This is a genomic window from Streptomyces sp. HB132 (assembly GCF_016909575.1).
Taxonomy (GTDB): domain Bacteria; phylum Actinomycetota; class Actinomycetes; order Streptomycetales; family Streptomycetaceae; genus Streptomyces.
In genome coordinates this window covers 57,672-104,159 of record NZ_JAFBGA010000022.1, presented here as the reverse complement: position 1 = coordinate 104,159, position 46,488 = coordinate 57,672, and the positions used below count along the sequence as shown (strand labels likewise).

General features: G+C 71.1%; 32 protein-coding genes (1 of these 32 cut by a window edge). 19 read left to right on the top strand and 13 right to left on the bottom strand.

Annotation, left to right across the window (positions count from 1 at the left end):
- Nucleotides 1-195: 195 nt before the first annotated feature.
- Nucleotides 196-936, top strand: a complete 741-nt coding sequence (locus tag JOC24_RS31010) for a Type 1 glutamine amidotransferase-like domain-containing protein (RefSeq protein WP_205023764.1) — start codon at nucleotides 196-198, stop codon at nucleotides 934-936.
- Between the two features lie 56 nt (nucleotides 937-992).
- Here JOC24_RS31010 and JOC24_RS31005 read toward each other — a convergent pair whose 3' ends face one another.
- The 6 genes from JOC24_RS31005 to JOC24_RS30980 all read right to left on the bottom strand — a co-directional run bounded on the left by JOC24_RS31005 (nucleotide 993) and on the right by JOC24_RS30980 (nucleotide 7,165).
- The gene (locus JOC24_RS31005) at nucleotides 993-1,622 is read right to left on the bottom strand and encodes a hypothetical protein (RefSeq protein WP_205023763.1); all 630 of its coding nucleotides are present in this window, start codon (nucleotides 1,620-1,622) and stop codon (nucleotides 993-995) included.
- Nucleotides 1,623-1,705: 83 nt separating this feature from the next.
- Nucleotides 1,706-3,019: a DUF58 domain-containing protein gene (locus tag JOC24_RS31000; RefSeq protein WP_205023762.1), complete on the bottom strand. Its 1,314-nt coding sequence runs from the start codon at nucleotides 3,017-3,019 to the stop codon at nucleotides 1,706-1,708.
- A 10-nt stretch (nucleotides 3,020-3,029) separates the two neighbouring features.
- Nucleotides 3,030-4,049, bottom strand: a complete 1,020-nt coding sequence (locus JOC24_RS30995; protein WP_205023761.1) for an AAA family ATPase — start codon at nucleotides 4,047-4,049, stop codon at nucleotides 3,030-3,032.
- Nucleotides 4,046-5,263, bottom strand: a complete 1,218-nt coding sequence (locus JOC24_RS30990) for a DUF4350 domain-containing protein (RefSeq protein ID WP_205023760.1) — start codon at nucleotides 5,261-5,263, stop codon at nucleotides 4,046-4,048. The genes JOC24_RS30995 and JOC24_RS30990 overlap by 4 nt, the downstream gene beginning before the upstream one ends.
- A complete protein-coding gene (locus tag JOC24_RS30985; protein ID WP_205023759.1) occupies nucleotides 5,260-5,952 on the bottom strand; it encodes a DUF4129 domain-containing protein in 693 nt (230 codons plus the stop codon). The genes JOC24_RS30990 and JOC24_RS30985 overlap by 4 nt, the downstream gene beginning before the upstream one ends.
- A 4-nt stretch (nucleotides 5,953-5,956) precedes the next feature.
- Nucleotides 5,957-7,165 carry a glycerophosphoryl diester phosphodiesterase membrane domain-containing protein gene (locus JOC24_RS30980; protein WP_205023758.1) on the bottom strand — a complete coding sequence of 403 codons (1,209 nt, stop codon included), beginning with the start codon at nucleotides 7,163-7,165 and terminating at the stop codon, nucleotides 5,957-5,959.
- A gap of 140 nt (nucleotides 7,166-7,305) precedes the next feature.
- On the opposite strand from JOC24_RS30980, the gene mtnA reads away from it, so the two are divergent.
- From mtnA to JOC24_RS30945, 7 genes are all read left to right on the top strand, one after another.
- Nucleotides 7,306-8,454 (top strand): S-methyl-5-thioribose-1-phosphate isomerase, encoded by a 1,149-nt coding sequence (mtnA, locus tag JOC24_RS30975; RefSeq protein WP_205023757.1) that lies wholly within the window; start codon nucleotides 7,306-7,308, stop codon nucleotides 8,452-8,454.
- A 4-nt stretch (nucleotides 8,455-8,458) separates the two neighbouring features.
- A complete protein-coding gene (gene mtrA / locus JOC24_RS30970; RefSeq protein WP_187281934.1) occupies nucleotides 8,459-9,148 on the top strand; it encodes a two-component system response regulator MtrA in 690 nt (229 codons plus the stop codon).
- 1 nt (nucleotide 9,149) lies between these two features.
- Nucleotides 9,150-11,183 carry an MtrAB system histidine kinase MtrB gene (gene mtrB, locus JOC24_RS30965; protein WP_205023756.1) on the top strand — a complete coding sequence of 678 codons (2,034 nt, stop codon included), beginning with the start codon at nucleotides 9,150-9,152 and terminating at the stop codon, nucleotides 11,181-11,183.
- A gap of 28 nt (nucleotides 11,184-11,211) precedes the next feature.
- On the top strand, nucleotides 11,212-13,035 hold the full coding sequence (locus tag JOC24_RS30960; protein WP_205023765.1) for an LpqB family beta-propeller domain-containing protein: 1,824 nt from the start codon (nucleotides 11,212-11,214) through the stop codon (nucleotides 13,033-13,035).
- A gap of 190 nt (nucleotides 13,036-13,225) precedes the next feature.
- On the top strand, nucleotides 13,226-13,945 hold the full coding sequence (locus JOC24_RS30955) for a ComF family protein (protein ID WP_205023755.1): 720 nt from the start codon (nucleotides 13,226-13,228) through the stop codon (nucleotides 13,943-13,945).
- Nucleotides 13,946-14,273: 328 nt separating this feature from the next.
- On the top strand, nucleotides 14,274-14,963 hold the full coding sequence (gene hpf / locus JOC24_RS30950) for a ribosome hibernation-promoting factor, HPF/YfiA family (protein ID WP_205023754.1): 690 nt from the start codon (nucleotides 14,274-14,276) through the stop codon (nucleotides 14,961-14,963).
- A gap of 192 nt (nucleotides 14,964-15,155) precedes the next feature.
- Entirely contained in the window at nucleotides 15,156-15,908 is a 753-nt protein-coding gene (locus tag JOC24_RS30945) for a response regulator (RefSeq protein WP_205023753.1), read from the top strand.
- A 23-nt stretch (nucleotides 15,909-15,931) separates the two neighbouring features.
- On the opposite strand, the gene JOC24_RS30940 is transcribed toward JOC24_RS30945, so the two are convergent.
- Both JOC24_RS30940 and JOC24_RS30935 read right to left on the bottom strand, forming a co-directional pair.
- Nucleotides 15,932-17,107 carry a winged helix-turn-helix domain-containing protein gene (locus tag JOC24_RS30940; RefSeq protein WP_205023752.1) on the bottom strand — a complete coding sequence of 392 codons (1,176 nt, stop codon included), beginning with the start codon at nucleotides 17,105-17,107 and terminating at the stop codon, nucleotides 15,932-15,934.
- 10 nt (nucleotides 17,108-17,117) lie between these two features.
- Nucleotides 17,118-17,705: a GNAT family N-acetyltransferase gene (locus JOC24_RS30935; protein WP_205023751.1), complete on the bottom strand. Its 588-nt coding sequence runs from the start codon at nucleotides 17,703-17,705 to the stop codon at nucleotides 17,118-17,120.
- Between the two features lie 242 nt (nucleotides 17,706-17,947).
- Between JOC24_RS30935 and secA the strand changes: the two genes are divergently transcribed.
- A complete protein-coding gene (gene secA, locus JOC24_RS30930) occupies nucleotides 17,948-20,770 on the top strand; it encodes a preprotein translocase subunit SecA (RefSeq protein WP_205023750.1) in 2,823 nt (940 codons plus the stop codon).
- Nucleotides 20,771-21,094: 324 nt separating this feature from the next.
- Here the strand turns inward: secA and JOC24_RS30925 are convergent, their stop codons facing one another.
- Nucleotides 21,095-21,511 (bottom strand): Rv3235 family protein, encoded by a 417-nt coding sequence (locus tag JOC24_RS30925; protein ID WP_205023749.1) that lies wholly within the window; start codon nucleotides 21,509-21,511, stop codon nucleotides 21,095-21,097.
- Between the two features lie 280 nt (nucleotides 21,512-21,791).
- Between JOC24_RS30925 and JOC24_RS30920 the strand changes: the two genes are divergently transcribed.
- From JOC24_RS30920 to JOC24_RS30910, 3 genes are all read left to right on the top strand, one after another.
- Nucleotides 21,792-22,298, top strand: coding sequence for a DUF6912 family protein (locus JOC24_RS30920; RefSeq protein ID WP_205023748.1), 507 nt, complete (start codon nucleotides 21,792-21,794; stop codon nucleotides 22,296-22,298).
- 178 nt (nucleotides 22,299-22,476) lie between these two features.
- Nucleotides 22,477-23,148 (top strand): HAD family hydrolase, encoded by a 672-nt coding sequence (locus tag JOC24_RS30915; RefSeq protein WP_205023747.1) that lies wholly within the window; start codon nucleotides 22,477-22,479, stop codon nucleotides 23,146-23,148.
- Nucleotides 23,149-23,593: 445 nt separating this feature from the next.
- Nucleotides 23,594-28,645, top strand: coding sequence for an NAD-glutamate dehydrogenase (locus JOC24_RS30910; protein WP_205023746.1), 5,052 nt, complete (start codon nucleotides 23,594-23,596; stop codon nucleotides 28,643-28,645).
- 97 nt (nucleotides 28,646-28,742) lie between these two features.
- On the opposite strand, the gene JOC24_RS30905 is transcribed toward JOC24_RS30910, so the two are convergent.
- Both JOC24_RS30905 and JOC24_RS30900 read right to left on the bottom strand, forming a co-directional pair.
- Nucleotides 28,743-29,561 (bottom strand): ABC transporter ATP-binding protein, encoded by an 819-nt coding sequence (locus tag JOC24_RS30905; RefSeq protein ID WP_205023745.1) that lies wholly within the window; start codon nucleotides 29,559-29,561, stop codon nucleotides 28,743-28,745.
- Nucleotides 29,554-30,495: an ABC transporter permease gene (locus JOC24_RS30900; RefSeq protein ID WP_205023744.1), complete on the bottom strand. Its 942-nt coding sequence runs from the start codon at nucleotides 30,493-30,495 to the stop codon at nucleotides 29,554-29,556. The genes JOC24_RS30905 and JOC24_RS30900 overlap by 8 nt, the downstream gene beginning before the upstream one ends.
- Before the next feature lie 141 nt (nucleotides 30,496-30,636).
- On the opposite strand from JOC24_RS30900, the gene JOC24_RS30895 reads away from it, so the two are divergent.
- A complete protein-coding gene (locus JOC24_RS30895; protein ID WP_205023743.1) occupies nucleotides 30,637-31,242 on the top strand; it encodes a TetR/AcrR family transcriptional regulator in 606 nt (201 codons plus the stop codon).
- Here JOC24_RS30895 and JOC24_RS30890 read toward each other — a convergent pair.
- Nucleotides 31,232-34,687, bottom strand: coding sequence for a bifunctional glycosyltransferase/CDP-glycerol:glycerophosphate glycerophosphotransferase (locus JOC24_RS30890; protein WP_205023742.1), 3,456 nt, complete (start codon nucleotides 34,685-34,687; stop codon nucleotides 31,232-31,234). The genes JOC24_RS30895 and JOC24_RS30890 overlap by 11 nt on opposite strands.
- A 100-nt stretch (nucleotides 34,688-34,787) precedes the next feature.
- Here JOC24_RS30890 and JOC24_RS30885 point away from each other — a divergent pair, with 100 nt between their 5' ends.
- The 6 genes from JOC24_RS30885 (at nucleotide 34,788) to JOC24_RS30860 (ending at nucleotide 46,102) form a co-directional block, all read left to right on the top strand.
- Complete coding sequence (locus JOC24_RS30885) at nucleotides 34,788-36,818, top strand: CDP-glycerol glycerophosphotransferase family protein (protein ID WP_205023741.1); 2,031 nt, start codon at nucleotides 34,788-34,790, stop codon at nucleotides 36,816-36,818.
- 73 nt (nucleotides 36,819-36,891) lie between these two features.
- The gene (locus JOC24_RS30880; protein ID WP_205023740.1) at nucleotides 36,892-37,626 is read left to right on the top strand and encodes a methyltransferase domain-containing protein; all 735 of its coding nucleotides are present in this window, start codon (nucleotides 36,892-36,894) and stop codon (nucleotides 37,624-37,626) included.
- A gap of 11 nt (nucleotides 37,627-37,637) precedes the next feature.
- A complete protein-coding gene (locus JOC24_RS30875) occupies nucleotides 37,638-38,510 on the top strand; it encodes a TylF/MycF/NovP-related O-methyltransferase (RefSeq protein ID WP_205023739.1) in 873 nt (290 codons plus the stop codon).
- A 151-nt stretch (nucleotides 38,511-38,661) separates the two neighbouring features.
- Nucleotides 38,662-42,114, top strand: coding sequence for a bifunctional glycosyltransferase/CDP-glycerol:glycerophosphate glycerophosphotransferase (locus tag JOC24_RS30870; protein ID WP_205023738.1), 3,453 nt, complete (start codon nucleotides 38,662-38,664; stop codon nucleotides 42,112-42,114).
- Complete coding sequence (locus JOC24_RS30865) at nucleotides 42,111-44,957, top strand: bifunctional glycosyltransferase/CDP-glycerol:glycerophosphate glycerophosphotransferase (RefSeq protein ID WP_205023737.1); 2,847 nt, start codon at nucleotides 42,111-42,113, stop codon at nucleotides 44,955-44,957. Before JOC24_RS30870 ends, JOC24_RS30865 begins: the two co-directional genes overlap by 4 nt.
- Nucleotides 44,954-46,102 carry a glycosyltransferase gene (locus JOC24_RS30860; RefSeq protein ID WP_205023736.1) on the top strand — a complete coding sequence of 383 codons (1,149 nt, stop codon included), beginning with the start codon at nucleotides 44,954-44,956 and terminating at the stop codon, nucleotides 46,100-46,102. The genes JOC24_RS30865 and JOC24_RS30860 overlap by 4 nt, the downstream gene beginning before the upstream one ends.
- Nucleotides 46,103-46,139: 37 nt before the next feature.
- Here JOC24_RS30860 and JOC24_RS30855 read toward each other — a convergent pair whose 3' ends face one another.
- A protein-coding gene (locus tag JOC24_RS30855) for a bifunctional glycosyltransferase/CDP-glycerol:glycerophosphate glycerophosphotransferase (protein WP_205023735.1) crosses the window boundary here: on the bottom strand, nucleotides 46,140-46,488 show its 3' portion. It continues 1,886 nt past the right edge of the window; 349 of the gene's 2,235 nt are visible here — the last part of the coding sequence; its start codon lies off the right edge, out of view; it ends in the stop codon at nucleotides 46,140-46,142.

Sequence of the window (46,488 nt, the reverse complement as noted above, 5' to 3'; positions counted from 1 at the left end):
GCAGGGGGGACCCTGTGGGAGAGTAGGACGCCGCCGAACAATTATTCCGGGAAAGCCCCGTGCCCTTGTGGCACGGGGCTTTTCTGCGTTCACGGTCCTGTCGCGGCACCGCACCGACAGGACGCGAGATGAGAGAAGCCAGCTCGTTTTGGGTGAGCTCACTTTTTCGAGTTTTCCGCCGATATCATCATGACCATGACGGCATCGGAACCGACCATCCTCGCGACCTCCGGCGGACACCGCGTCGGAGGACGCACCAGGGTGACGTTCGATTCTCTGGTGCACCACGCGGTTGATCTTTCCGGAGTGCACGGCCGCAGGCCACGCATCATGTACGTGGGCACCGCAATCGGAGACGCTGAACACTTCACGACCCGGATGAGCGAGGCCGCGCGGGTAGCCGGCTTTGACCTGACGCCGCTTCATCTGTTCCCCATGCCCAATGTGGATGACGTCGAAGGTGCGGTACTCGATCAGGACGTCGTCTGGGTCATGGGTGGATCGGTGGCCAATCTGCTGGCCGTGTGGAGAGTCCACGGCCTCGACCGCGTCATGCGCCGAGCCTGGGAAGCCGGTGTCGTGCTCAGCGGAGTCAGCGCGGGGTCAATCTGCTGGTTCCAGGGCGGCGCGACCGATTCGTTCGGACCGGAGCTCCGCCCGATCACGAACGCTCTTTCCTTCCTGCCCTACGGCAATGGCGTGCACTACGACTCGGACGAGGGGCGGCGTCCGTTGATCCATCAGCTTGTGGCGGACGGGACCCTGCCGACAGCTCACTGCACAGATGACGGAGTCGGACTGGTCTACCGGGGAACAGAACTCGTCGAAGCGGTGACAGAGGTTCCGGGGAAGGGCGCCTACGTGGTCATGCGCGAGGGGGACAAGGCGGTGGAGGAGCGCATCGAGCCCCGGAAGCTGCCCACCACGCCACGTTGATCAGGCCGGCGGCGGAGTAGCTGGTGCCGGGCAGCGGGCAGCGGTGAGGCTCCTGGTCAGTAGACCCGCGGGCCGGCCTCAGTCACGCGCACACTCTCGTTGAGGCCGATCGGTTCCTTGTCCTTGGGGACGAGCTCGCAGGTGTAATCGGTTTCCGTGTTCAGGGGAACCAGTACGGCTTCGGGGATGTCGTTGCAGAGCACGTAATCGATGCTGTCGCTGTGATTTCCGTACAGCAGCCGGGCGACACCTTCGCGGGTGAGCACCCCGGTGCGAGGGGATGCGGTGTACTCCACGACGTTGTCCGACCAGCCGGACGTGTCGCCGATGCTCACGTTCCAGGCCACTTCGAGACCTTCGTAGGTGACGGTGCAGCTCACTTGGGAACCGCTCGTGGAGCCGATGTCCTCGGGGCATTCGGCGGTGGCCTCGCCCGAGGCGTCGGCCATGGCGAGCGTCTTGCGGCGCAGCTCGTGGGCGAGGTTCTCGCCGAACGTGGCGTCGTCGGCCGGAGAGGGTTGCAGGTCCTCCTTCGGCCTGTCGGCCGGTCTGGCCAGCTTCTGCGGCAAAATCTCGCCGATGACCTGTTCGTCCGCACCGGCGGTATCGGAGTCCCCGCTCGCACACCCGGAAGCCGACAGGCTCACTGCAGTGGCTATGACCATGTAAAGGATCTTCGTGCGCATGGCAGTCACCCTACCGAGCCCCGGTTCGGAGCATCTCCAGTTCGAGGTGCTCGTGTTGCCCCGGCCTTCTCCGTGCGCGCCGTCTACAGTCGGCCGGCCGCCTTCAGCGTGAGATAGGCGTCTGCCAGCGCGGGGGCTAGGTCGTCGGGCGAGGCGTCCACCACCGTGACGCCGTGGCGGCGGAGTAGGTTCGCGGTACGGCGGCGTTGGGCCTGTGCCTGGGTGCCGGCCGCTGCCTCGTAAGCCGCGTCCACTGTGCCCCGCGCACGGGCCATCGCCTCGACGTGGGGGTCCGCGACAGCCGCGACCAGAACCGTGTGGCGCTGGGTGAGTTGCGGGAGGACCGGCAGGAGGCCCTCTTCGACGGGAGCGGCGTCGAGGCTCGTGAGCAGCACGATCAGGGAGCGGCGGGGAGCGTTCGCCAGTGCGGCCGTGCTGAGACCGTGTGCGTCGGTTTCCACCAGCTCGGGTTCCAGGGTGGCAAGAGTGCTGACGAACGTCGGCAGGACGTCCTTGCCTGCTGTCCTGCCCCGTACCTGGGCTCGGACACGCCGGTCGTATGCGATCAGGTTCACGCGGTCGCCGGCGCGGGTGGCCAGGGCTGTGAGCAGGAGGGCCGCGTCCATGGCGGCGTCGAGTCGCGGTACGTCGCCGACCCGGCCTGCCGATGTGCGGCCGGTGTCGAGGACGACGAGGATGTGGCGGTCGCGCTCAGGGCGCCAGGTGCGGACAGCGACCGCGGACTGGCGCGCGGTCGCTCGCCAGTCGATGGAACGCGTGTCGTCTCCCGGGACGTAGGCACGGAGGCTGTCGAACTCCGTGCCTTCTCCGCGGGTGAGCACGCTGGTCCGGCCGTCCAGTTCACGCAGTCTGGCGAGCCTTGAAGGCAGATGCTTCCGGCTGGTGAAGGGGGGCAGGACCCGGACGGTCCAGGGCACACGGTGATGTCCCTGGCGGGCGATGAGGCCGAGGGGGCCGAAGGATCGGACGGTCACACGGTCCGCCAGGCGGTCACCGCGCCGAGAAGGACGCAGGAGTGTGGTCAGACGGCGCCGCTCCCCGGCGGGCACGGCGAGTCGGTGCCGCGACGAAGCCTGTTCGGCCTCCGAGGTCCAGCTGCTGGGGGGCCAGGCGTCGCGTAGGTGGGCGCGGAGCCGTCGCCGGGACGGGTTGGTCACCGTGAGTTGCACTGTTGCGGTGTCGCCGAGTCGAACGGATGTATCACCGGATCGGGTGAACTGCAGCGTACGCACTGGCGCGGCCAGCGCGTAGTCGCACAGAATTGCCAGTGACAGAGGGACATTGACCGCAAGCATCCCGGTCCAACTGGGGGCCAGGATGCCTACGGGGAGTGACCCCAGAGCCGCCACCAGAGCGGCCCGTCCGGTGAGGGCCATGGTCACCCCCTCACCGGGGGACGGGGACGTGTGCGAGGACAGTGGTGATGACGGAGTCAGTGGTGACTCCCTCCATCTCCGCTTCCGGCCGTAGCTGTAGGCGATGACGGAGCGTGGGAAGTGCGAGTGCTTTCACATCGTCCGGGATGACGTAGTCCCGGCCTGTGAGCCAGGCCCATGCCCGTGCTGTCGAGAGCAGTGCGGTGGCTCCTCGGGGAGAGGCACCGAGGGTGAGTGAGGGGGATTCACGCGTGGCACGGCAGATATCCACGACATAGGCGGCGATCTCGGGGGAGACAGAGGTGGCGGCGACGGCGGCGCGTGCTGCGTCGAGGTCCGCGGGGCCGGCTACGGGCTGTATGCCTGCTGCCTTGAGGTCTCGCGGGTCGAACCCCTCCGCGTGGCGAGTGAGCACGTCTATCTCGTCCTCGCGTGACGGGAGGGGGACCGTCAGCTTGAGGAGGAAGCGGTCCAGTTGGGCCTCGGGCAGGGGGTAGGTGCCCTCGTATTCGACGGGGTTCTGCGTGGCCGCGACCAGGAAAGGGTCGGGCAGAGGCCGAGGGGACCCGTCGATGGTGACCTGACGTTCCTCCATGGCTTCGAGCAGGGAGGACTGTGTTTTTGGCGGGGTGCGGTTGATCTCGTCGGCGAGCAGCAGGTTGGTGAACACCGGTCCGGGCTGGAAGGAGAACTCTGCGGTTCGGGCGTCGTAGACGAGTGAGCCCGTGATGTCGCTCGGCATCAGGTCGGGGGTGAACTGGACGCGTTTGGTGTCCAGTTCGAGAGAGGCCGCAAGTGCGCGGACCAGAAGGGTCTTCGCGACTCCTGGGACGCCTTCCAATAGGACATGGCCCCGGCAGAGCAGAGCGACGACCATCCCGGTGACGGCCGGGTCCTGGCCCACCACGGCCTTGGCGATCTCGGCACGCAGCGTTTCCAGGGAGGCGCGTGCGCTGTCGGAGTTCACGGCGACCGCACGGGTCTCTGTGGGTGCCGCAAGCTCGGCGGTCTCCGGGGTCGGGGCGGTCATGAAGTGCGTACCTCTCTTTCGAGGGCGTCCAGTTGATCGGTCAAGAGGACAAGGGCGGCGTCATCGGCCGGAGCCGGGCCGAAGAGGAGGGAGCTGAGGTCGCTGCCCGTGCTGCCGAGACGGGCGGTGACGGCAGGCAGGAGCAGGGCGAGGGAATCGGTGTCACGGGGGGCCACCCCGAGGAGCGGTGCGATGCGGGTCCGCGTGGCGGCGCGCAGTGTGGCGGCTGCGCGGTCGCGGGCGTCGGCCTTGCGGTAGAGGCGGGCCCGGCCCTCGGTGGACTCGGAGGCCCGGATGGCCACCGGTAGCCGCTCGGTGACCAGCGGGCCGAAGCGGCGCGCACGCCAGATGGCGGCGAGGGCGGCGGCGAGGGCCAGTTGGAGGGTGCCCCAGAGCCATCCCGACGGGATGAGGCCGATGAGGCCGCTTTCCTCCGCGGCGCCGCCGTCACCGCTGTCGGCGCCGTCACCGACTGCGGAGGGGTCGTCGAGCGAGGGGAGGTACCAGGCGAGATGTGTGCGGGATCCGAGGAGTTGCAGGCCCAGCGAGGCGTTGCCCTGCTGGTCGAGACGGTCGTTGTGGAGGATGTCTGCGGAGCCGAGCAGCACGGTGTCGCCCTTGCCTCGTCCCGGCAGGACAAGGAGGGAGGCGAGTTCGTCGTCCGGGTAGCAGCTGGTCGCCTCGTGCGCGTCCGTCGCGTAGAGGACGCCGCCCATGTCGGTGGTTCCCGCAACGCGGGCTGCGGGCAGTTCGCAGCGTGGGGGGCGCGCGGTCACAGGTCCGCGCGCTTCTTGGCGCACGCCGGGGACGAGCCGGGCTACCGCGGAGCCGCCCGGGGCGACCAGCACGGTGCGGCCCGCGGAGCCCGCGGTCGCCGCGTGAAGGCGCTTTTGCTGGTGCGCGGTGAGCATGTCGGGGGCGGCGACGAGCAAGGTGGTGTCGGGGCCCGTCGCGCCTGTTGCTTCGTCGAGGGTGGTGACCACGTCGACGGCGACGCCACGGTCTTTGAGGAGCTCGGCGACGGCCCGGCTGCCGTTGGGGTCCCCGGAGCGCGGGTCGAGCCGGCCGTGCTGGCCACCGGAGCGGACGGCGGCGAGGGTGACTCCGGCGACGAGGAGGATGAGGGCGGCGAGCAGCAGGCCCCGGACGCGTTCCCAGACCTGTCGGGGGGTGCGGGATGCCGACGTGGTGGGGCCGGGCGTGGTGGTCGTCATCCGGTGGCCCCCTGGGATGCGCCGGTGCCCAGCCCGGGCTTGGCGGCCTCGAGCTCCAGGTCGAGCGTGCGCAGGGTCAGGTACGCGTCCTCGTCCGCGGCTCGGCCACCGTATGTGACGTCGTCGAAGACCCGTGCCGCGGAGCGGAGCCGGCCGGCGTGCGCGGACATCAGCCGGCCTGCCTCGGCCGCCGCCTCGTCCGCGGTGCGGCCGGGGCGCGGGTCGAGTACGGCCCGGTCCTCCAGGGAGCGGACGAGGGCGCGCATGCGTTCCTGGACGGCTTCGGTCCAGCGCCGGGCATCGGCGTGTGCCGCGGCCGCGGTGCGGTGGTCGGCCGCGCTGCGGGCCGTGCTGCCGAAGAGGGTTTCCGGGGCGTGGGCGGTGCGCCGTGGCGTGCCGAGCCGCCACCACAGCGCGGTGCCGAGTCCGGCGACGGCCAGGATCAGAACGACGAGCCCGAGCGGGCCGCCGGGGGCTGCCCCGGCAGCTCCGTCGAGGAGTTCACCGACCCAGTCCCAGAAGCGGTCGAGGCCGCGTTCCAAAAGGTTGGGATCGTGCTCGTGGTACATCGGGTCGGACAGTTCGTCCTGCGCCGCTTCGCGGGCGGGGACGCGTGGTGTGTCCACGGGTATGTCCTCGCCCGCCCGGATGAGCCGTACTGCCTCGGTGGTGCCCCCCGCCCCCGTCACCGCATCAGCTCCTGTGGGTTTCGTATCCGGGCACGCCCGCGGCCCTGGCGAGGTCGAGGTCGAGCGCCTCGCGGCGGATGCGCTGGTCGACGTAGAGCAGGGCCATCACGCCTGCGGTGAAGGGGTAGGCGAGCGTCGAGACGATCACTTCGCCGATGCCCGTGACGATGAGGAACGGCCAGCCGAAGTTCGGCGTGGTGCCGTTGAGGAACCCGCTCAGTCCGTCGCTGTCCAGGGACAGGGCGATGATGCCGAAGGGAATCGCGATGATCAAGGTCAGGATGATGACCAGCAGGTAGGTGAGGGCCAGAATGCCGAACGTCCGCCACCAGCTCCCCTTGACCAGCTTGGCGGACCGGCGCATGGCGGTGAGTACGGGCTGTCGTTCCAGCATCAGTGCCGGCGCTGCGAGCATGAAGCGGATCATCAGCCAGAGAGCCACGGCGCAGGCGGCGAAGAAGCCGAGGAAAGTCAGTGCGAGCCCACCCGCGCCGTCGCCCAGGGCCAGGCCGGGAAGCAGGCCCACCGCCATGATCGCGGCGCTCATCAGACTCAGCAGCAGGGTCAGCCCCAGCAGCGGAAGAAGCCGGGGGCGGGCCTCGGACCATGCCTCGGAGAGCGTCACTCCACGGCCCAGCACGGAGCGGCTGACCACCACGGTGAGGAGCGAGGTGGTGATCAGCGTGGCGAACATCGCGATGAGGGTGCCCGGGGCGCTGTTCACCAGCTGCGACTGCGCCGATTCGGAGGCCTGGCGGAGGGCTTCGGCCCCGGTCGCGTTCGGGTCCACCGGCTTCTGCTCGGGCAGGAGATAGCGCTGCACGAGGATGAGCACGGTCTCCGCGATCACGGAGACCGTGAGGCTGATACCGAGGACCGTGCGCCAGTGGGTGCGCATGGTGGAGACCGCACCGTCGAGGATCTCGCCGACACCCAGGGGTCGGAGCGGGATGACGCCGGGCTTCGCAGCCAGGGGAGCGCGGCCCCACCCAGGGCCTTGCTGCATGCCGCCCCAGCCGGGAGCGGGTGGGGGAGCGCCAGGTCCGCTGCCGGGGGCACTCGGAGGGGACCACTGCCCCGGAGGCGGCTGTGCGGGAGACCACTGTCCGGCGGGTCCGGCTCCGTCGACGGGCGAGGAAGGTCTGGGAATGCCCGTCTCCTGGCCGTCGGAGGGGGCGGATCCGGGCGAAGCCCAGCCCGGAGAGTCGTTCATCGTCGCTCCTTCACAGTCCTGCCCGCTCATCGGGGCGGCAGGTTGCCAGCCATCGTGCCACGCGTCGGTCCGGGGCGGACCAGGCGCTCTATCTCCTTCTTGCCGTCGTGTGCGGCCGGTTCAGCGGGCAGACTGGGCAGATGGCTGATCAGGACGCACAAACGCCGGTGGGTATCGAGCCTCCGGCCCTCTCCGTACTCCGCTGGGACGAGCCTCCGGAAGGCCCTGCGGTGGTGCTGCTCGACCAGACGCGGCTGCCCGCCGAGGAGGTCGCGCTGGTGTGCGCCGATGTGCCCGCGCTATTGCGGGCGATCAGGATGCTGGCGGTGCGGGGGGCGCCTCTGCTGGGTATCGCCGGGGGGTACGGGGTGGCGCTGGCCGCTGCCCGGGGTGAGGACGTGGCGCAGGCCGCGGAGCTTCTGGAGCAGGCGCGGCCCACCGCGGTCAATCTCGGGTACGGGGCGCGTCGGGTGGCGCGGGAGCACCGGGCGGCTGTCGAGAGCGGGCTCGGCCCGGAGGCGGCGGCCGCGGCGGCTCTGGCCGAGGCGCGGGCTCTGCATCAGGAGGACGCGGCGGCCAGTGAGCGCATGGCGCAGTACGGTCTGGAGCTGCTGGCGGAGCTCCTGCCGGGACGAGGCGGCCACCGGCTGCTGACGCACTGCAACACCGGGGCGCTCGTGTCCGGCGGTGAGGGCACGGCTTTCGCGGTGGCTCTGAGAGCGCACCGGGAAGGCAGCCTGCGGCAGCTGTGGGTGGACGAGACCAGGCCGTTGCTTCAGGGGGCCCGGCTGACGGCGTACGAGGCGGGGCGGCACGGGATGCCGTTCAGCTTGCTCACGGACAACGCGGCGGGTTCGCTGTTTGCGGTAGGGGAGGTGGATGCCGTAATCATCGGGGCGGACCGTATTGCAGCGGACGGCTCGGTGGCCAACAAGGTGGGGAGTTATCCGTTGGCGGTGCTCGCGAAGTACCACCATGTGCCGTTCCTCGTCGTGGCGCCGACGACCACGGTCGATCTGGAGACGGTGGACGGCACATCGATCGTCGTGGAGCAGCGTTCCGCGACCGAAGTGACGGAGTTCACATCGAAACCTGGTGCTCCGGCCGGAGACGGCGGGGGCGGGACGGTCGTCGCACCCCCGGGAACCCAGGCGTACAACCCCGCATTCGACATCACGCCGCCCGAACTGGTCACGGCGATCGTCACGGAGGAGGGCGTCATTTCCCCGGTCACGGGGGTCGGACTGGCAGAGCTGTGTGCCAGGTCATCGCAGGTAACGATTAGCTAATGGGATGATGTCGTTTATGAAGGGACGCGTCCTTGTCGTCGACGACGACACCGCACTGGCCGAGATGCTCGGCATCGTGCTGCGTGGAGAAGGTTTCGAGCCGTCGTTCGTAGCGGACGGCGACAAGGCACTGGCCGCATTTCGTGAGGCCAAGCCTGACCTGGTGCTGCTGGACCTCATGCTGCCCGGACGGGACGGCATCGAGGTCTGCAGGCTGATCAGGGCAGAGTCAGGTGTGCCGATCGTCATGCTCACTGCCAAGAGCGACACGGTGGATGTGGTGGTGGGCCTGGAATCCGGGGCCGACGACTACATCGTCAAGCCGTTCAAACCGAAGGAGTTGGTTGCCCGGATCAGGGCGCGTTTGCGGAGGTCCGAAGAGCCTGCGCCGGAGCAGCTGGCGATCGGTGACCTGGTCATCGATGTGGCCGGTCACTCGGTGAAGCGGGAGGGGCAGTCCATCGCCCTCACCCCGCTGGAGTTCGACCTGCTGGTCGCTCTCGCCCGCAAGCCGTGGCAGGTCTTCACCCGAGAGGTGCTGCTCGAGCAGGTGTGGGGTTATCGCCACGCCGCCGACACCCGTCTGGTGAACGTGCATGTCCAGCGACTCCGCTCGAAGGTGGAGAAGGACCCGGAGCGGCCGGAGATCGTCGTGACCGTACGCGGTGTCGGTTACAAGGCCGGACCGAGCTGACATGACCCTGGGCAGCGCTGCTCCGCCACCCGGGACGCCCGGGGCCCGTACGGAGCGGGCTGCCGGTCCGGCGCGGAGTACTCCTCGTTTCGGCAGGTTCCCGCGGGGCGCCCGGTTGTTCCGTGACCGGACGCCCGGCGGCCCCGTGCCGCGGCTGCTCATGCGGTGGATCCGCGGGCCGCTGCTGCCGGCCGTCCGGCTGTGGAGGCGCAATCTGCAGTTGCGCGTCGTGGCGGGCACGCTGCTGATGTCGATCGCCGTGGTACTGCTCCTCGGCTTCGTCGTGATCGGGCAGGTCCGCAACGGCCTGCTCGACGCGAAGGGGAAGGCCGCGCAGACACAGGCGGCCGGTGGCTTCGCTGCCGCCCAGGCGAACGCGAACGCGCCGCTGGTTCCGGGTGACGAGACCGCGGACGGCGCCGACGGTGTGACGGCCAGTACCTCATGGCGCACCGAGCTCGTCGACCAGCTGGCCAGCGGTGGTACGAACGCTTTCAACGTGGTGGCACTCAGCGACGACTCCCTGGGACAGAGCACCACCAGCCGCGCCCCGCGCGGCTCGGGAAGCGTGGAGGCGTCCAGCATCCCGCAGAGGCTGCGGGACGACGTGGGCGAGGGGTCAGGTGCCTTCCAGACCTATTCACTGATCCGGTACTCGTACGGGAAGCATTCGGAGCCCGGGCTCGTCGTCGGCAAGCGGCTCTACGACGTCGACCAGAACCCCTACGAGCTGTACTACCTCTTCCCGCTCACGCAGGAGGAGAAGTCGCTGACCCTGGTGACGACCACACTGGCCACGGCCGGCCTGTTCGTCGTCGTGCTCCTCGGCGCGATCGCCTGGTTCGTGGTGCGCCAGGTCGTCACGCCCGTACGGATGGCGGCGGGGATCGCCGAGAGACTTTCCGCCGGCCGTCTCCAGGAACGGATGAAGGTCACCGGTGAGGACGACATCGCCCGCCTCGGTGAGGCCTTCAACAAGATGGCGCAGAACCTTCAGCTGAAGATCCAGCAGTTGGAGGAGCTCTCCCGCATGCAGCGGCGGTTCGTCTCGGACGTGAGCCATGAGCTGCGCACTCCGCTGACGACCGTGCGGATGGCCGCCGATGTCATCCATGAGGCGCGGGTCGACTTCGACCCGGTCACGGCCCGGTCCGCGGAGTTGCTGGGGGACCAGCTCGACCGCTTCGAGTCGCTCCTGTCCGATCTGCTGGAGATCAGCAGGTTCGACGCGGGGGCCGCGGCGCTGGAGGCCGAGCCGATAGACCTGCGTACGGTCGTCCGGCGGGTGATCGGCGGCGCCGAGCCGCTGGCGGAGCGCAAGGGCAGCCGGATCCTGGTCGCGGGTGACGAACAGCCCGTGGTCGCGGAGGCCGACGCGCGCCGAGTCGAGCGGGTACTGCGCAACCTCGTCGTCAACGCCGTCGAGCACGGTGAGGGCCGGGACGTCATCGTGCGGATGGGCGTCGCTCAGGGCGCCGTGGCCGTGGCGGTCAGGGACTACGGCGTGGGGCTCAAGCCGGGCGAGGCTACCCGGGTCTTCAACCGTTTCTGGCGGGCGGACCCGGCACGTGCCCGCACCACCGGTGGCACAGGCCTGGGTCTGTCGATCGCCGTCGAGGACGCCCGGCTGCACGGTGGATGGCTGCAGGCCTGGGGCGAGCCCGGTGGCGGCTCGCAGTTCCGGCTGACTCTGCCCCGTACGGCGGACGAGCCGCTGCGCGGGTCACCGATACCGCTGGAGCCGGAGGACTCCCGGCGCAACCGGGAGGACCGTGAGCGTGCGGAGGCGGCTCCGGAGCCGGACAGTCACCGGCTGATGTCCGTACCGGACCGGACGGGTTCCGCGGTGGGTTCGCACCTGGCGGTGCCGTCGCACGGACCGGCGGCGTCACGTACGCCGGCGTCGGTCGATCCCGCGGCCCTGCCGGGCAGCGGAGCGCGTGTGGTGTCGCGTCCGGCCGCCGTCCGGCCGGGCGGAAGTCCCGACCCAGATACGCAGGATCCGGAGCAGGAGGACACAACTCGTGGACGCTGACCGCTGTCGGGGCGGCCGCGGGCGGGTGGTGCGGTTGTCCGTGCTGCTCGGCTGCGGTGTCGTGCTGCTCGCCGGGTGCGGAGCGATGCCGGTGACGGGCGACGTGAAGGCGGTCGACGCCTCGCAGGCCGGTGACGCACAGGTCCAGGTGTACGCAGTGCCGCCGAGGGAGGGCGCCGGACCCATCGAGGTCGTCGACGGCTTCCTGGAGTCGATGACCAGTGACGACCCCGACTTCCGGACCACCCGCAAATATCTGACCGCGGAAACCGCGCGTACGTGGCAGCCGGGCGAGGGCACCACCGTGCTCGCGCAGGCGCCCAATCGCAACGGGCCGACGATCCAGGGCACGGAACGCAGGACGACCGAGACCACCTACACGCTGACCGGCGAGCAGGTGGCGGCTGTCGACGCGCAGAGTTCCTACCGGCCGCTGGCCCCGTCGGAGTACTCCCAGATGCTTCATCTGGTCCGTGAGAGAGCGGCGGACGGCAAGCAGGAGTGGCGCATCGACATCGTGCCGGACGGTCTGGTGCTCGGACAGTCGGACTTCAAGCGCCTCTACAGGTCCGTGAACAAGTACTACTTCGCCGCGGGACGGACGGACGACGAGTCCGCACTTGTCGCGGACCCCGTCTACGTACGGAACCGCACGGACCCCGTCACACGGATGGACACGGCGTCGCAGACGGTGCGGACGCTGCTGGAAGGCCCGTCGAACTGGCTGCGACCGGTCGTCGATTCGCGCTTCCCCGCCGGTACGGCGCTGAAGGCCGGGGTCACCTCGCTGGCACCGGACGACCAGAACGTCCTGAAGGTGCCGCTCAACAAGAAGGCCGAGAAGGCCGGGCAGGGTGCCTGCCGGATGATGGCGGCCCAGGTGCTCTACACCCTGCGGGACCTGACCTCCGCCCGGGTGGGGCAGGTGGAGCTGCAGGGTGAGCAGGGCCCGCTGTGCTCCCTCGGGGCCGATGAGGCCGAGGAGTTCGCCTCGGACGACGGAGCGGGCGGCCCCGACAGCCAGTACTTCGTCGACGACGAAGGGCACGTGCAGCGCATCCCCGGAAGCAGTAAGGGCAGCGGTGATCCGGAGCCCGTGACCGGTCCGCTGGGCAGCGGGCCGGTGGCCATGAGCGCCGTGGGCGTGGCCCGGGACGAACAGCAGGCCGCCACCGTCTCGGCGAATCAGCAGCATCTCTACGTGTCCTCCCTCACCGAGGAGGGCGAGCTGTCCGCCCCTGTGGTGAGCAGCAGCGCGAAGCAGGACGCGGACCGGCTGTCGGCACCGAGCTGGGACGGCGGGGGTGATCTGTGGGTCGCCGACCGCGATCCGTCGGATCCCAGGCTGCTGCGGCTCGTGGACGGCGCCGGAGAGCCGCAGGAGGTCTCGGTACCCGGCTTGAGCGGGCGGATCGAGGCGCTGCGCATGTCGGCGGACGGGGTGCGGATCGCCCTGCGGGTGTCGCGGGACGGGCACACGACGCTGCACATCGGCCGGGTCGAGCGTCATGGTTCGGGAGAGGACGAGACGGTCTCGGTGGAGGACCTGCGCCGGGCCGCGCCCCAGCTGGCCGACGTGACGGCTGTTTCCTGGTCCGGCCGGAGCCGTCTCGTGGTGGTCGGCAAGGAGGAGGGCGGTGTGCAGCAGGTGCGGTATGTGCAGGCCGACGGGTCCACGGCGTCCTCCGGAGTCCTGCCGGGCGTGAACCAGGTGACGGCGGTCGCGGCAGCCGGCGACGAGCAGCTGCCGCTGATGGCCGACACCGAGAGCGACGGGATAGTGAAGCTGTCGCCCGGGGACAACTGGCAGACGGTTCTCAAGGAGGGCTCCTCGCTGGTCTACCCCGGCTGAGGTCCTCCCCGGCCGAGCGCACGGAGTGCCGTCCCGGGGCGGCGATCACCGTCGGTGCGGGCGTGCGGGCGTGCGGGCGTGCGGGCGTGCGGGCGTGCGGGCGTGCGGGCGGTAGGCAGGAGCTTCGCGGTTTCCACAGGGGTTTTCCACAGGGATGGTCGGACACCCGCCGTGCGGGCACAGTGGGGCTGTGCGGGGTTGGTGGCGGGAGATCGTGGGACTGGTGCTGCCGGTGGCCTGTGGGGGCTGCGGCAGGCCGCGGACGGAGTTGTGCCTGGAGTGTGCCGTCGGTCTGGCGTCCGGACCCCGGCGCGTACGGCCTGCGCCCGAGCCCGACGGGCTGCCGGTGGTCCACGCGGCGGCCCCGTACGAGAACGCCGTGAGGGCGATGCTGCTTGCCCATAAGGAGCGCGGGGCCCTCGGCCTGGCCGGAGTGCTCGGCTGCGCGCTGGCGGCCGCTGTGCGGGCCGGAGCGGGGCACGGGGGCGAGGCCGGCCCGTTGCTGCTCGTGCCCGTGCCGTCGGCGCGGCGGGCCACGGCCGGGCGCGGGCACGATCCGGTGCGCAGGATCGCCGCTGCGGCCGCCGCTGAGCTCCGGCGCGGAGGGGCACGGGCCGGACTGCTCGCCGTACTGCGGCAGCGGCGTGCGGTGGCGGACCAGGCGGGGCTGGGAGCCCGGGACCGGCAGACGAATATGGCGGGCGCGCTCGTCGTCGCGGCCGGGGGCCGGAAGCTGCTCGACGGCGGCCGGGTCGTGCTCGTCGACGACCTGCTCACGACGGGGGCCACGCTGGCGGAGGCGGCGCGTGCGGTGCGCGCCGCGAGACCCCCCGGCATGGGGGCTGCGGAAGGGCTCCGGGCCGCGGTTGTCGCAGCTTCTCCGTCTGCTTTCGAAATAAACCGGAACTGACAGATAACTTCCATCGTCGCAGGTGGCGAGTGGGTAAAGGGCCCCGCTCGGAGGTACGCGTGAGTAGCGGGTGCCGACACGGGGGTGGGCAGGCTATGTTCGGTTGTGAGGGGCGGTGAATTCCGCACCTCGATGAATGCGCCACCAGGTTTCGGGCAGGTAGCCCACCGGTACGCCAGAAGCATAAAAATCGGTGGGGTGAAAGCCCGCCGATGGGGGAGGAGGAGGTGACAGCCACCGAGTCAGCGGCTCCGGCGATCACCGGAGCCTGGTGCAAAAGGGAGATGCTCCGCCGCCGAAGCGGAGCGATCCGGGAACGGAGTTCTGCGTGGACATCGTCGTCAAGGGCCGCAAGACCGAGGTGCCCGAGCGGTTCCGCAAGCACGTGGCCGAGAAGCTGAAGCTGGACAAGATCCAGAAGTTCGACGGCAAGGTGATCAGCCTCGACGTCGAGGTGTCCAAGGAGCCGAATCCCCGTCAGGCCGACCGTGCGGCACGGGTGGAGATCACGCTCCGCTCACGTGGGCCGGTCATCCGGGCGGAAGCGGCGGCAGGCGACCCGTACGCAGCGCTTGACCTGGCCACCGACAAGCTGGACACACAGCTGCGCAAGGAGCACGACAAGCGCTACAGCAGGCGTGGTAACGGCCGGCTGTCGGCAGCCGAGGTCGCGGAGGTCGTCCCGGGCGCCGCCTCGTTCAACGGGGACGGTGAGCTGATTCCCGAGGAGCCGGAGCACTCCGTGCCGACCACGCGGATGGGCTCGCTCGAGGTACAGGGCGAGGGACCGCTCGTGGTGCGCGAGAAGATGCACGTCGCAGCACCGATGACGCTCGACCAGGCGCTCTACGAGATGGAGCTGGTCGGGCACGACTTCTACCTGTTCGTCGACTCCGAGACCAAGGAGCCCAGTGTCGTCTACCGGCGGCACGCCTATGACTACGGTGTCATTCACCTGAGGACCGACCCGCTGGCCTCGGACGGGGCGGGCGGCGCGGGCGGTGCGCTCGGCGGCTGACGCCCTCCACCCACAGCCGATACGCGGTGCCCCTGGAGCGTCCGAATGCTCCGGGGGCACCGCGTGCGAGCGCGGGGCACCGTTTCGGCGGCCGGGCATGAAAGCATGGTGGCCCAGGCCAATCAGTGCTCTGTGCACTGCCGTTGGCGCACAGCCTGTGACCTCAGGCAGTTGCCTTCAGGGGGAGGAACGATGGCGGACACCTTCGGGCCCGTGCGTGGCACGAGCGATGCCCACAGCGCTGCCGGTACGGATTCCGTTGCGGACGACGGCGGTTCCCGCAAGGAGCCCATCAGGGTGCTTGTGGTGGATGACCACGCGCTCTTCCGCAGGGGTCTGGAGATCGTCCTCGCACAGGAGGAGGACATCCAGGTCGTCGGAGAGGCGGGGGACGGCGCGGAGGCGGTCGACAAGGCGGCGGACCTGCTGCCCGACATCGTGCTGATGGACGTCCGGATGCCCAAGCGCGGCGGCATCGAAGCCTGCACCTCCATCAAGGAAGTGGCCCCCAGCGCGAAGATCATCATGTTGACGATCAGCGACGAGGAGGCCGACCTCTACGAGGCGATCAAGGCAGGGGCCACCGGGTACCTGCTGAAGGAGATCTCGACCGACGAGGTCGCCACGGCCATTCGCGCGGTGGCGGACGGCCAATCGCAGATCAGTCCGTCGATGGCCTCCAAACTGCTCACCGAGTTCAAGTCGATGATCCAGCGCACCGACGAACGCCGGCTCGTTCCCGCGCCGCGGCTGACCGAGCGGGAGCTGGAAGTGCTCAAGCTCGTGGCCACCGGCATGAACAACCGTGATATCGCCAAGGAATTGTTCATTTCCGAGAACACGGTGAAGAACCACGTCCGCAATATCCTGGAGAAGCTCCAGCTGCACTCCCGCATGGAAGCCGTGGTCTATGCCATGCGGGAGAAGATCCTCGAGATCAGGTAGCGGTGGAGCAGCTGTCCGGCGTCCTACGGGATGACACGGGCGATCTCCGCCACGAGCGGCTCGCGCAGCTCCGGCGCGTCGACGCGCTCCAGCCGTACATCGGTGCAGCCGACCCAGGACGCCGCCTCCACGAGGGCCTCGGCCATCGGCTTCACGGACTTCACTCCGTCCAGCGACACCTGGCGGGCGACCAGCGTGGTCCCCTCCCTGGCCGGGTCCACCCGGCCGCGCAGCATGCCGCCCGCCAGCAGCGGCATCGCGAAGTAGCCGTGGATCCGCTTGGCCCGGGGGACGTACGCCTCCAGGCGGTGGGTGAAGCCGAAGACACGCTCCGTGCGCGCCCGCTCCCAGATCAACGAGTCGAAAGGCGACAGCAGCGTCGTACGGTGCCGTCCGCGCGGTTCCGAGGCCAGGGCCTCGGGGTGTGCCCAGGCAGGCTTCGCCCAGCCCCGCACCGCCACCGGGACCAGCCCGGAGTCCGCCACGACGGTGTCGAACTGCTCGGCCTTGAGCCGGTGGTAGTCGGCGATGTCCGACCGGGTGCCGACGCCCAGCGACCGTCCCGCCAGGGCCACCAGGCGGCGCAGGCACTCCGTGTCGTCCAGGTCGTCGTGGAGGACGGCGTCCGGGATCGCGCGCTCCGCCAGGTCGTAGACGCGCTTCCAGCCGCGCCGTTCGGTGCACACCACCTCGCCGTACATCAGGGCCCGTTCGACGGCGACCTTGGAGGCGGACCAGTCCCACCACTCGCCGCCGTTCTTCGCGCCGCCGAGCTCGGTCGCCGTCAGCGGGCCCTCGGTGCGCAGCTGCTTGATCACCGTCTCGTAGGCCCCGTCGGGCAGCTCGTGGTTCCAGTGCGGCCGGGAGCGGTAGGCGCGGCGGCGGAACGCGAAGTGAGGCCACTCCTCGACCGGCAGGATGCACGCTGCGTGCGACCAGTACTCGAACGACCGGCCCCCGGACCAGTAGGCGTCGTCGACCGTGCGGCGGCCGAGCGCGCCGAGACGGGCGTACGGCACGAGCTCGTGCGACCGGGCGAGGACCGAGATGGTGTCGAGCTGGACGGCCCCGAGATGGCGCAGCACCCCCGGGACCCCGCCCCGGCGGTCGGGGGCGCCGAGGAAGCCCTGTGCGCGCAGGGCTATCCGGCGTGCCTGGTCGGCGGAGAGTTCCAGAACGGGCGGCGGCACAGACGTCATGGGCTGAACCCTAGAGCGCGCCACTGACATCGGAGGCCGGCAGATACGGAAGGGTCCCTGGCAGCCCGAGATCGGCCGGGAGCAGTGAGCCGATCCAGGTGTCGCGCCGTGTTCCCTTGTTGACCAGGCCCGACCGCTGCTCGCCCTCCATGTGGAATCCGGCACGCCGGGCGACCGCCCGGGAAGGGGCGTTGCCGATCTCCGCCCGCCACTCGAAGCGGTCCGCGCGAAGGACGGTGAACGCCCAGTGGGCCGCCGCCAGCACCGCTTCCGTCGTGTAACCGGCGCCGCGGTGTTCCCCGGCCGTCCAGTAACCCACCTCGTAGGTGCCGGGCAGGGTGCGGTTGACGCCGAGCGCGCCGACGAGCGGGCCGCCGTCCCGCAGCAGCAGGGCGAAGTTGTACATCGTGTCGTCCTGCCAGCCCGCGGGTGAGAGTTTCCGGGTGAAGAGCTCCGCGTCGGCACGGGTGTACGGCGAGGGGACAACTGTCCAGCGCTGGATCTCCGGGTCCTGGCAGGCGGTGTACACGGCGTCCTCGTCCTCGGGGGCGAAGGGGCGCATGAGCAGGCGTTCCGTGGTGAGGCTGACGGGGTTCATGCGGGGATTGTGGTGACGGGGAGCGCGGTACGCGAGCGCTTTTCGCCGCTTCCCGGCACCTTCCGTCGGCCTCGTCCGTTGTCCTGGAAGGGGTGCGGTGGGGAGAACGCGGTGGCAGCCCTCCCGGCACGGCGCGGTCCTCGCTTACGATGGCCGTTGCGGTGGGGCCCACCTGCCGTGCCCGCGCCAGAGTCCATCACACGACCCAGTGCCAGGCCCGACCGGCAAGGAGACCAGCCTCAGTGTCCGTCTTCAACAAGCTCATGCGTGCAGGCGAAGGCAAGATCCTGCGCAAACTGCACCGCATCGCGGACCAGGTCAGCTCCATCGAAGAGGACTTCGTCAACCTCTCCGACGCCGAGCTGCGGGCGCTCACCGACGAGTACAAGGAACGGTACGCGGACGGCGAGAGCCTGGACGACCTGCTTCCCGAAGCATTCGCGACCGTCCGTGAGGCCGCGAAGCGCGTCCTCGGACAGCGCCATTACGACGTCCAGATGATGGGCGGTGCCGCCCTCCACCTCGGCTACGTGGCCGAGATGAAGACCGGTGAGGGCAAGACCCTCGTCGGCACCCTGCCCGCGTATCTCAACGCGCTCTCCGGCAAGGGCGTGCACCTGATCACGGTGAACGACTACCTGGCCGAGCGTGACTCCGAGATGATGGGCCGGGTGCACAAGTTCCTCGGTCTCGAGGTCGGCTGCATCATCGCGAACATGACTCCGGCCCAGCGCCGTGAGCAGTACGCGTGCGACATCACGTACGGCACGAACAACGAGTTCGGGTTCGACTACCTCCGCGACAACATGGCGTGGTCCAAGGACGAGCTCGTCCAGCGCGGCCACAACTTCGCCATCGTCGACGAGGTCGACTCGATCCTCGTCGACGAGGCGCGTACACCGCTGATCATCTCGGGCCCGGCCGACCAGGCCACCAAGTGGTACGGCGACTTCGCGAAGCTGGTCACGCGCCTCACCAGGGGTGAGGCGGGCAACCAGCTGAAGGGCATCGAGGAGACCGGCGACTACGAGGTCGACGAGAAGAAGCGGACCGTGGCCATCCACGAGCCCGGTGTCGCCAAGGTCGAGGACTGGCTCGGGATCGACAACCTCTACGAGTCGGTGAACACCCCGCTCGTCGGTTACCTGAACAACGCGATCAAGGTCAAGGAACTCTTCAAGAAGGACAAGGACTACGTCGTCATCGACGGCGAAGTCATGATCGTCGACGAGCACACCGGCCGCATCCTCGCCGGTCGCCGTTACAACGAGGGCATGCACCAGGCCATCGAGGCGAAGGAAGGGGTGGACATCAAGGACGAGAACCAGACGCTCGCCACGATCACCCTGCAGAACTTCTTCCGCCTCTACGGCAAGCTCTCCGGCATGACCGGTACGGCGATGACCGAGGCCGCCGAGTTCCACCAGATCTACAAACTGGGCGTCGTGCCGATCCCGACGAACCGGCCCATGGTCCGCGCCGACCAGTCGGACCTGATCTACCGCACCGAGGTTGCGAAGTTCGCCGCGGTCGTCGACGACATCGCCGAGAAGCACGAGAAGGGGCAGCCGATCCTGGTCGGCACCACCTCCGTCGAGAAGTCCGAGTACCTCTCGCAGCAGCTCTCCAAGCGCGGTGTCCAGCACGAGGTCCTCAACGCCAAGCAGCACGACCGTGAGGCGACGATCGTCGCCCAGGCCGGCCGCAGGGGCGCCGTCACGGTCGCCACGAACATGGCCGGCCGAGGCACCGACATCAAGCTCGGCGGCAACCCGGACGACCTCGCCGAGGCGGAGCTTCGCCAGCGCGGTCTCGACCCCGTCGACCACGTCGAGGAGTGGGCGGCCGCCCTGCCCGCCGCGCTGGAGAAGGCCGAGCAGGCCGTGAAGGCGGAGTTCGAAGAGGTCAAGGATCTCGGCGGGCTGTACGTGCTCGGCACGGAGCGGCACGAGTCGCGGCGCATCGACAACCAGCTGCGCGGTCGTTCCGGCCGTCAGGGGGACCCGGGCGAGTCCCGGTTCTACCTGTCGCTGGGTGACGACCTGATGCGGCTGTTCAAGGCGCAGATGGTCGAGCGCGTCATGTCGATGGCGAACGTCCCGGACGACGTCCCCATCGAGAACAAGATGGTGACCCGGGCGATCGCCTCCGCACAGTCGCAGGTCGAGCAGCAGAACTTCGAGACGCGTAAGAACGTCCTGAAGTACGACGAGGTGCTCAACCGGCAGCGCGAGGTCATCTACGGCGAGCGCCGCCGGGTCCTGGAAGGCGAGGATCTGCAGGACCAGATCCGCCACTTCATGGACGACACGATCGACGACTACATCCGCCAGGAGACGGCCGAGGGCTTCGCCGAGGAGTGGGACCTCGACCGCCTGTGGGGGGCCTTCAAGCAGCTCTACCCGGTGAAGGTCACGGTCGATGAGCTGGAGGAGGCCGCGGGCGACCTGGCCGGCGTGACCGCCGACTTCATCGCCGAGTCGGTCAAGGACGACATCCACGACCAGTACGCGGAGCGCGAGAAGACGCTCGGCTCGGACATCATGCGTGAGCTGGAGCGGCGCGTGGTCCTGTCCGTCCTGGACCGCAAGTGGCGTGAGCACCTCTACGAGATGGACTACCTCCAGGAGGGCATCGGCCTCCGGGCCATGGCGCAGAAGGACCCTCTGGTCGAGTACCAGCGCGAGGGCTTCGACATGTTCAACGCCATGATGGAGGGCATCAAGGAGGAGTCCGTCGGCTACCTGTTCAACCTGGAGGTCCAGGTCGAGCAGCAGGTCGAGGAGGTCCCGGTGCAGGACGGCGCGGAGCGCCCCTCGCTCGAGAAGCAGGGCGCACCGGTCGCGGCCGCCTCCGGGCGCCCGGAGATCCGGGCCAAGGGCCTGGACGCACCGCAGCGTCCGGACCGGCTGCACTTCTCCGCTCCCACCGTGGACGGGGAGGGTGGCGTGGTCGAGGGCGACTTCGCCAACGGTGACGGTGCGCGGTCCGAGGGTGACGGGCTCACGCGTGCGGAGCGCCGGAAGGCGCAGAAGAGCACGGGTGGGCGGCGCCGCAAGAAGTAGCGCGCAGCACGTCTGAACGGGGCCTGGCCCGGACACCGGTTGTGGTGTCCGGGCCAGGCGCGTTTCCCGGGCCTCTGCGGGGCTCCGGGCCGGGTTGTGGCCTCCTCGGGGCCCCAGGGCTCCCCTGGGGCGTGGCAGGAGGTCACGTGGCCGCTGAAGCCGTCTCACGGCTGGCGGGTCTGTCCCGGGTCGCCGGACGAACCGGCCTCGGCGGGGCCGATCCGGAGTGCGGAGCGGGGAGGTCCGGAACACCGGCCTCCCAGCCCAGGGGCGGTGTCCTCGACGGCCGCAGGTGCGTTCGAGGACCGGGTGGCCGTCGACCGGTCATCTGAGCACCGACAGGCGCTCGCCGCCCAGGTCGATCGCGGCGCAGCGCCAGCGCAGGTCGTGGCCCTGCTCCAGGCGGAAGGCCATGGCCCGGACCTGCTCGCCCGTGGCGATGCTGGCGAAGGCCTCGACCACCCCGGTGGCCGGCTGGGTGCCGTGGCAGGTGCGTACGACCGGTCGCCTGCGGCCCGCGCCGAGCGGGGCGTCGGGGGCGAGCACGGCGAGCTGGTCGTAGGCCTCGCCGATCGTGTGGCCGAGCATCCAGTGCACCGGCCGCTGTCCGCTCAGGACGGCGAGAAGGCGCTCCGCGAACCACTGGTGCGGGCGCAGCGGCCGCCGGGGCCGTTGTGGCGGTACGGTGCCCGGCCTGCTGCGGTCGTGTCGTCCGGCCGGCCTCGTCCTGTCCGTGCTCATGCTCATAGCCCCCGTGGCTGCTGTCCGGAGCCCGGGCTAGTACCGGGCGGTAACTTCTGCTGGGGACCTTCTACGGGGCCGGTCACCGGCCCCGCAAGCGGCGGTGAGGCCCCGCCCCGGTCCTGGCGGGATCACCTATCCGGGTGATGGGCCCGGCGCCGCAAGGGAACCGCGGGGGTGACGGTCGTCGCGCGGTGGACAGCGACGGGCGGATCGGCAACCCCGAAGGGGGACGTCGCACGTATCCTGACGGCGTCATCGACTACGAAAGCGGTCATCCATGCGTGTGTACGTCCCTCTGACACTTTCCGGTCTCGCCGCGGCGCACGGGGCGGGCGAAGTCGGTCCGGGGCCGCTGACCGCCTATGCCGTGACGCCCGGTCTGCGCGAGTGGTACGTCTCCGACGACATCGAGGAGCTGGAGTACGCGGCGCTCAACAGGGCCGCCGCCGCCTCGCTGCGGATGATCGCGGGCCGGCCGGAGGAGACCCGGCGGCGGGTCGTCGTGGCCTTCGACGTGCCGGACGGTGCCGCGGTCGCCGACGCGGACCACATCCTGGACGCGTCGTCGGTCGGCGAGGTGCGGATCGCGGACGCCGTGGCGTTGTCGAAGGCCGCCGCCGTCCACGTGGACGGCGAGGACGCCGAGAAGGACGTCACCTCGGCGGCCGCGGTGCTGGGGGCTGCCGACCTCGGCGACGACGACGCCCAGTTCACCGTGGACGGCGCGGAGGACCACGAGCTGCTGTGGTTCGGGATCCAGGAGATCCCCGGCCTGATCGCCTGATCCCCGTCCTCTGGTCCGCCTGTCTGCCTGCCTGTCTGCCTGTCCGCCTGCCGGTCCTCGTCCCGCTCGTCCTCGCGCCGGCCGCGCGCCCACGTGCACGTTCGTCCGGCTCGTCGCCCATGAGCCTCCGCCGGGCTCCGCCCGGGTGACTGTCGTAGCGGGCGAGTATTTTTTACCCATGGCGACATCGGGGAAGCACCGCACACATCTGGTCTGGGACTGGAACGGCACTCTGCTCGACGACATCCACGCGGTCCTCGGGGCGACGAACGCGGCCTTCGCGGCGGTCGACCTGGCGCCGATCACGCTGGAGCAGTACCGCGAGACGTACTGCGTGCCGATACCCAGGTTCTACGAGCGGCTCATGGGCAGGCTGCCCACTCAGGCCGAGTGGGAGCGGATGGACGGCCTCTTCAACCGCCACTACACCGAGCATCGGCCGGCCTGCGCACTGACCGAGGGCGTCGAGGAGCTGCTGAGCCGGTGGCAGCTCGGCGGCCGCAGCCAGTCGCTGCTGAGCATGTACGGCCACGAGCACCTGGTCCCGGTGGTGCGGGGATTCGGCATCGAGCGCCACTTCGTGCGCGTCGACGGACGGACGGGTCCCTCCGGCGGCAGCAAGGCGCAGCACATGGAACGTCACTTCGAGGTGCTCGGAGGCATCGCCCCCGAATCCGCGGTGGTCATCGGTGACGCGGTGGACGACGCCGTGGCCGCGGCGCACGTCGGAGCGCGCGCCGTGCTCTACACCGGCGGTTCGCACAGCCGCAGCAGCCTGGAAGCGGCGGGTGTGCCCGTCGTGGACACCCTGGCCGAGGCCGTCGCGCTGGCCGAGCTGATGACGGACTGAGGGACGCGACGGCCTGCGGGTGCGACGGTCTGCGGGCGCGACGGCCGGCGCGGCGACCGTGTGATCGGCTGACCACATCTGCGCGGGTGTGTGTCCATACGCCCGGTGCCGCTCTTGTGCGATGTCCAGAGTGTCAAAGTTCTGGACCTTCTTTTGTACATATGCGGCTCATGACGGTTGTGGGTGCAGGAGGGATAGCCTGGTCCCGTGATCAGCGCGATACGCCTCGGGGGCAGCGAAGCCCCCGGCCTGCGCCCGGAGTGCCACCGCACCCGGGCGATGCGTGATCTCCACGCCCCGGGCCGTCTGCCGAAAATGGCCGATACGGCCCCGGGCGTCTCCCGAGGCGGCATAGCGTCGACCCAGACCGGAAACCCCGCGTCGTGGCGTTACGTCGCCTTCTTCACCTACGTCACGCAACGGCGCGCGACAGGAGCCAGAGGACATGCAGACCAAGCTGGACGAAGCCAAGGCCGAGCTGCTCGCACGGGCGGCCCAGGTAGCTGACAACAGTCCGGGCGGTGGTGTCGGTGGCCCGGGAGGTGGCCTCCGGGTGCACCTTGCCGAAGCGGCGACGGGTACCGGAGCGGACGGCACCGGAGCGGACGACGGTACCGCGGCCGGCCAGGGTGACCGCCAGGGCCGGGACATGCTGCTCGCCTATCTCCAGCGCTACTACCTGCACACCGCCCTGGAGGACATCAGCGACCGTGACCCGGTCGATGTCTTCGGTGCCGCTTCCTCCCACTACCGTCTCGCCGGAAACCGCCCCCAGGGCACGGCGAACGTCCGGGTGCACACCCCGACCGTCGAGGAGAACGGCTGGACCAGCAGCCACTCGGTCGTCGAGGTCGTCACGGACGACATGCCCTTCCTGGTCGATTCCGTGACCAACGAGCTGTCGCGGCAGGGCCGTGGCATCCACCTCGTGATCCACCCGCAGATGATCGTCCGCCGCGATGTCGCGGGCAAGCTGATCGAGGTGCTCGCCGACGAGCGACCGAGGGGCAACGGCGGCAAGCGGGCCAAGGGCAAGGAAGCCCGCCCCGAGCTGCCGCACGACGCGCTCGTCGAGTCCTGGATCCACGTGGAGATCGACCGGGAGACCGACCGCGCCGACCTGAAGCAGATCACCGCCGACTTGCTCCGTGTCCTGTCCGACGTACGGGAGACCGTCGAGGACTGGGACAAGATGCGGGAAGCCGCGCTGCGGATGGCCGACGACCTTCCGTCCGAGCCGCTCGACGAGCTGGCCGACGAGGAGGTCGAGGAGGCGCGCGAGCTGCTGCGCTGGCTCGCCGCCGACCACTTCACCTTCCTCGGCTACAGGGAGTACGAGCTCCGGGAGTCCGACGCGCTGACGGCCGTCCCCGGCACCGGTCTCGGCATCCTGCGCTCCGACCCGAAGCACAGTGAGGACGAGGCCCACCCGGTCAGCCCGTCCTTCGACCGGCTTCCGGCGGACGCCCGCGCCAAGGCCCGGGAGCACAAGCTCCTCGTCCTGACGAAGGCGAACAGCAGGGCGACCGTGCACCGCCCCAGCTACCTGGACTACGTCGGGGTGAAGAAGTTCGACGCCGACGGCAACGTCATCGGTGAGCGGCGCTTCCTCGGGCTGTTCTCCTCCGCCGCGTACACCGAGTCGGTGCGCCGGGTGCCCGTGGTGCGCCGGAAGGTCGCCGAGGTGCTGGAGGGCGCGGGCTTCACGCCCAACAGCCACGACGGCCGCGACCTGCTCCAGATCCTGGAGACGTACCCGCGCGACGAGCTGTTCCAGACGCCCGTCGACCAGCTGCGTTCCATCGTCACCTCCGTGCTCTACCTCCAGGAGCGCCGCCGGCTGCGGCTCTACCTGCGTCAGGACGAGTACGGGCGCTACTACTCCGCCCTCGTCTACCTGCCGCGTGACCGCTACACCACCGGTGTGAGGCTCCGCCTGATCGACATCCTCAAGGAGGAACTGGGCGGCACCAGCGTCGACTTCACGGCCTGGAACACCGAGTCGATCCTCTCCCGGCTGCACTTCGTCGTCCGGGTCCCGCCGGGCACGGAGCTGCCGCACCTCACCGACGCGGACGCGGACCGCATCGAGGCCCGCCTCGTCGAGGCCGCCCGCTCCTGGGCCGACGGCTTCCAGGAGGCGCTGAACGCGGAGTGCGGGGAGGAACGTGCCGCCGAACTGATGCGCCGTTACGGCCAGTCGTTCCCCGAGGGCTACAAGGCGGACCACTCGCCGCGAGCGGCCGTGGCCGACCTGGTGCACGTCGAGGACCTCAAGAGCGAGCGCAAGGACTTCGCCCTCAGCCTGTACGAGCCGGTCGGCGCCGCCCCCGCCGAGCGCCGGTTCAAGATCTACCGCACCGGTGAGCAGGTCTCGCTCTCCGCCGTCCTCCCCGCGCTCCAGCGGCTCGGCGTCGAGGTCGTCGACGAACGTCCCTACGAGCTGCGCTGTGCGGACCGCACGCACGCCTGGATCTACGACTTCGGGCTGCGCCTGCCGAAGAAGGCCACGGGCAACGGCGACTACCTCGCCGATGACGCCCGGGAACGCTTCCAGCAGGCCTTCGCGGCCATCTGGACCGGCGAGGCGGAGAACGACGGCTTCAACTCCCTGGTCCTGGGCGCCGGCCTCAGCTGGCGGCAGGCCATGGTGCTGCGCGCCTACGCGAAGTACCTGCGTCAGGCGGGTTCGACGTTCAGCCAGGACTACATGGAGGACACCCTCCGCAACAACGTCCACACCACCCGGCTGCTGGTCTCGCTCTTCGAGGCCCGGATGTCCCCGACCCGCCAGAAGGCCGGTACGGAGCTGACGGACGGGCTGCTGGAGGAGCTCGACGGCGCCCTCGACCAGGTCGCCTCTCTGGACGAGGACCGGATCCTGCGGTCCTTCCTCACCGTCATCAAGGCCACGCTGCGGACGAACTACTTCCAGCTGGCCGACGACCACGAGCCGCACGGTTACGTGTCGATGAAGTTCGACCCGCAGGCGATCCCGGACCTCCCCGCGCCGCGCCCGGCGTACGAGATCTGGGTCTACTCGCCGCGCGTCGAGGGTGTCCACCTGCGCTTCGGCAAGGTCGCCCGGGGCGGGCTGCGGTGGTCGGACCGTCGGGAGGACTTCCGTACGGAGATCCTCGGCCTGGTCAAGGCACAGATGGTCAAGAACACCGTGATCGTGCCGGTCGGCGCCAAGGGCGGGTTCGTCGCCAAGCAGTTGCCGGACCCGGCCGTGGACCGTGACGCCTGGCTCGCCGAGGGCATCGCCTGCTACAGGATCTTCATCTCGGCGCTGCTCGACATCACCGACAACATGGTGGCCGGCGAGGTCGTGCACCCCGCGGAGGTCGTCCGTCACGACGAGGACGACACCTACCTCGTCGTCGCCGCCGACAAGGGGACCGCGAGCTTCTCCGACATCGCCAACGACGTGGCCGTCGCGTACGGCTTCTGGCTCGGGGACGCCTTCGCCTCCGGCGGCTCCGCCGGGTACGACCACAAGGGCATGGGCATCACCGCCCGCGGTGCCTGGGAGTCCGTGAAGCGGCACTTCCGCGAGCTGGGCCACGACACGCAGACCGAGGACTTCACCGTCGTCGGCGTAGGCGACATGTCAGGCGACGTCTTCGGCAACGGCATGCTGCTCTCCGAGCACATCCGGCTGGTCGCGGCCTTCGACCACCGGCACATCTTCATCGACCCGAACCCGGACGCGGCGACCTCGTACGCCGAGCGGCGCCGGCTGTTCGACCTGCCGCGCAGCTCCTGGGCGGACTACGACACGGATCTGCTGTCCGCGGGCGGTGGAATCCACCCGCGTTCCGCCAAGTCGATCCCGGTCAACGCGCACATCCGCGCGGCGCTCGGCATCGACTCGAAGGTCACGAAGATGACGCCCGCCGAGCTGATGCAGAACATCCTCAAGGCGTCGGTCGACCTCGTGTGGAACGGCGGCATCGGCACGTACATCAAGTCGACGTCCGAATCGAACGCCGACGTCGGTGACAAGGCCAACGACTCGATCCGGGTCAACGGGGCGGACCTGCGGGCCCGCGTCGTCGGGGAGGGCGGCAACCTCGGGGCCACCCAGCTCGGCCGGATCGAGTTCGCCCGGGCCGGCGGCCGGATCAACACCGACGCGATCGACAACAGCGCCGGTGTGGACACCTCCGACCACGAGGTGAACATCAAGATCCTGCTCAACGGTCTCGTCCGGGAGGGCGACATGACCGTGAAGCAGCGCAACAAGGTGCTCGCGGAGATGACCGACGAGGTCGGGCAGCTCGTGCTGCGCAACAACTACGCGCAGAACACCGCGCTCGCCAACGCCTGTGCCCAGGCGCCGTCGCTCCTCCACGCCCAGCAGCGCTTCATGCGCAGGCTCGGCCGCGACGGACACCTGGACCGGGCGCTGGAGTTCCTGCCGAACGACCGCCAGATCCGTGAACTGCTGAACCACGGCAAGGGCCTCAGTCAGCCGGAACTGGCCGTGCTGATCGCCTACACCAAGATCACCGCGGCCGAGGAGCTGATCTCCACCAGCCTGCCTGACGACGCCCACCTGCAGAGGCTGGTGCACGCGTACTTCCCGGAGCAGCTGAGCGAGCGGTTCCCCGAGGCGGTCGACGGGCACGCGCTGCGCCGCGAGATCATCACGACGGTGCTGGTCAACGACACGGTGAACACCGGTGGTTCGACCTTCCTGCACCGGCTGCGCGAGGAGACCGGGGCGTCGCTCGAGGAGATCGTGCGGGCACAGTTCGCCGCCCGTGAGATCTTCGGACTCTCCGCCGTGTGGGACGCCGTGGAGGCGCTCGACAACACGGTGGCCGCGGACGTGCAGACCCGGATCCGGCTGCACTCGCGCCGGCTCGTCGAGCGCGGCTCGCGCTGGCTGCTCGGCAACCGGCCCCAGCCGGTCGAGATCGCGGAGACCATCGCGTTCTTCCGTGACGGCGTCGAACGCGTCTGGAACGAGCTGCCGAAGCTGCTCAGGGGCGCGGATGCCGAGTGGTACGGGTCGATCCTCGACGAGCTCACCTCGGTGGGGGTCCCCGAGGAGCTGGCTGTCCGGGTGGCCGGGTTCTCCTCGGCCTTCCCGGCGCTGGACATCGTGGCGATCGCGGACCGTACGGACAAGGACCCGCTGGCGGTCGCCGAGGTGTACTACGACCTCGCCGACCGGCTGGGGATCACCCAGCTGATGGACCGGATCATCGAGCTGCCGAGGGCCGACCGCTGGCAGTCCATGGCCCGCGCCTCGATCCGTGAGGACCTGTACGCCGCGCACGCCGCCCTGACGTCGGACGTGCTGTCCGTCGGTGACGGGACGTCGGCGCCCGAGCAGCGGTTCAAGGCCTGGGAGGAGAAGAACGCGGCGATCCTGGCACGTTCGCGCGCCACCCTGGAGGAGATCCAGGGCTCGGAGTCCTTCGACCTGGCCAACCTCTCGGTGGCCATGCGGACGATGCGGACCCTGCTGCGTACTCACGCCTGACCCGGTGCGGCCGACCGGGCCGTGACACAGCCGTCCGCCGGACGGGCCCCATCGGCCCGTCCGGCGGACGGCGTTACGGCGTCAGCCGGTCACCGCGTCATTTCTTGGGCTTCCCGGGCTTCCCGGGCTTCCCGGGCTTCGCGGGCCCGGTGAACTCCTCGTACGCGGCGACGACGTCCTTGGCCGGGCCGTCCATCCGCAGGGTCCCGGCCTCCAGCCAGATCGCCCGGTCGCAGGTCTCGGTGATCGACCTGTTGCTGTGGCTGACCAGGAACACCGTGCCGGCCTCCTCGCGGAGCTCCATGATCCGGTCCTTGCTGCGCCGCTGGAACTTCGCGTCGCCGGTGGACAGGGCCTCGTCGATCAGCAGGACGTCATGGCTCTTGGCTGCGGCGATGGAGAAGCGCAGCCTGGCGCCCATGCCGGAGGAGTACGTCCGCATCGGCAGGGTGATGAAGTCGCCCTTCTCGTTGATCCCGGAGAAGTCGACGATGTCCTGGTAGCGCTCGCGGATCTGCTCGCGCGTCATGCCCATGGCCAGCCCGCCGAGCACGACGTTGCGCTCCCCGGTCAGGTCGCTCATCAAGGCGGCGTTCACGCCGAGCAGGGAGGGCTGCCCCTGGGTGTGGACTTGGCCCTTCGACGGGGGCAGCAGGCCCGCGATCGCCTTGAGGAGTGTCGACTTTCCGGAGCCGTTGGAGCCGATCAGGCCGATGGCCTCGCCCTTGTACGCGGCGAAGCTGACGCCCTTCACGGCGTGCACCTGCCGCGCGCCCCGCGGCTGCCGGCGCGACACGATCCGGTTCAGGGCGGAGGTGGCGCTGCCCTTTCCGGTGCGGGCGCCGTTGACCGTGTAGGTGATGTGGACGTCGTCCACGACGACGGTGGGTACTCGTGTGTCGGGGGTGTCAGCCACGTCCGTACCTCTCCTCTGCCTTCCAGAAGTAGACGAAGCCGCCGACACCGCAGACGAGCGCCCAGGCCGTCGCGACGGCCCACACGTGCGGGGGGAGCTGTGCGCCGGTGAAGCTGTCGATCAGGGCGTAGCGCATCAGGTCGATGTAGACGGCCGCCGGGTTGCACTCCAGTGCCAGCAGGACGAGCCGCGGCACACGGTCGGCGGTGAGCAGGGTGTCGAGGCTCCACATGACGCCCGAGGCGTACATCCAGGTGCGCAGGATGAACGGCGTCAGCTGCGCGATGTCGGGGGTCCCGGCGGCCAGCCGGGCCATGACCATCGAGACGCCCGTGTTGAACAGCGCCTGCAGCGCGAGGGCGGGGACCGCGAGCAGCCAGGACGGCCGCGGGTACTGACCGAACGCGAGGAGGATGAGGAAGAGGGCGCCCAGGGAGAACAACAGCTGCTGGAGCTGCTGGATGGCCAGGGCGATCGGCAGGGACGCCCGGGGGAAGTGCAGGGCCCGGACGAGTCCGGTGTTGCCGCTGATGGCCCGGGTGCCGGCCGTGATCGAGCTGGCGGTGAAGGTCCAGATGAAGACGCCGGTGACGAGGAAGGGCACGTAGTCGGGGACTCCGTGCTTGGTGTTCATCAGGACGCCGAAGATGAAGTAGTAGACCGTCGCGTTGAGCAGCGGGGTCATGATCTGCCAGATCTGGCCGAGCTTCGCCTGGCTGTACTGGGCGGTCAGCTTGGCGGTCGCGAAGGCGGTGATGAAGTGCCTGCGCCCCCAGAGCTGCCGGACGTACGCGCCGAGGGTCGGCCGGGCACCGCTGACGGTGAGTCCGTGCCGGGCCGCGAGAGCGGCCAGCTCGCCGGGTCCGTACACGGGGAGGAGGGCGGTGGATGCGGTGTCCACCGGGGCCGGCGGGGCTGCTGTCTGGCTCACCACGTTCGCTTTCGACGGGGGGCGGGGAATCAGGGCGAACGGATTCGGCTCGATGGGACGGGACCGTATCGTCGCAACGCTGACAGTAGGACGTTTGTACGTCGCAACGCAACCGTTTCGTCGTTACGGACTATCATTCGGGCCATGACCACCGAACGGCGAACCGGGCGCCGCACCCCGGCAGGTGCCGCGGTGCTCCGCGAGGACGTGACCGACGCGATCCGCGGCGCCGTCTTCGAGGAGCTGGCCGCCGTGGGGTTCGCCCGGATGTCGATCGAGGGCATCGCCCGGCGCGCGGGGGTGGGCAAGACAGCCGTCTACCGCCGCTGGAAGTCCAAGCTCCATCTCGTCCTCGACCTCGTCGCGGCCGTCGCCGCGCAGGGCATGCCGGCACCCGCGACGGGGTCGCTGTACGGGGACGTGCGGGCCGTGCTCGAACTGGCCGCCTACGCCCTGCGGCATCCGGTGGCCTCGCAGGTGATTCCCGACCTGCTGGTCGAGGCGGCACGCAACCCGGAGATCTCCGACGCCATCAAGGCCGCCCTGCTGGACCAGCAGCAGGGAGTGGCCGCCGTGGTCGTACGGGCGGCGGTGGCACGCGGCGAACTGCCTGAGGGCAGCGATCCGGACCGGGCGCTGGACCTCATCGTCGGACCGCTGTACTGGCGTCTCGTCGTGGTCCGCGGCGATCTGCCCAAGGGATACCTGGACGACCTCGCGGCCTCGGCGGTCCGGGCGCTCAAGGCCTGACGCGACGCTGGCCCTCGTCGAGCAGCCGGTCCACGACGCGGCGGGCCGCCCCACCGTCGGCGGTGGCGCAGTGGTCCCGCCGGAAGCTCTCGTACGCATCGGCGTGGAGGTCCGCCGAGTCCGGTGCGGCGCGCAGGGCCTGGGCCACCTCCTGGGTGGTCACGAGCAGCGGCCCGGGTGCGCGGGTCTCGAAGTCCAGGCAGAAACCGCGCACGGTGTCCCTGTAGTGCTCCAGGTCGTAGGCGTGGAAGAGCATCGGGCGGCCCGTGTGCGCGAAGCCGAACGCCAGGCCCGAGTAGTCGGTGACCAGCACATCGGCGATCAGCAGGAGCTCGGTGGCGTCCGGGTGCGCCGACACATCACGCAGGGCCGGGTGCGCCGGCACGCTGCCCGTCACCCGTGGGTGCCTGCGCACCAGCACGGTGGTGCGGCCGTCCAGGGAGCGGGCCAGGGCGGGCAGGTCGAGCGCGGGGTCCCAGCGGTACAGCGGGGAGGAACCGCGGGGGACGTCGGCCGGGGCGTGCGCGAGATGGTCGCGGTACGTCGGCGCGTACAGGACCACGCGGTGGCCCTCCGGGACGCCCAGCTGCCGGCGTACCCGCTCGGCCGTCCTGTCCCGGTCGGACGCGAAGAGCAGGTCGTCGGCCGGGGAACCCGCCTCCAGAACCTCGCCGCGGTAGGCCAGGGCCCGGCACAGATGCGGGGTGGCGGAGGCGCCGGGGGAGACCAGGACCGACCACTGGGCGGAGCGGTGCTCCAGCGTGGCGAGGTACTGGTGGTCGGCGTACAGGGTGCCCGTGAGGTCCAGCCCGAACCGGCCGAGCGGGGGGCCGTGCCAGGTCTGCACGACCGTCTGGTCCGGCCGCCGCTCGAACCACGCGGGCAGCTGACCCGCCGCGACGATCCGGCGGGCCCGCGCCAGCGCCTCGTACCAGGCGGCGCTGTGCGCCACGACGGGGACGGCGGTGGCCGGGACACGGGCCGTGGCGCCGGGGGACCCGTCGGTGACCCAGAGGTGCTCCGCATCGGTGCCCCGGCGCACGAACTCGGCGTGCACGGCGCGCGGGGAGCCCTCTCCGGCGTAGAGCACGACGTCGTCGAGCGGCAGTCGGCGCTGCGCCGGGTAGTGCGCCACCCGCAGACGCTTCCGGCGGTACGCGCTCCGTTCGGCGTCGCCGAGCGCCGGGGCGCAGTGCACGGTCAGCCGGTCGCCGTGGCGGCGGACGAGACGGAATCGGGCACCGGCCGCGCTCAGCGGCAGAAGCGCGGCGAGCGCGCCTCCCACCCGTACGGGCCTGCCGCCGAGGAGCACCTCCCAGTCGCCTTCGCGGGGCGGCGGTGCGAGCACCGCGGCGAAACGGGCTTCCCCACCTGATCCGGGAGCGGTCGTCGTCTCCCGGCCCGTGTCGTGAGCGGTCGCCGCTTCCCGGCCCGCGCAAGGGGCCGTCGCCGGCTCCCGGTGCGTGCCGGCGACGGTCACCGTCTCACCGAGGGTGCTGTGACGCAGGACGAGTGTGCCCGCGCCCGTACCGGCGATCCGCAGCCCGCCGTCCGGTGCGGGCCCGGCGCCGTCCACGCACGGTTCGCCGGACACCTCCACCACGAGGTTGCCCGCGGCGTCCGCGAAGGCGGGCGGCGGCAGGTCCGGAGCCGCGGCCAGCGGCACGCGGACGCCGTCGGTCAGGAGCGCAGCCCGCCACGGGCCGCCCGGCCCCCCGCCGGAGGCCGGAGCGGGGGCGGCGAGCGCCCCGAGCGGGATCCGGGCACTGAAGCCGCCCCCGTCACCACAGCGCACGGGGCAGACGTGCTCCCCGGCCCCGTCGCGCGTCAGGACGAGGGCCGACGGCCGGGCGGCCCCGTACAGCCTGCCGGTCAGCTCCAGTGTGTCCGGCCCGGCGTCGTGGGCGGTGGCCATCGCGGGCAGCCGGGTCACGGCCAGCTGCAGCCGGCCGTCCCGGTAGTCGAGCACCGCGCGCCGCCCCCCGGTCAGATCGTGGACGAGCGGTTGTGCGGCGGCGGCCTCCACGGCCCGAAGCGCCGCCCGCCGCACGACGCCGTGTCCGGCCACGACCACGCCCACCAGCCAGTCGCCCGGCCCCAGCCGCTCCGGATCGAGGACCATCTCGAAGCCCGCGTGGTCGTAACCGTGCAGTTCCTGGCCGGAGTCCGCGGTGGCCCGGTCCGTGCGGACGGTGCGCACCGGCACGGGCCGCGTCCTCCTGCCCGCCGCCTCCCGCACCAGGCCGGCCTTGAGTGACTGCCGGGCCGACCGGGCCGGGAGGTTGCGGATGTACGCGTATCCGCGCAGCCGCAACCTGCCGTCCTCGCCCCACGACGACTCCACCAGCCGTGCCACGGCGGGCAGATCACCCTTGCCGAGACGCGTCGAGACACTCCTGCCGTCCCCGGCTCCGGGGTGGACGGCCCGTCGCCGTCCCGGGGGGCCCGCGACGGCGAACGTACCCGTGCCGTTGGCCCGTTCGAACTCAAGGACCGCCAGCAGCTCGTCGACCCGGCGCTCGCGCACCAGCTGCCAGCGGATGCGCGCCTCGGCCGGCAGTCCGGCCAGAGCCGCGTCGCCCGCCCGGTCGAGGAAGGCGCCCGCGTCCGCCAGGAACGCCGAACGATAGGAGGGGCCGCCCATGGGCAGCCCCTCCAGGAAGTACACGAAGTCGTCGCGCAGGCACGAGGTGTCGTAGCGAAGCCGATGCCCGGCGCCGCGGTCCGCGAGGAACGCGCTGACCTGCTCACAGGCGGCGATCCGGTCCCGCACGCCCCGCACGTCCGTGCGCCGCCGGGTGATCGAACCCTCCCGTACCCGCCAGCAGTAGACGTGGTCGTGAAGGACGTCCACCGACCCGGCGAGATAGTGCGCCGGGATCATCACCGGCGTGTCCTCGTAGAGCTTGCCCACCGGGAAGGAGAAGGCGTGCCTGTCCCAGAACGAACGCCGGAACACCTTGTTCCAGGCGACACGGTCGGCCAGCAGCCGGGCGTCGCGGGTGATGTGGGTACGGGGCCGGTCGCTGGTCAGCCAGCGGTACTGCCAGGCCTGCTGCCGCCCCTGCTCGTTGAGCCGCCACACGTTGCCCGTCACCAGGTCGGAGCCGGTCGACTCCAGGGACGCCAGCATCCGCTCGTACGCATCGGGCACGAGGACGTCGTCACTGTCGGCGAACGCCAGGTACGGGACTCCCGCCGTGGTGTGGGCGGTCCCCGTGTTGCGGGCGGCGCTCAGGCCCGCGTTGGCCTGGTGGACGCAGCGGAAGCGGGCGTCCCCTGCGGCGAAGTCCTCGGCGATCCGGCGGCTCCCGTCCGTCGAGCCGTCGTCGACGAGCACCACCTCGAGATCACGCAGGGACTGCCCCGCCAGCGAGGTGAGGCACTCCTCCAGATAGTCCTCGACGTTGTGCACCGGGACGACGACGCTGAGGAGTGGCTTCATGTACGGATCAACCCGGAGGAGGGCCTCGGGTCACGCCGCTGACCCGAACGGGTGAAGATCCCTGGGGCGGTCCGGGCGGGCACCCTTACGCTCGGCTGTCATGCTCCTCAGTGTCGTAGTGCCCGCCCACCGCGTTCAGGGGTATCTGAGGGCGGCCCTGGAGTCCGTGACGGAGCAGGCGGAGCCGGAGGGCGGACCGGCGGCCCCGGAGCTGATCGTCGTCGGCGCGCCCGGCGACGGGCCGGAGCTCGCCATCGCCCAGGAGTGCGCCGAGCGCGACCCCCGGGTGCGCCTGCTCGCCCTCGACGGCCCATGGGACACGGGCGCGGCCCGCAACGCCGGTGCGGCGGCGGCGCGCGGGACCTATCTGCTCTTCCTCGACGGGGACGACCTGCTCCTCCCCGGAGCGGTGGCTGCGATCACCGCACGGCTGTCGGAGGACCGGCCCGACGTACTTCGCCTCGGCCATGACGAGGTCGACTGGTGGGGCACGGCCCGGCCCGGCGACGACACCGTGCCGGCCGCCCGCAACCAGCTCCACCGGCGCGCCTTCTGGGACGCCCACCGGCTCCGCTTCACCGAGGGACCGTACGACGACGTCGTGCCCGTCCACCGCGCCGCCCTCCTCGCGTCGGACGCGGGCACCCTCGCCTCGCTCGACCGGACCTGCGTGCGCCACCGGCTGCGCCGCACCGGCACGTTCGCCACGACACCGGGCCGCGCGCACTTCGCCGTCATCGACGCGTACGAGCGGCTGACCGCCGGGACCGGCGGCGACCCGCGGATCCCGGCCCTGCGCACCGCCCACCTGACGGCCGTCCTCGACGACCCGGGCCGGATCGCCCCGCGCGACCGTGCCGCCTTCTTCCGGGCGGCGGGGCTCCCCGGCCGCTACGCGGCTCACCGGGCCCGGGAGGCGGTCCGCGCCGGGCGCGCCCGGGTCCGCGCCGCCGCGCGCGCGGGCAGGAAGTCCCTGCGCGCCCGCGTGATGAGGGCCCTCTACCGCGTCGACCTGCACCGGCCGCTGGACCCCTGCCTCGCCGTCTACGGGGCGTACTGGAACAGGGGCGTGGCCTGCAATCCGGCCGCCGTCCACGCGAAGGCCCGCGAACTGGTCCCGCACATCCGGGGCGTCTGGGTCGTCTCCTCCCGGCACCGCGACCGGATGCCGCCCGGTGCGCCGTACGTCATCGAGGGCTCCCGCGCCTACTGGCGGACCATGGCCACCGCGACGTACCTCGTCAGCAACTCCAGCTTCCCCGGCGGGTTCACCAAACGGCCCGGCCAGATCTACCTGCAGACCCACCACGGGACCCCGCTGAAGACCATGGGCCTGGACCAGCTGCCGTATCCCGCCCTCACCGGGGGCGTCAGCTTCGAACGCGTGGTCGCCCACACCGACCAGTGGGACTTCAGCCTCTCCGCGAACCCGCACAGCACCGAGGTCTGGGAGCGGGCCTACCCCTCCTCGTACGAACAACTGCCTTACGGCTACCCGCGCAACGACATCCTGTGCACGGCCACGCGGGAGCAGACCGACAAGATCCGCGCGGAGCTCGGCATCGCGCCCGGATCGACCGTGCTGCTGTACGCGCCGACCCACCGTGACTACCGCAAGGGCTTCGTCCCCCGCCTCGGCCCGGAGCGACTCACCCGGGAACTGGGGCCCGGCTGGGTGCTGCTGGTGCGCGCCCACTACTTCTACGGACGTTCGGCCGGGACGGCTGCGGGGGACCGGGTCGTCGACGTCACCGGCCATCCCGGGGTCGAAGAACTCTTCCTGGCCGCCGACGCGTTGATCACGGACTACTCGTCCCTGATGTTCGACTACGCATGCCTGGACCGCCCGATCATCACCTACGCGCCCGACTGGGACGCCTACCGGGCCTCCCGCGGCACGTACATCGACCTGCTGTCCGGCCGTCCCGGGGACACCCCGGGGGCGGTCGCCACCACGCAGGACGAGCTGCTCGAGGTGCTGCGGAGCGGCGCCTGGAGGTCCCCGGAGGCCGAGGCGCTGCGCGCCGCGTTCCGCGGCCGCTTCTGCCCGTACGACGACGGACACGCGGCGGAGCGTGTGGTGCGGCGGGTCTTCCCCGTGCCGCCGGACCGAGACCCGGGTCACCCGTAAGGGGAGGTTCCTCCGGTGCCCGCGGTCGTTGTGCCCGGCAGCGCCGCGCATACGGACACGTCGGGAGAAGCGCATGCACCGTTCCGCCTACGAGCAGATGCAGCTCTGCGTCGAGGAGTACCTGCCCAGGACCCGCAGGCACCGTGTGGTGGACCTCGGCTCGCGGATCGCCGGGGAGCAGAAACGTACCCACCGCGGACTCCTGGCGGGCCACGACGTCGACTACCTCGGCGTCGACGTCCTCGACGGCCCGAACGTCGACGCGGTCATGACCAGGCCCTACCGGATCCCCGCGAAGTCGCGCAGCGCCGATGTGGTGCTGTCCGGCCAGGCGTTCGAGCACATTCCCTTCTTCTGGGTGTCGATGATGGAGATCGCCCGGGTGCTCAAGCCCGGCGGTCATGCCTTCATCACCGCGCCCTCGCGCGGTCACGTGCACGACGCCCAGGACTGCTGGCGCTACTACCCCGACGGCTTCCGGGCGATGGCCGCCCACTCGCGTCTCGAACTCCGCGAGGCGTACACGGACTTCCCGCCCGTCAAGGGAATCCGGCACGACTACGCCTCCATCGACGCCGCGGCCGCCTACTGGGGCGACTCCGTCGGCGTCTTCCGCCGGCCGCTGCCCGACCGGAGGCCGGTGACCCGGCTGAAGAACCGCGTGGCCGACCTCGTCGTGCGGGAGACGGCGGTGTGGTGGGCCAACCGGGCCGGCGGAGTGGACCGGGTGCCGCTGCCGCGCCCACTGGACGGCCGGGAACGGTGCGGACGTCCGGACAGCCGTACGGCCCCATCAACTACAGGTTGACGAAAGATGACATGAGCCGCAAAGCGCGCGTACTGTCCCGCCCCATGGCTTGGCGCAACGCCGTCAACGGCGTCCTTCAGCACATGACCGGATACCAGCTCAGGCGCGCGACCCTGCCCGCTCCCCGCTCCGCTCCCGCGGCCGCTCCCGCCGCCCCGCGGACGACCGTGCCGGCGCAGACCGTGCCGAAGCCGGCGGCGAAGAAGCCGCAGCTCCCGGCGGACTACGACGACGAGGCGAAGGACATCATCCGCGCGGTCAAGCCGTACACGATGACCTCCCCGGAGCGGCTCAACGCCTTCGTCCTCGCGACCCGGCACATCGTCAGGCACGGCATCCCGGGTGACATCGTCGAGTGCGGTGTCTGGCGGGGCGGCTCCATGCAGGCCTGCGCGAAGACGCTCCTGTCGCTCGGTGAGACCGGCCGCGACCTCTACCTCTTCGACACCTACGAGGGCATGACCCCGCCCACCGATGAGGACCTGCGGCGGGACGGGAGGCCGGCCCGGGAGCTGCTGGACGCGCAGGGCAAGGACCGGCCCATCTGGGCCGTGGCCTCCCTGGAGGACGTACGGGCCGGGTTCGAGCAGGTCCCGTATCCGACGGACCGCGTCCACTACGTGCGGGGCAAGGTCGAGGACACCCTCCCCGAGCGGGCGCCGGAACAGATCTCCATCCTCCGGCTGGACACCGACTGGTACGCGTCGACGAAGCACGAGCTCGAGCACCTGTACGGGCGCCTGGTGAGCGGCGGGGTGCTGCTGATCGACGACTACGGCTACTGGCAGGGATCACGCCAGGCCGTGGACGAGTTCCTGGAGGAGACCGGCGAGCAGCTCCTGCTGCTGCGCATGGACGAGGGCCGCATCGCCGTCAAACCCTGAGGGGGCCGTGTCGGCCGGACCCGGGCGGACGGTGCCCGGGCGAACCCCGTTCGGACAGTGCCCCGTTGTGAGCCCCGTGCCTCCCCGGCGCGGGGCTCGTTCCATAGACAGGAAGTCCGTTCATCCGCCCGGAAGGATCGTGCGCAGCGCCATGGCACCCCGCCTCACCGTCGTCGTCCCGCTCTACAACGTCGAGGATTACCTCGGAGCCTGCCTGGACTCACTGGCCGGGCAGACCATGGCCGATCTGGAAGTCGTCATGGTCGACGACGGTTCGACGGACGGAAGTGCCGACGTGGCACTGGAGTTCTCCCGGAAGGACCCCCGCTTCCGTTTGATCCGGCAGAAGAACGCCGGGCTCGGGGCCGCGCGGAACGCGGGAGCCGCGCAGGCCCACCCGGACGCGGGGTTCCTGGCGTTCGTCGACAGCGACGACGTCGTGCCGCCGGGCGCCTTCGCCCGGATGCTCGGCGAACTCGACGCCTCCGGATCGGACTTCGCGACCGGCAACGTCCTCAGGCTCCGGGCGGACGGGGCGCTCGAACAGTCCCCGATGTTCCGCCGCCCGATGGAGAGGGCCCGCCGGGCCACCCACGTCACGCGTGACTGGATCCTGCTCGGCGACCGCATCGCGTGCAACAAGGTGTTCCGCAGGTCCTTCTGGGACCAGCACTCCTTCGCCTTCCCGACGGGGGTCCTGTACGAGGACATCGCCGTGGTCCTGCCCGCCCACTTCCTGGCCCGGAGCGTCGACGTCGTGGAGGAGCCGGTCTACCACTGGCGGGACCGCGACGGCTCGATCACCACCCGGCGCGCGGTCGCGCACGGCATCCGCGACCGGGTCACCGCGGTCTCCACGGTCAGCAGGTTCCTCGCGGACCGTGGCATGACGGAGGGGAAGCGCCGCTACGACGAGCACGCGCTCTCCGGAGACCTGTGGCTGTTCATCGAGGCGCTCCCGGACGGCGACGAGAGCTTCCACGAGGCATTCCTCACCCACGCCAACGCCTTCGCGGCCACGGTCGACCCGGCCGTCCTCGCGGCGCTGCCCCTGCATCTGCGGGTCAAGTGGCAGCTCATCCGGGAGCGCAGGACGGCGGAGCTGCTCGCGCTGCTGGCACACGAGTCCACCGACCGTGACACCTTCCACGTCCGGGGGCGGCTGCGCCCGCGGGCCCAGTACCCCGGGGTCGACGCGCCCCTCCCGCGCCAGGTCACCGCGCTGTCCGCCGACGACCTCCCCGTGCACGCGCACCTCACCGAGGCGGTGTGGCGGGACGGGCTGCTGCACCTCAAGGGATACGCGTACGTCCGCAACGCCCCGGGCGGATCGGCGGGGGCCGGCTGGCTGCGGTCGGGCCGCCGGCTGATGCCGCTCCGGCTGCGCAGGACGGTGACGGACGAGGCGGCGGCCGGATCGGGCCGCTCGCTGCACCGCTACGAGCGGTCCGGTTTCGAGACCGTCGTCGACCCGCGCCGGCTCGTCACCCGCGCCACGGCGCGCGGTGGCCGGACCGTGTGGAAGCTGGAATCCGTCGTGGTCGGTGCGGGGAGGCCGCGCCGGGGGCCGATGCGGCTGCTCGGAAATCCGGCCGCGCCCGCCGTCCGCTACGTCGACGAGCGCACCCGGGTCGTCCCGCTCCTCTCCGGGAACAAGCTGGAACTGCGCGCCGAGCGGGTCGACGCGGTGCTCGCCGGGCACGGGCCGACACGGACCGGCGACGGCATCCGGATCGCGGTGCGCCTGCTGGGCGGGGACGCTCCGACGGCACTGCGCATCCAGGAGTGGCGTACGAAGGAGACCCGCGAATTCCCCCTGGCCGCGGAAGAGGGCACGGACGGCCGCACCGTCGTCGCCGAGGTGCCGCTGGTGACCTTCCGGGGCTCCGACGGCGACTGGGGTGTCCAGCTGGCGGGCGGGCCGCGCCGGCTGACGGTCGCGGCCCGCCCGGAGACCGACGCCGCACGGTACGCGCTGCCCGGCGGCCGTGAGCTCTACGCCGCCGCCAACCCCTCCGGGGACCTCGTGCTGACCGACCGGGACGTGCGGCCCGTCGTCACCCGCGTGTCCTGGACGGACGACACACACCTGGCACTGGAGGGGACCTTCCCGGCCGTACGGGACCGCCCGGTCGAGCTCGTCCTGCGCCACGGCGGCCATCAGGAGGAGCACATCTTCGCCGTGGAGCGCACGGGCGCCGGTTTCCGTACGGCGCTGTCCCCCGGGGCCGTCGACGGGGCCGGCGGGGCGCTGCCGCTCGCCGAGGGCCGGTGGCACCCGTTCCTCCGCGACCGGGGCGAGACCGACCCGGATCGCTATCTCCCGCTGCGCGTGGTGCACCAGCTGCACGCGGAACTCCCGCAGGGCCGGGAGTCGCGAGGGCGCGGCTTCACCCTGGAACGGCGCTCCCACGACCGGCTCTCCCTGAGATCGGGAAGCGCCCTGCCACCGGGCGACAGAGGCGCGTACGGGCAGCGCCGGCTGCGCGAGCGGTACGCGGACCTGCGCGGCCGTGAGCTGTGGGACACCGTGCTGTACTCCAGCTTCGACGGGCGCCAGTACTCGGACTCACCCCGCGCCGTCCACCAGGAGCTGGCCCGGCGGGGCACCGGCGTCGAGCATCTCTGGGTGGTGCGGGACCAGCAGGCCGCCGTGCCCGCCGGAGTCCGCGCCGTCGCCCTGCACAGCGCCGAGTGGCACGACGCCCTGGCGCGCAGCCGGTGGATCGTCACCAACACCCAGCTGCCCGAGTGGTTCGAGCGGTCGGAGGGGCAGTTCGTCGTCCAGACCTGGCACGGCACCCCGCTCAAGTGCATCGGCCGGGACCTCTCGGGCACCGCCTTCGCGGACAGCGCCTACATGGATTCCATGCCACGGCGGGCCGCCCAGTGGAGCGTGCTCGTCTCACCGAACCGCTTCTCGACACCCGTCCTGCGCCGCGCGTTCGGCCACACGGGAGAGGTGCTCGAGAGCGGCTATCCGCGCAACGACCTGCTGTACGCCCCCGACCGGGCGAAGCTCGCCGACGCCGTCCGGCAGGCGCTCGCCGTTCCCGACGGCAAGCGGGTCGTCCTGTACGCCCCGACCTGGCGCGAGGACCGGCCCAGGCGGGGCGGGCGGTACGGGCTCGATCTCCAACTGGACCTGGAGCAGGCCCGGAAGGCGCTCGGTGACGACCATGTCCTGCTGGTGCGCCGCCACTACCTGGTCGGCGGGAGCATCCCGGAGAACGACTTCGTCCGCGACGTGTCCCGGCATCCCGATGTCGCCGAGCTGATGCTGATCAGCGATGTGCTGGTCACGGACTACTCGTCCCTGATGTTCGACTTCGCGCAGACGGGCCGGCCGATGCTCTTCCACACCTATGACCTGGAGCACTACCGCGACACCCTGCGCGGTTTCTGCTTCGACTTCGAGAACCGGGCACCCGGCCCGCTGATCACCGACTCGGCCGCCGTCGTCGAGGCGTTGCGCGATCCGGACGCCGCCACCGCCGGCCACCGCGCGGCGTACGCGGGCTTTTGTGAGTCGTTCTGCGATCTCGACGACGGGACGGCGGCCGCCCAGGTCGTGGACCGGATGCTGAAGGGGGAGCAGGCATGAGCACCCCCGACTTCAGCTGTGTGATCACCGCCGCGGAGGGCGGCGAGGAGGCGCTGGCCGCGTCCGTGGAGTCCGTGCTCGGCCAGAGTCTGCGGGCGGTCGAGGCACTCGTCGTCCTTCCAGTCGGCGCACCCCCCGCCCTGCGGCAGGCCGCCGGAGTGCTCGCCGGACGCTCCCCGGGCGAGGTCCGCGTCCTCGACCCCGGTACGGACTCGGTCGCCTCGCTGCGCAACGCCGGCCTGGACGCGGCGCGCGGCACCTACGTCCTCGTGCTCGACGTCGGCGAACGGCTCGAGCGGCACGCCTGCCGCAACCTCTGGCAGGCCGGTACGCGCACCCGTGCCGATCTGGTCGCGGGGCGCTGGAGCAGGCTCACCGGGGAGGGGGCGAAGGAGCGGGAACCCTCCTGGCAGCACCCGCTGTTCCTGCGTTCCCGCACGGTCGCCCGATTCACCGAAGCCCCCGAACTGGCCGTGCACGACGCCCTGGTGACGGGTTTCTGCCTGCGGCGGGCGGCGCTGGAGCGGCATGCGCTGCGCTACGACGAGGACCTCACCCACAGCGGGGTCCTGTTCGGTGCCCTGGCGGCGGCCGTGGTCGGCCGGATCGCCCTCGTACGCCGCCGGATCGTCTCGGGGCGGGCCGTTCCGGACGCCGGCCGGGACCTCGCCGGGGTGGTCGAGGCGCACCGGCGGGTGTGCCACGTGCTCGTGGCCCAGGGGCTGACGGAGCTGCGTGCGGAGCGGGACCGGGCCTTCCTGCTGGACACCGTCGTGCCGCTGGTGCGCACCCTGCCGGAGCTGCCCGTCGCCGACCGCGAACGCATCGCGGAGACGGCGGCCCGGGTGCTGCCCGGCTGCGTACCGGAGACGGTCCTGCTGAGTCTCGCTCCCGTCGAGCGCGTCGGAGTCCGGCTGCTGGAGCGGGGCGACGCGGACGGGGCGCTCACCGCGGCGTACGCCCTGCGCAGGAGGGGCGTGGTGGCCGCGCCCCTGTCCGTGGCGGACGACGGGAGGGTGTGCTGGAAAGGCGATCTTGACCCCGTGTTCGACGTCACCGGACTCGGCCACCAGTACCGGTCGTTCGGCGAGCTGAAGCTGATGAACAGGCTCACCCGCTACGAGGCCGACGGCGGCCGGGTCCTGCTCGCGGGCAGACTCGTCCTGCCCGCGCACACCGGGCCCGACCCGGGCGGCCCGCTGACGGCCCGGCTGGAGTTCCGTGTCCGGGACGGCTCCCGCGCCTTCCACGCGCCGGTCGCCACGCTGCGGCCCGACGCCACCGGAATCAGCTGGTCCACCCGCGTCGACGTCACCCGGCTGCTGCGCCCCCTGGGGCCCCGCGACACGGTGTGGGACGTGCGGATGGTGGTGGAGGACGGCCGGAACCGCTCGGTGAGCGACCTCTTCGCCGCACACGACCTCGTCGGCCCGGCGGACCGCTCCCCCGCCCTGCCCCGGCTGGGCAGGGCGGCCGGGGACACCTGGCAGCCCTACATCACGCTCCGGGACCACCTGGCGCTCCGGCTCGAAGCCCGCCTGCGGCCCGCCCGCACGGCCCGCCGACTGGTCCACTACGCCACCCACTTCCGCCCCGCCCGCCGGGCCAGGCTCCTGGCCCGGGCCCTGCGCCGACGACGGGACCGGCTGCACGCCAGGGGCTTCAAGGTCTCCGTCTACCGCTCCTGGCTGCTGCGGCTGCCCGTACGCAAGGGCTCCGTGGTCTTCGAGAGCCACATGGGCACCTGCTACGGCGACAGCCCCCGCGCCGTCCACGAGGAGGTGCGGGCCAGGGGGCTGCGGCTGCGCTGCGTCTGGTCGTACGCCGGCTCCCCGGACGGTTTCCCCGCGGACGCCGCGCTGGTGCCCCGATGGTCCTGGCGCTATCTGTGGGCCCTGGCCCGGGCCGAGTACTGGGTCGACAACCAGGGGTTCCCGCAGCACCTCGACAAGCCCTCCGGCACGACCTACCTCCAGACCTGGCACGGCTCGGCGTACAAGCGCATGGGCTTCGACGAGACGCGGGTGCGCATGCAGAACGCCCCGCAGCGCGAGCGGCTCCGGCAGTCCGTGGGCCGGTTCGACCACTTCCTCGTACGGTCCGAGCACGACGAGCGCACCCTGGCCCGCGCCTACCGGCTGCCGGAGGAGACGCTGCTGCGCACCGGCTACCCGCGCAACGACGTGCTGCTCGCCGCGCGCGCCAGGGACGAGGCGGAGGGCAGGCTGCCCCGTCCGGCTCTCGCGGCCGCACTCGGCCTGCCCGACCACCGCAAGGTCGTGCTGTACGCGCCGACCTTCCGGGGCGGCCCCGGCAAGCGCGGGCGGCAGCGGCTGCTGCTGGACGCGGCGCGCTTCGCGGAACGCTTCGGTGACACGTACACGCTGCTGGTGCGGAGTCACTACCTGGAGGCGGCGAGCCTGCCCGCCTGCCCGCCCGGGACGGTCGTGGACGTCTCGGGCCACCACGACGTGAGTGAACTGCTGGCGCTCACCGACGTCCTGGTCACCGACTACTCGTCGATCATGTTCGACTACGCGCTCCTGGACCGCCCGATCATCCTCTTCGCCCCCGATCTCGACTCCTACGTTGCCGAGCGGGGCAGCTACTTCGATCTGCGGGAGAAGGCACCGGGCCCGGTGACGGCCACCGAGGAGGAGCTGTTCGCCGTTTTGGCCCGGCTGAAGACCGCGGACACCGGCTATCAGGAGCAACGGGCCGCCTTCGCTTCCGAGTTCGGCGGCTACGACCGCGGAGAGGCGGCACGCGCCGTCGTCGACACCGTGTTCGCCCGGCACCTCGTCCCGTCCCCCACCGTCCCTACCGGGGAGGCCGGCCGATGAGCCGCAGCCGTGATGTCTTCATCGTCTCCAACAGCACCGACGAACTCGGCGGTGTCACCGGCTGGATGCACCGGACCGCCCAGCTGTTCCAGGAGGCGGGCCACCGGGTGCACACGGTCGGTATCCACGCCGCCGAGCGGAAGATGGCCCTGCCGGAGCCGTGCGGCTACCCGGTGACCGCGCTGTATCCGGCGCACCCTCCGACGCCCTGGGCGCCCAAGGGCCTGCGGGACCGCTTCCGTGTGCCCGCCAGGCGCGCCGAGGCAGCGCGTGCGGCCCGCAAGCGGCTGGCCGTCGAACGGCTCTCGGAGATCTTCCGGGCCGCCCGGCCCGGCGGGGTGGTGATCGTCAGCCAGGTCTGGGCGATGGAGTGGGTCGGCGAGGCGGACACCGTCGGGCTGCGGGTCATCGGGATGAGTCACGAGTCCTACGACTACTCCCGGGCGAGCCACCGCTACCGCTGGATCAGGAACCACTACCCGCCGCTCGACCACTGGCTCGTCCTCACGGAGGAGGACGCGGACAAGTGGGCGGGTGACGGGATGAACAACGTGGGTTTCATGCCCAACGCCCTGGCCGCGCTGCCCGATGTGCCCTCCCCGCGTTTGGGTAAGTCGGTGGCGAGCATCGGCCGGCTCACCGACCAGAAGGGCCTCGACATGCTCCTGGACACCTGGGCGCTGGTGGCTCCGCAGCGCCCGGACTGGCGGCTGGACGTCTACGGGACGGGCGAGGACGAGGCGGCCCTGAGGGCGCAGTGCACCGCCCTCGGGCTGGACTCCTCGGTCCACTGGCGGGGACGCACGGACGACGTCCCCGCCGCGCTCGCCACGTCCTCGGTCTTCGTCCAGTCCTCACGCGGCGAAGGCTTCCCGCTGGCACTGCTGGAGGCCATGGCGAGCGGCGTGCCGTGTGCCGCCTTCGACTGTGCGCCGGGTGTGCGGGAGATCGTGCGTGACGGTGAGGACGGACTGCTCGCGCCGGCGGGCGACATCACCGCGCTCGCCGACCGGCTGCTGAGGCTCACCGGCAACCCCCGGATGCGGGACGCGATGGGCGACCGGGCGCGGGCCGGTGTCCAGCGGTTCTCCGAGGCGGAGGCCATGGAGCGCTGGGAAGAGCTGTTCGCGTTCCTGGAGCGCTGAGAGCCCGGGGCGTCCGGCGCCCCGGGCTCCGCGGCCCTCACCCGCTCGTGTACTCCCGTACCGGTACCTGACGCGGCACCCCGGTCGGCCCACGACTCGTCAGCGGGACGGGCAGCGGCATGCCGGAGGTGTCGCCCAGGAAGACCCTGCGCACCACCCGCTCCGCCGCGTGGCCGTCGTCGTACGGGCAGAACCGGGCCCGGAACGCGGCGCGGCGCTGCGCCGACCGCGGCCCGCGCCAGTGGTCCGTGGCGAAGATCTCGTGCAGCTCCTCCTGGTCACGGGCGACCGCCCCGGGAGGGAAGGCCGCCGGATCGAAGTACGTGCCGCGCGCACCGTCGTACGCCTGGGCGTCCTCCAGGTGGAGGACGACCGGCCGGTCGAGG

What these genes read in the sequence shown, in the direction of transcription:
- JOC24_RS31010 (WP_205023764.1), top strand. Translation starts at nt 196, where the DNA reads ATGACGGCATCGGAACCGACCATCCTCGCGACCTCCGGCGGACACCGC.
- JOC24_RS31005 (WP_205023763.1), bottom strand. Translation starts at nt 1,622, where the DNA reads ATGCGCACGAAGATCCTTTACATGGTCATAGCCACTGCAGTGAGCCTG.
- JOC24_RS31000 (WP_205023762.1), bottom strand. Translation starts at nt 3,019, where the DNA reads ATGGCCCTCACCGGACGGGCCGCTCTGGTGGCGGCTCTGGGGTCACTC.
- JOC24_RS30995 (WP_205023761.1), bottom strand. Translation starts at nt 4,049, where the DNA reads ATGACCGCCCCGACCCCGGAGACCGCCGAGCTTGCGGCACCCACAGAG.
- JOC24_RS30990 (WP_205023760.1), bottom strand. Translation starts at nt 5,263, where the DNA reads ATGACGACCACCACGCCCGGCCCCACCACGTCGGCATCCCGCACCCCC.
- JOC24_RS30980 (WP_205023758.1), bottom strand. Translation starts at nt 7,165, where the DNA reads ATGAACGACTCTCCGGGCTGGGCTTCGCCCGGATCCGCCCCCTCCGAC.
- mtnA (WP_205023757.1), top strand. Translation starts at nt 7,306, where the DNA reads ATGGCTGATCAGGACGCACAAACGCCGGTGGGTATCGAGCCTCCGGCC.
- mtrA (WP_187281934.1), top strand. Translation starts at nt 8,459, where the DNA reads ATGATGTCGTTTATGAAGGGACGCGTCCTTGTCGTCGACGACGACACC.
- mtrB (WP_205023756.1), top strand. Translation starts at nt 9,150, where the DNA reads ATGACCCTGGGCAGCGCTGCTCCGCCACCCGGGACGCCCGGGGCCCGT.
- JOC24_RS30945 (WP_205023753.1), top strand. Translation starts at nt 15,156, where the DNA reads ATGGCGGACACCTTCGGGCCCGTGCGTGGCACGAGCGATGCCCACAGC.
- JOC24_RS30940 (WP_205023752.1), bottom strand. Translation starts at nt 17,107, where the DNA reads ATGACGTCTGTGCCGCCGCCCGTTCTGGAACTCTCCGCCGACCAGGCA.
- JOC24_RS30935 (WP_205023751.1), bottom strand. Translation starts at nt 17,705, where the DNA reads ATGAACCCCGTCAGCCTCACCACGGAACGCCTGCTCATGCGCCCCTTC.
- JOC24_RS30925 (WP_205023749.1), bottom strand. Translation starts at nt 21,511, where the DNA reads ATGAGCACGGACAGGACGAGGCCGGCCGGACGACACGACCGCAGCAGG.
- JOC24_RS30920 (WP_205023748.1), top strand. Translation starts at nt 21,792, where the DNA reads ATGCGTGTGTACGTCCCTCTGACACTTTCCGGTCTCGCCGCGGCGCAC.
- JOC24_RS30915 (WP_205023747.1), top strand. Translation starts at nt 22,477, where the DNA reads ATGGCGACATCGGGGAAGCACCGCACACATCTGGTCTGGGACTGGAAC.
- JOC24_RS30910 (WP_205023746.1), top strand. Translation starts at nt 23,594, where the DNA reads ATGCAGACCAAGCTGGACGAAGCCAAGGCCGAGCTGCTCGCACGGGCG.
- JOC24_RS30895 (WP_205023743.1), top strand. Translation starts at nt 30,637, where the DNA reads ATGACCACCGAACGGCGAACCGGGCGCCGCACCCCGGCAGGTGCCGCG.
- JOC24_RS30890 (WP_205023742.1), bottom strand. Translation starts at nt 34,687, where the DNA reads ATGAAGCCACTCCTCAGCGTCGTCGTCCCGGTGCACAACGTCGAGGAC.
- JOC24_RS30885 (WP_205023741.1), top strand. Translation starts at nt 34,788, where the DNA reads ATGCTCCTCAGTGTCGTAGTGCCCGCCCACCGCGTTCAGGGGTATCTG.
- JOC24_RS30880 (WP_205023740.1), top strand. Translation starts at nt 36,892, where the DNA reads ATGCACCGTTCCGCCTACGAGCAGATGCAGCTCTGCGTCGAGGAGTAC.
- JOC24_RS30875 (WP_205023739.1), top strand. Translation starts at nt 37,638, where the DNA reads ATGAGCCGCAAAGCGCGCGTACTGTCCCGCCCCATGGCTTGGCGCAAC.
- JOC24_RS30870 (WP_205023738.1), top strand. Translation starts at nt 38,662, where the DNA reads ATGGCACCCCGCCTCACCGTCGTCGTCCCGCTCTACAACGTCGAGGAT.
- JOC24_RS30865 (WP_205023737.1), top strand. Translation starts at nt 42,111, where the DNA reads ATGAGCACCCCCGACTTCAGCTGTGTGATCACCGCCGCGGAGGGCGGC.
- JOC24_RS30860 (WP_205023736.1), top strand. Translation starts at nt 44,954, where the DNA reads ATGAGCCGCAGCCGTGATGTCTTCATCGTCTCCAACAGCACCGACGAA.